Annotated in this window: 58 protein-coding genes (1 of these 58 cut by a window edge); 31 read left to right on the plus strand and 27 right to left on the minus strand. The window is 72.3% G+C overall.

Features of this window, described 5'->3' with window-relative positions:
• Positions 1 to 146: 146 nt before the first annotated feature.
• From BUE43_RS18395 to BUE43_RS18405, 3 genes are all read left to right on the plus strand, one after another.
• Positions 147 to 683, plus strand: a complete 537-nt coding sequence (locus BUE43_RS18395; RefSeq protein WP_083959823.1) for a TetR/AcrR family transcriptional regulator — start codon at positions 147 to 149, stop codon at positions 681 to 683.
• 569 nt (positions 684 to 1252) lie between these two features.
• Complete coding sequence (locus BUE43_RS18400) at positions 1253 to 1942, plus strand: glycine-rich domain-containing protein (RefSeq protein ID WP_073484754.1); 690 nt, start codon at positions 1253 to 1255, stop codon at positions 1940 to 1942.
• Between the two features lie 243 nt (positions 1943 to 2185).
• Complete coding sequence (locus tag BUE43_RS18405; protein ID WP_073484756.1) at positions 2186 to 2986, plus strand: barstar family protein; 801 nt, start codon at positions 2186 to 2188, stop codon at positions 2984 to 2986.
• Between the two features lie 57 nt (positions 2987 to 3043).
• Here the strand turns inward: BUE43_RS18405 and BUE43_RS18410 are convergent, their stop codons facing one another.
• Together BUE43_RS18410 and BUE43_RS18415 are read right to left on the minus strand one after the other, a co-directional pair.
• The gene (locus tag BUE43_RS18410; protein ID WP_073484758.1) at positions 3044 to 3478 is read right to left on the minus strand and encodes a DUF6196 family protein; all 435 of its coding nucleotides are present in this window, start codon (positions 3476 to 3478) and stop codon (positions 3044 to 3046) included.
• A 38-nt stretch (positions 3479 to 3516) separates the two neighbouring features.
• Positions 3517 to 3843, minus strand: a complete 327-nt coding sequence (locus tag BUE43_RS18415) for a putative quinol monooxygenase (protein ID WP_073484760.1) — start codon at positions 3841 to 3843, stop codon at positions 3517 to 3519.
• 305 nt (positions 3844 to 4148) lie between these two features.
• On the opposite strand from BUE43_RS18415, the gene BUE43_RS18420 reads away from it, so the two are divergent.
• From BUE43_RS18420 to BUE43_RS18440, 5 genes are all read left to right on the plus strand, one after another.
• Complete coding sequence (locus BUE43_RS18420; RefSeq protein ID WP_073484762.1) at positions 4149 to 4721, plus strand: DUF6461 domain-containing protein; 573 nt, start codon at positions 4149 to 4151, stop codon at positions 4719 to 4721.
• Positions 4722 to 4963: 242 nt separating this feature from the next.
• A complete protein-coding gene (locus BUE43_RS18425; protein WP_073484765.1) occupies positions 4964 to 6505 on the plus strand; it encodes a radical SAM/SPASM domain-containing protein in 1542 nt (513 codons plus the stop codon).
• Position 6506: 1 nt separating this feature from the next.
• A complete protein-coding gene (locus BUE43_RS18430; RefSeq protein WP_073484767.1) occupies positions 6507 to 6797 on the plus strand; it encodes a hypothetical protein in 291 nt (96 codons plus the stop codon).
• Positions 6798 to 6816: 19 nt separating this feature from the next.
• On the plus strand, positions 6817 to 8658 hold the full coding sequence (locus BUE43_RS18435; protein WP_073484769.1) for a hypothetical protein: 1842 nt from the start codon (positions 6817 to 6819) through the stop codon (positions 8656 to 8658).
• An 88-nt stretch (positions 8659 to 8746) separates the two neighbouring features.
• Positions 8747 to 9271, plus strand: a complete 525-nt coding sequence (locus tag BUE43_RS18440) for a hypothetical protein (RefSeq protein WP_143174233.1) — start codon at positions 8747 to 8749, stop codon at positions 9269 to 9271.
• A 39-nt stretch (positions 9272 to 9310) separates the two neighbouring features.
• Here the strand turns inward: BUE43_RS18440 and BUE43_RS18445 are convergent, their stop codons facing one another.
• The gene (locus BUE43_RS18445; protein WP_073484771.1) at positions 9311 to 9940 is read right to left on the minus strand and encodes a TetR/AcrR family transcriptional regulator; all 630 of its coding nucleotides are present in this window, start codon (positions 9938 to 9940) and stop codon (positions 9311 to 9313) included.
• A gap of 71 nt (positions 9941 to 10011) precedes the next feature.
• Here BUE43_RS18445 and BUE43_RS18450 point away from each other — a divergent pair, with 71 nt between their 5' ends.
• Positions 10012 to 10494, plus strand: a complete 483-nt coding sequence (locus BUE43_RS18450) for a CcdC protein domain-containing protein (protein WP_073484774.1) — start codon at positions 10012 to 10014, stop codon at positions 10492 to 10494.
• Between the two features lies 1 nt (position 10495).
• Here BUE43_RS18450 and BUE43_RS18455 read toward each other — a convergent pair whose 3' ends face one another.
• From BUE43_RS18455 to BUE43_RS35640, 3 genes are all read right to left on the minus strand, one after another.
• Positions 10496 to 11005 carry a DUF6640 family protein gene (locus tag BUE43_RS18455; protein ID WP_200797568.1) on the minus strand — a complete coding sequence of 170 codons (510 nt, stop codon included), beginning with the start codon at positions 11003 to 11005 and terminating at the stop codon, positions 10496 to 10498.
• A 66-nt stretch (positions 11006 to 11071) separates the two neighbouring features.
• Positions 11072 to 12175, minus strand: coding sequence for an FAD-dependent monooxygenase (locus BUE43_RS18460; protein WP_073484776.1), 1104 nt, complete (start codon positions 12173 to 12175; stop codon positions 11072 to 11074).
• Positions 12172 to 12303 carry a hypothetical protein gene (locus tag BUE43_RS35640; protein ID WP_268844435.1) on the minus strand — a complete coding sequence of 44 codons (132 nt, stop codon included), beginning with the start codon at positions 12301 to 12303 and terminating at the stop codon, positions 12172 to 12174. Before BUE43_RS35640 ends, BUE43_RS18460 begins: the two co-directional genes overlap by 4 nt.
• 103 nt (positions 12304 to 12406) lie before the next feature.
• Here BUE43_RS35640 and BUE43_RS18465 point away from each other — a divergent pair, with 103 nt between their 5' ends.
• Together BUE43_RS18465 and BUE43_RS18470 are read left to right on the plus strand one after the other, a co-directional pair.
• Positions 12407 to 13120: a TetR/AcrR family transcriptional regulator gene (locus tag BUE43_RS18465; protein ID WP_073485006.1), complete on the plus strand. Its 714-nt coding sequence runs from the start codon at positions 12407 to 12409 to the stop codon at positions 13118 to 13120.
• A gap of 141 nt (positions 13121 to 13261) precedes the next feature.
• Complete coding sequence (locus tag BUE43_RS18470) at positions 13262 to 13906, plus strand: class I SAM-dependent DNA methyltransferase (protein WP_073485008.1); 645 nt, start codon at positions 13262 to 13264, stop codon at positions 13904 to 13906.
• 191 nt (positions 13907 to 14097) lie between these two features.
• Here BUE43_RS18470 and BUE43_RS18475 read toward each other — a convergent pair whose 3' ends face one another.
• Positions 14098 to 14565 (minus strand): MarR family winged helix-turn-helix transcriptional regulator, encoded by a 468-nt coding sequence (locus tag BUE43_RS18475; RefSeq protein ID WP_073484778.1) that lies wholly within the window; start codon positions 14563 to 14565, stop codon positions 14098 to 14100.
• Positions 14566 to 14639: 74 nt separating this feature from the next.
• On the opposite strand from BUE43_RS18475, the gene BUE43_RS18480 reads away from it, so the two are divergent.
• Positions 14640 to 15200, plus strand: coding sequence for a carboxymuconolactone decarboxylase family protein (locus BUE43_RS18480; RefSeq protein WP_073484780.1), 561 nt, complete (start codon positions 14640 to 14642; stop codon positions 15198 to 15200).
• A gap of 118 nt (positions 15201 to 15318) precedes the next feature.
• Here BUE43_RS18480 and BUE43_RS18485 read toward each other — a convergent pair whose 3' ends face one another.
• Both BUE43_RS18485 and BUE43_RS18490 read right to left on the minus strand, forming a co-directional pair.
• Positions 15319 to 16185 (minus strand): NmrA/HSCARG family protein, encoded by an 867-nt coding sequence (locus BUE43_RS18485; RefSeq protein ID WP_073484782.1) that lies wholly within the window; start codon positions 16183 to 16185, stop codon positions 15319 to 15321.
• A 68-nt stretch (positions 16186 to 16253) separates the two neighbouring features.
• Positions 16254 to 17111, minus strand: a complete 858-nt coding sequence (locus tag BUE43_RS18490) for an EamA family transporter (protein ID WP_073485010.1) — start codon at positions 17109 to 17111, stop codon at positions 16254 to 16256.
• Positions 17112 to 17253: 142 nt separating this feature from the next.
• Here BUE43_RS18490 and BUE43_RS18495 point away from each other — a divergent pair, with 142 nt between their 5' ends.
• From BUE43_RS18495 to BUE43_RS18510, 4 genes are all read left to right on the plus strand, one after another.
• Positions 17254 to 18174: a LysR family transcriptional regulator gene (locus BUE43_RS18495; protein WP_073484784.1), complete on the plus strand. Its 921-nt coding sequence runs from the start codon at positions 17254 to 17256 to the stop codon at positions 18172 to 18174.
• Between the two features lie 187 nt (positions 18175 to 18361).
• Positions 18362 to 18727, plus strand: a complete 366-nt coding sequence (locus BUE43_RS18500; protein ID WP_143174234.1) for a hypothetical protein — start codon at positions 18362 to 18364, stop codon at positions 18725 to 18727.
• A gap of 488 nt (positions 18728 to 19215) precedes the next feature.
• Positions 19216 to 19971 carry an NYN domain-containing protein gene (locus tag BUE43_RS18505; protein ID WP_073484789.1) on the plus strand — a complete coding sequence of 252 codons (756 nt, stop codon included), beginning with the start codon at positions 19216 to 19218 and terminating at the stop codon, positions 19969 to 19971.
• Between the two features lie 139 nt (positions 19972 to 20110).
• Entirely contained in the window at positions 20111 to 20584 is a 474-nt protein-coding gene (locus BUE43_RS18510; RefSeq protein ID WP_083959793.1) for a helix-turn-helix domain-containing protein, read from the plus strand.
• Here the strand turns inward: BUE43_RS18510 and lepB are convergent.
• The 4 genes from lepB to BUE43_RS34730 form a co-directional block, all read right to left on the minus strand.
• The gene (gene lepB / locus BUE43_RS18515; RefSeq protein ID WP_073484793.1) at positions 20530 to 20868 is read right to left on the minus strand and encodes a signal peptidase I; all 339 of its coding nucleotides are present in this window, start codon (positions 20866 to 20868) and stop codon (positions 20530 to 20532) included. The two genes, BUE43_RS18510 and lepB, sit on opposite strands and share 55 nt — an antisense overlap.
• On the minus strand, positions 20868 to 22664 hold the full coding sequence (locus BUE43_RS18520) for an ABC transporter ATP-binding protein (protein ID WP_073484796.1): 1797 nt from the start codon (positions 22662 to 22664) through the stop codon (positions 20868 to 20870). Before BUE43_RS18520 ends, lepB begins: the two co-directional genes overlap by 1 nt.
• Positions 22661 to 23188, minus strand: coding sequence for a TlpA family protein disulfide reductase (locus BUE43_RS18525; RefSeq protein WP_073484798.1), 528 nt, complete (start codon positions 23186 to 23188; stop codon positions 22661 to 22663). The genes BUE43_RS18520 and BUE43_RS18525 overlap by 4 nt, the downstream gene beginning before the upstream one ends.
• A 152-nt stretch (positions 23189 to 23340) precedes the next feature.
• The gene (locus BUE43_RS34730) at positions 23341 to 23499 is read right to left on the minus strand and encodes a hypothetical protein (protein WP_200797570.1); all 159 of its coding nucleotides are present in this window, start codon (positions 23497 to 23499) and stop codon (positions 23341 to 23343) included.
• Positions 23500 to 24001: 502 nt separating this feature from the next.
• On the opposite strand from BUE43_RS34730, the gene BUE43_RS18530 reads away from it, so the two are divergent.
• On the plus strand, positions 24002 to 24934 hold the full coding sequence (locus tag BUE43_RS18530; protein WP_073484800.1) for a hypothetical protein: 933 nt from the start codon (positions 24002 to 24004) through the stop codon (positions 24932 to 24934).
• Between the two features lie 287 nt (positions 24935 to 25221).
• Here the strand turns inward: BUE43_RS18530 and BUE43_RS18535 are convergent, their stop codons facing one another.
• Positions 25222 to 26250: a helix-turn-helix transcriptional regulator gene (locus BUE43_RS18535; RefSeq protein ID WP_073484802.1), complete on the minus strand. Its 1029-nt coding sequence runs from the start codon at positions 26248 to 26250 to the stop codon at positions 25222 to 25224.
• 197 nt (positions 26251 to 26447) lie between these two features.
• On the opposite strand from BUE43_RS18535, the gene BUE43_RS18540 reads away from it, so the two are divergent.
• The 4 genes from BUE43_RS18540 (at position 26448) to BUE43_RS18555 (ending at position 29896) form a co-directional block, all read left to right on the plus strand.
• Positions 26448 to 26975 (plus strand): DinB family protein, encoded by a 528-nt coding sequence (locus BUE43_RS18540; RefSeq protein WP_073485013.1) that lies wholly within the window; start codon positions 26448 to 26450, stop codon positions 26973 to 26975.
• Positions 26976 to 27202: 227 nt separating this feature from the next.
• A complete protein-coding gene (locus BUE43_RS18545; protein ID WP_083959794.1) occupies positions 27203 to 28225 on the plus strand; it encodes a response regulator transcription factor in 1023 nt (340 codons plus the stop codon).
• Between the two features lie 42 nt (positions 28226 to 28267).
• A complete protein-coding gene (locus BUE43_RS18550; protein WP_073484807.1) occupies positions 28268 to 28774 on the plus strand; it encodes a flavin reductase family protein in 507 nt (168 codons plus the stop codon).
• A gap of 411 nt (positions 28775 to 29185) precedes the next feature.
• The gene (locus BUE43_RS18555) at positions 29186 to 29896 is read left to right on the plus strand and encodes a S1 family peptidase (RefSeq protein WP_073484809.1); all 711 of its coding nucleotides are present in this window, start codon (positions 29186 to 29188) and stop codon (positions 29894 to 29896) included.
• A gap of 143 nt (positions 29897 to 30039) precedes the next feature.
• Here BUE43_RS18555 and BUE43_RS18560 read toward each other — a convergent pair whose 3' ends face one another.
• The 5 genes from BUE43_RS18560 to BUE43_RS18580 form a co-directional block, all read right to left on the minus strand.
• Positions 30040 to 31107 (minus strand): methyltransferase domain-containing protein, encoded by a 1068-nt coding sequence (locus tag BUE43_RS18560; protein WP_073484811.1) that lies wholly within the window; start codon positions 31105 to 31107, stop codon positions 30040 to 30042.
• 226 nt (positions 31108 to 31333) lie between these two features.
• Positions 31334 to 32251, minus strand: a complete 918-nt coding sequence (locus tag BUE43_RS18565; protein ID WP_200797589.1) for a S66 peptidase family protein — start codon at positions 32249 to 32251, stop codon at positions 31334 to 31336.
• A 111-nt stretch (positions 32252 to 32362) separates the two neighbouring features.
• Complete coding sequence (locus BUE43_RS18570; protein ID WP_143174235.1) at positions 32363 to 33292, minus strand: hypothetical protein; 930 nt, start codon at positions 33290 to 33292, stop codon at positions 32363 to 32365.
• A 60-nt stretch (positions 33293 to 33352) separates the two neighbouring features.
• Positions 33353 to 34177, minus strand: coding sequence for a MerR family transcriptional regulator (locus BUE43_RS18575; RefSeq protein WP_073484813.1), 825 nt, complete (start codon positions 34175 to 34177; stop codon positions 33353 to 33355).
• 95 nt (positions 34178 to 34272) lie between these two features.
• The gene (locus BUE43_RS18580; protein WP_073484816.1) at positions 34273 to 35142 is read right to left on the minus strand and encodes a GNAT family N-acetyltransferase; all 870 of its coding nucleotides are present in this window, start codon (positions 35140 to 35142) and stop codon (positions 34273 to 34275) included.
• 196 nt (positions 35143 to 35338) lie between these two features.
• Here BUE43_RS18580 and BUE43_RS18585 point away from each other — a divergent pair, with 196 nt between their 5' ends.
• Positions 35339 to 39100: a S8 family peptidase gene (locus BUE43_RS18585; protein ID WP_143174236.1), complete on the plus strand. Its 3762-nt coding sequence runs from the start codon at positions 35339 to 35341 to the stop codon at positions 39098 to 39100.
• A gap of 77 nt (positions 39101 to 39177) precedes the next feature.
• Here the strand turns inward: BUE43_RS18585 and BUE43_RS18590 are convergent, their stop codons facing one another.
• Positions 39178 to 39816, minus strand: coding sequence for an NAD(P)-dependent oxidoreductase (locus tag BUE43_RS18590; protein WP_073484821.1), 639 nt, complete (start codon positions 39814 to 39816; stop codon positions 39178 to 39180).
• 106 nt (positions 39817 to 39922) lie between these two features.
• Between BUE43_RS18590 and BUE43_RS18595 the strand changes: the two genes are divergently transcribed.
• Positions 39923 to 40294 (plus strand): winged helix-turn-helix transcriptional regulator, encoded by a 372-nt coding sequence (locus tag BUE43_RS18595; RefSeq protein ID WP_234995788.1) that lies wholly within the window; start codon positions 39923 to 39925, stop codon positions 40292 to 40294.
• Positions 40295 to 40668: 374 nt separating this feature from the next.
• Entirely contained in the window at positions 40669 to 41241 is a 573-nt protein-coding gene (locus BUE43_RS18600; protein WP_073484825.1) for a hemerythrin domain-containing protein, read from the plus strand.
• 64 nt (positions 41242 to 41305) lie between these two features.
• Here BUE43_RS18600 and BUE43_RS18605 read toward each other — a convergent pair whose 3' ends face one another.
• Entirely contained in the window at positions 41306 to 42565 is a 1260-nt protein-coding gene (locus BUE43_RS18605; protein ID WP_200797572.1) for a multidrug effflux MFS transporter, read from the minus strand.
• A gap of 78 nt (positions 42566 to 42643) precedes the next feature.
• Between BUE43_RS18605 and BUE43_RS18610 the strand changes: the two genes are divergently transcribed.
• A complete protein-coding gene (locus tag BUE43_RS18610) occupies positions 42644 to 43156 on the plus strand; it encodes a MarR family winged helix-turn-helix transcriptional regulator (RefSeq protein WP_083959799.1) in 513 nt (170 codons plus the stop codon).
• 70 nt (positions 43157 to 43226) lie between these two features.
• Here BUE43_RS18610 and BUE43_RS18615 read toward each other — a convergent pair whose 3' ends face one another.
• Entirely contained in the window at positions 43227 to 44621 is a 1395-nt protein-coding gene (locus tag BUE43_RS18615; RefSeq protein ID WP_073484827.1) for a serine hydrolase domain-containing protein, read from the minus strand.
• Between the two features lie 183 nt (positions 44622 to 44804).
• On the opposite strand from BUE43_RS18615, the gene BUE43_RS18620 reads away from it, so the two are divergent.
• Both BUE43_RS18620 and BUE43_RS18625 read left to right on the plus strand, forming a co-directional pair.
• Positions 44805 to 45548 (plus strand): TetR/AcrR family transcriptional regulator, encoded by a 744-nt coding sequence (locus BUE43_RS18620; RefSeq protein ID WP_073484830.1) that lies wholly within the window; start codon positions 44805 to 44807, stop codon positions 45546 to 45548.
• A 174-nt stretch (positions 45549 to 45722) separates the two neighbouring features.
• On the plus strand, positions 45723 to 46949 hold the full coding sequence (locus BUE43_RS18625; RefSeq protein ID WP_143174237.1) for an MFS transporter: 1227 nt from the start codon (positions 45723 to 45725) through the stop codon (positions 46947 to 46949).
• 153 nt (positions 46950 to 47102) lie between these two features.
• Here BUE43_RS18625 and BUE43_RS18630 read toward each other — a convergent pair whose 3' ends face one another.
• Together BUE43_RS18630 and BUE43_RS18635 are read right to left on the minus strand one after the other, a co-directional pair.
• Positions 47103 to 47579, minus strand: coding sequence for a hypothetical protein (locus BUE43_RS18630; RefSeq protein WP_143174238.1), 477 nt, complete (start codon positions 47577 to 47579; stop codon positions 47103 to 47105).
• 271 nt (positions 47580 to 47850) lie between these two features.
• A complete protein-coding gene (locus BUE43_RS18635; protein WP_073484835.1) occupies positions 47851 to 48366 on the minus strand; it encodes a CGNR zinc finger domain-containing protein in 516 nt (171 codons plus the stop codon).
• A 26-nt stretch (positions 48367 to 48392) separates the two neighbouring features.
• Here BUE43_RS18635 and BUE43_RS18640 point away from each other — a divergent pair, with 26 nt between their 5' ends.
• Positions 48393 to 49802: an MFS transporter gene (locus tag BUE43_RS18640; protein WP_073485026.1), complete on the plus strand. Its 1410-nt coding sequence runs from the start codon at positions 48393 to 48395 to the stop codon at positions 49800 to 49802.
• A 719-nt stretch (positions 49803 to 50521) separates the two neighbouring features.
• Here the strand turns inward: BUE43_RS18640 and BUE43_RS18650 are convergent.
• Together BUE43_RS18650 and BUE43_RS18655 are read right to left on the minus strand one after the other, a co-directional pair.
• Positions 50522 to 52498: a prolyl oligopeptidase family serine peptidase gene (locus BUE43_RS18650; RefSeq protein WP_073485028.1), complete on the minus strand. Its 1977-nt coding sequence runs from the start codon at positions 52496 to 52498 to the stop codon at positions 50522 to 50524.
• A gap of 102 nt (positions 52499 to 52600) precedes the next feature.
• Complete coding sequence (locus BUE43_RS18655; protein ID WP_073484839.1) at positions 52601 to 53557, minus strand: bifunctional helix-turn-helix transcriptional regulator/GNAT family N-acetyltransferase; 957 nt, start codon at positions 53555 to 53557, stop codon at positions 52601 to 52603.
• Between the two features lie 166 nt (positions 53558 to 53723).
• Between BUE43_RS18655 and BUE43_RS18660 the strand changes: the two genes are divergently transcribed.
• Together BUE43_RS18660 and BUE43_RS18665 are read left to right on the plus strand one after the other, a co-directional pair.
• Positions 53724 to 54302: a DUF3090 domain-containing protein gene (locus BUE43_RS18660; protein ID WP_073484842.1), complete on the plus strand. Its 579-nt coding sequence runs from the start codon at positions 53724 to 53726 to the stop codon at positions 54300 to 54302.
• A 10-nt stretch (positions 54303 to 54312) separates the two neighbouring features.
• Positions 54313 to 55107, plus strand: coding sequence for an SCO1664 family protein (locus BUE43_RS18665; RefSeq protein WP_073484844.1), 795 nt, complete (start codon positions 54313 to 54315; stop codon positions 55105 to 55107).
• Between the two features lie 46 nt (positions 55108 to 55153).
• Here the strand turns inward: BUE43_RS18665 and BUE43_RS18670 are convergent, their stop codons facing one another.
• Complete coding sequence (locus tag BUE43_RS18670) at positions 55154 to 55837, minus strand: rhomboid-like protein (protein WP_073485030.1); 684 nt, start codon at positions 55835 to 55837, stop codon at positions 55154 to 55156.
• Positions 55838 to 55978: 141 nt separating this feature from the next.
• Here BUE43_RS18670 and BUE43_RS18675 point away from each other — a divergent pair, with 141 nt between their 5' ends.
• Positions 55979 to 55989: the beginning of an MBL fold metallo-hydrolase gene (locus BUE43_RS18675; protein WP_234995789.1), read on the plus strand. Its footprint extends 949 nt past the window's final position; 11 of the gene's 960 nt are visible here — the first part of the coding sequence; its start codon is at positions 55979 to 55981; the stop codon falls past the right edge of the window.

Consider the following 55989-nt stretch of genomic DNA (forward strand, 5'->3'; position numbering starts at 1 on the left):
AGCGTGGCGCCTGCGGGAGGCGGGCGACCGGCGCGCCCGGTCACGAGGCGACAGTACCTCGTGTGAGACGAATTTGTCTCAAGGTGTGTCTTTGGACGCTCGATGAGACGGATCTGTCTCACCTGGGTTAGTCTTGGGCGGTGACGATGAGTCGGGAGCAGATGCTGCGCGCGGCGGCCGACTTCCTCGGCCGCCGTCCGAACGCCACCCAGGACGAGATCGCCAGGGCGGTCGGGGTCAGCCGGGCCACGCTGCACCGCCACTTCGCCGGGCGCGGCGAACTGCTCGCGGCGCTGGAGCACCTGGCCCTGGCGCACCTGCGCGAGGCGTTGGACGACGCCCGGCTGGACGAGGGCCCGGCGGTGGACGCGTTGCGCCGGCTGGTGGCGGCGTGCGAGCCCGTGGCGCCGTACCTGGCGTTGCTGTACTCGCAGAGCCAGGAGCGCGACCCGGACGAGGAGCCCGCCGAGTGGGCCGACATCGACGCCCGGATCGTCGCGTTGTTCCACCGGGGCAGGCGGACCGGCGAGTTCGGCCCCGACCTGACACCCGCGTGGCTCACCGACGCCTTCTACAGCCTCGTGGCCGGCGCCGCGTGGTCGATCCAGGCGGGCCGCGCGGCGTCCCGCGACTTCACCCAGATGGTCACCGACCTCATGCTGCGCGGGGTCTCGCGCCCCTGACGCGCCCCTGACGCGGCCCGGCGCCAGCTCCGGCTTTCGGTGAGTTCGCTGAGGTCGTGCGTTTCGCACCACCGGATTGCCGGCATTTTCGCTGTTTTTCTTTGAGGTTGGGCAGTAGTAGGTGTCGGAGATGTGAAGGGTGGAGCGGCCGTAGTTGCAGCGGATGGGGGCCCGTTGCTCCGAACGGGAGCCGGGCACTGCCCCTCTCCGGACGATTCCGCTGGCTCACCAGCCCGAGGAGCAGCGGTTTCCCGGCGGGACAAGCCAGGCGGAGCCGCTGTGCCCGCCGCTCCGACCGGCGTTCGGGTGTCACCCGATGGCAGCTTGGCGGGATTCTCCGAACGGCCGATGATTCCTCGCACGGCTTCCTGGGGCGCGGCCGAAGGAACTCGACGAAACGTTTGACGCCAATCCTGGGCAGAACCGAGGGCCCTCGGCTGGTGGCTCGTCAGCGTCTCCGAAGTCGTGACACCCGACGGTGATGACGACTCCGTTGTTCCCAGCCCGGAGGAGGGCTCATGTTCCTGTTCCACCTGTCCCGTCGTTTCCGTTCGCGAAGGGGAGTTGTCGTGGGCGCGGCGCTGGCCGGCCTGCTGCCCCTCGCGCTGGTGGCGCCGGCCGACGCGGCCACGTACCAGCTGTTCTCGACTCCGGGCACCGCCCGGTTCACGGTGCCCTCGGGCGTCAGCGCGGTCACCGTGCACGTCGTCGGAGCCGGGGGCGGCGGAGGCGGCAGCGGCTGGGGGACCTTCCCGGTGCCCGGCCCGGCCGGGGGCGGTGGTGGGGGTGGCGCGAACGCGAGCTGCACGCTGGCCGTCACGCCCGGCACCGTCCTGGACGTCACCGTTGGAGCCGGCGGAGCCAAGGGCGTGGCGAGAGTGGACGACCGCCCGTCGACGGCCGGCAAGACCGCCGGGTGGTCCGGCATCTCCATCGGGACCACCCGCAGGGCCGAGGCCGGCGGGGGCAGCGGTGGCGGCGGTTCCCTGGGGAACGTGGCGGGCGGAGCGGGAGGCACCGGGGCGACGCCGAGGAGCTGCGCGGGTGGCGTGGTGACCACGAACCCCGGTGCCAACGGCGCCAAGGGAGGCGACGGGGTCTTCAACGGCAGCGGAGGCGCGGGTGGCGTGGCCGGGACCACGGTTCCGGCGGAGTGCCCGGCCAACTCCGGCCGGGGTGGGAACGGCGCCAACGGCGGCGTGTTCTCCGGATACGACGGCGACAACGGCTCCAACGGCTGCGTCGTCATCCGGTACTGACGACGGCTGTTCCGCTGGACCGCTGGATTGCTGGCACCTCCGCGCGGTCGCGGTGGCCGGCGCCGCCGGGCCGGTTCGGCCCGGCGGCGCTGACCGTGGTCACCGATCTTCCCTCGGATTCGCCCCTGGTCGAGAAACTCGAAACTGTCCACAATGGACATACAAGAGAAGCCAGGACGAGGCGGTGCCCGCTGACCTGGGAACTGGGGCGGAGCTGTGCCGCCGCGATGGTTGGATGACGTCATGAGCGGATCACTGGGGGCGAGGTACTGCCTGACCGGCGACGAGGAGGACGACGATTTCTGGGGATATGCCCGCGACGCCAGCGGCCTGTTCACGCCGCTGGACAGCGACGGCCAACGGCGGGTCGAACTGCGGGGGCTCGCGCCGCGGGGCACGCTGCTGACCTGTCTCGACCAGGTCGGCGGCAAGCGCGCGCTCGCTGGCAACGCCTATCTCACCCTGTTGGACCCGTCAGGCGCGAAGATGGGCAACTACTTCGTCAACTACGTGCGAGTCGAGTCTGTCCGGCCCTCGTCCGAGGGGCCCGATCTCGTTGACGCGACGGTGAACCTGTGGTGTGACGACCTGTTCCCGGAAGCCGAGTGGCCCTGGGAGCTCCGCCGCACACGACAACTGACCCGCAAGGGGATGTGGTGGTCGCTGGGGCCCGCGGGACGCCACGCCTGGCTGTCGGTCGCTCTCCACCATCACTCGTACCGGAATCTTCCCGACGATCCACGAGGGACGGTCTACGAACTCGACGGCAGCCACATCGTCGACGAGGACAGTTTCTACTGCGCGCTGGGCGAAGCCGTGAACGGGCCAGGAGGCTACTTCGGGTGGAACCTGGACGCCCTTGACGACTGCCTGCGCGGGCGGTGGGGCGCGACCAAACCGTTCACGCTGCACTGGAACCACTCCGACATCGCCAGGACGCACCTCGCCGAGGAGAGCGTCACCATCTCCGGAGCGACGACTGTCCTGTTTGAGTACATTGTGGAAATCCTGCGTGAGCACGACATCGACGTGGTCCTGCGCTGACCTCTGGGCAGGGCTCGGCTCGGAGCGGACGCCGACCCGGCGACCGGGTCGACCGGGTCAGCCCGCCCGCAGCTCCTGGACGACCTCGATGGCCGCGTCGAACAGCTTGATCGGGCAGCCCCAGTAGTCGTAGACGCCGCCACGGGACCGGTTGCTCCCGCAGATCACGAACACCCCGGTGCCGAGCCTCGTCTTGAGCTCGCCCGCCAGCCAACCCACGAAACCGCTGTTGTCGAGTTCGCCGGGGAAGTGGAAGGAGAAGATCCCGAAACGCTCGACGTCCCCGCTCTCGGACGTGAGCGGGACCAGCCGGCTCCAGCTCTCGTCGTCGCGCACCACGGCCAGGGTGTCGCCGGTGAGCACCGGCGGCTCGTCGGCCGGGAACTCCTCGAAGCACCAGACGCCTTCGTGCGCCACGAGATCGGCCTGGGCGATCACGTGACGGAGTCGCTCCTCGGTCTGCCGGGGAGTCTCCACGCTGACACTGACCATGTGCTCGTCTCCTCGTCCGTCCGTGCCCGAATCCGCGATCAGTCCGAAGTGGTCGGGTAGGGGCTCCGCATCACGCCGAAGTACGCCTCGGGAGCTCCGTCCACGTGCTGCGGAAGCTCGGCCATGAAGTCGCGCAACAGCGGCGTCGCGTTGTGCCGGTCGAGGTCCTCCCGCGACCGCCAGACCTCGTACAGGAAGAACCGGCCGTCCTCCTGCTCGTGGAGGTGGTACTGGAGGCTGCCCTCGTGCTCCCGGGACGGCTCGACCAGGTCCAGCAGGAGTTTCCTGAGGACGTCGGCGTGCCCAGGTCGAGGCGTGAGGAATCCGTAGAGCGAAACGGGAATCTGGGCTTCCGGTGTTGTCATACCCCGAGGCTAGGCTCTGACACCGATGTGAAGGTCAAGCCCGCTCCGTGAGCAGTGGATCACATCCGACATCGGCGTGGAGATCCATCTTCCCGGCTGACCCGACCTGGGCAGCCCCCGGCTGAACCGAAACGCGCGGAGGACGGCCCAGCCTGGCGGCCGTCGCCTGCGTCGACTCCTGGCGGGAACGGGTGGGCGTGAGGTCGACATGCCGTGGTGTTTCCCGTGTTCCGCGTGACCAGTCGACCAACGACGTTGCTCGGGCAACACGGCACACTCAGGTGGTGTCGTTACCAGTCCCCACAGTGAGGGCCGATGCCGTCGCGCACTACGCCACGTTGCTGGACAGCGAGGTGTTGCCCTCGGAGGCGTTGTGCCTCACGGCTGTGTGCGGCCTGTCGGTGAGGGAGGGCCTCGCTCGCTTCGGCGCGGGCGGGCTCGGCCGAGAGACCACGCTCGGCGACGCGGGGTTGTCCCTCGCGGATACCTGCCCGGAGGAACTGCGGCTCGTCGTGGTGGTACCACGGGATGGCTGGTTGTTCCTCGTCGAGGACAACGGCTTCCACGGCGCGCGGTCCGCGACGCTGTCCCGACTGTCGAGGCGCACGGTGGCGGCCAGCGTGTACTGGAATGCCAACCTCGACAGCGCGATCAGTCTCGCTCAGGACGGCGAGGTCCTCGCGACGTGTGACTTCGTTGTCGATGACGAGATGCCGGCGGGTGCGCTGCGACCGTTCCTGGACGGCCTGGATTTCGGGGATGCGGATCTCATGTGCGCGGCGGCAGTCGCGTTCCTGGAGCGCGGCACCAGTGTGCGACTCGATGCTGACTGGTCGGTGTCGCCGCACATCGCATCCGTGATCGCATCCCCTGAGTAGTGGACCAACGAATGCCGTATGCCCTGGTCTCGAGAACAGGGGACACGGCCATCCGGTCGTCTCTCTGCGGCGCGCCAGACCCCGATGGGGGAAGTCTGTGGTGGCCGAGGGCGGTTCGGAGCACCGCGACCTACTCTGTCCGTAGCGCGCTCGCCGAACTGCTGATTCCGACCTGAGGATGTTGTCGCGTGTGCCTGCGGGGGCACCGTGGCTGATCACTGATGCGCTGGGGAGCTACGGAGGTGGTGGCGCGTGTGCGGGTGAGCAGTTACGTGATCGGCGCACCGCTCACTGACGAGCGTTTCTACCTTCTTCTGCACGGTATTCGGGGCAGTTTGGACAAGGTCCCGGCGCGGATCGGGGACTACCTGGTCGCCCACCGGGGAGGAGAGGTCGTCTCCCCGCCGTGGGATCGTGACGGCCCGACGCACGCGCATCTGACGGAGCGCGGTTATCTGACCGACCTCCCCGAGGAGGGCGAACGCCAACTCCTGGTGGATGTCGCGACCGCCCTCCACAACGCGGCGCTGTCCCTGCGGCCACCCACTTTCTTCTTCATCCCCGCCTACACCTGCAACCTGCGCTGTCCCTACTGCTTCCAGCCCCACGAGATGCACGCCGGCAAGGGCGTCTACGCGAAGCTCATGAGCCGCGAGCAGGTCGACGACGCGTTCCGCGTCATCGACCGCTTCGATCGCCCCGGCGCCATGGCCGAGCACCTCGACCTGCCTCGGGAAGAACCGGGCACGGCGGACCGGCGAACGACGGCCCGCAGCGCACTCGGCCTGTTCGGCGGGGAACCCCTCCAGGACCAGACGCGGGACATCGTCGGCCACATCGCGCGGCGTGCCGGGGAGCGGGGCGCCACGCTGCGGGCCATCACCAACGGGGTGCGGCTCGACCTGTTCACCGACCTGCTCGGACCCGACGGGCTGGCCGAACTCCAGATCACCCTGGACGGGATGGCCGACCTCCACGACCGGCGTCGGATCGGCCCCCGGTTCCGGAAGACCTTCCAGCGGATCGTCGACAACATCGACCTGGCCCTCGGGCGCGGCGTGCGGGTGATGGTCCGCATCAACGTGGACCGGAGCAACGCCGACGAACTCGCCGAGATGAACGGCTTCTTCCTCGAACGCGGCTGGGGGGACCACCCCGCCTTCTCGGCGGAGGCGGCCGTCGTGACCGGGCAGGCGGGCGGCGAAACCCTCGTGACACGGCCGGAACTGGTCGAGATGCTGAGCGCGATCCGCGCCGACCAGGACAGTTGCGTCGCGGGGTACGAGGGGTACGCCCAGTCCGTCCTCTCCCGCGCGCTCGCCGGGAACTACCCCTTCACCCAGGTCGCGAACTGCGGCGCGGAGACCGGCATGTTGATGTTCGATCCCCGTGGCGACCTCTACGCCTGCTGGGACGAGGTGGGCATCGCCGAACACCGGGTCGGCACCTACCACGGCGGCGCGCTCCGGCTCGACCACGAGGTCGCGCGCGCCTGGCTGTCCCGCTTCCCCGGCGCCATCGACCAGTGCTCGCGGTGCCCCTACGCGCTCATCCACACCTCCGGGTGCGCCAAACACGCACGGGACACCAGCGGCTCCCTGTTCGCGGCGGCGTGCGAGGGCTTCCAGAGCTACTTCCCGCGCAGCCTGGCCGCGACGTACGAGGAGGTCGAGCGCCGGCTGCTCGGTGCGGCCGAGTGGCCCGACCCCCGGCCGGCCACCCGCCACCTGCCCATCGTCGACGTGACCAACGGACGAACCCGCCACTCCGAGATGAGGTGTTGAGATGATGGAGGAACAGTCCCTTTCCGTCTCCCTGAACGACGCGGCGGACATCGTGCGACTGCTCCGCGAGAACCCGGACCTCGCCAACCTGCTCGGGGAGACCCTGGCCGCGGGATGCGGGGACTGCCACGGGTGCAGGGGCACCAAGGGTTCGGTGGCCGAGGAGATGTTGGCGAGCCTTCCGCTGTCGACCCAGTTGGTGCTCAAGAGGGAGCGCATCAGGCAGTTGCAGCAGCAGATCGAGGAGGTCGAGCGGCACATCTCCTCGCAACGCTCGTCATCCCAGAGGTAGTGCGCCGCCGGGCTTCTCGATGGCGACTCACTCTTCCGACCGGCCGCTCGACTGGGCCGGCGCCCTCCCCGACGTGAGCTGGCTCGGCGACACCGCGCCCCGTCGACCTCCGCCCTACCCGGTGGTGCTCGACGTCGTGGAGTCGGCGCTCCGGCAGCGTCCCACTCCTCTGCTGGCGGCCGTGGCCGGCGCCCTGGCGCCCCGGTGGGAGGAACTGGGCGACGCCCGTGACACGGCCGACCTCCTCCCGGGCGACGTCCCCGCCGAGGGAAGCGCCCCGGACGACCGCATGGTGCTGTACTCGGCGGCCCGGGCCATCAGCGAGCTCGGGGCACCGCACGGGTGGGCGGTCGCGGTCGGCGCCGATGTCGGCCCCGACGTGCGCCACTTCCTGCGGCACCTGGCCCGTTTCTCCAGCACGACGGGCTTCATGCTGGCCTGTGTCGGCGGGCGACCGGAGCTGCGGACACTGCTCCCGCACGACGTTCGTTTCGTCGAGCGGCGGCCCGCCCGGCGGACCGGGCAACTCGGGGATTTGTCCACAGTGGACAGGCGGGCGCTCACCGTGCTGGCCGCCTCCCCGGTGGGAGCGCCGCTCGCGGTGGCGCTCCGCGTCGGCCTGACCGAGGCGGTGGCCGTGGCCCTGGCCGCCACCGGGCCGGAGGGCACCCCCTGGATCACGCTGGGCGGGCAGGCGCGTCGAGAGCTGCGCGCCCGGCTCGACGCACGGGTGAGACGACATCACGCGGCCGAGTTGTTCGACGCCTGGCCCCCCGACGGTTGGGGTTACCTGCGACGATCCCACCTGGCGGTCAGCAGCGGGGACCGGAGGCGACTGCGCGCCCAGAACCTTGCCGTGTTCGCCGGATTCGCCACGGTGGGTTGGGAGTTCCTCCAACGCCACGCGGCCGCGCTGGCCATCGCCGCCGACATCGCCGACGCCACCGACCCTGCCGTCGAGGGCGGCGTCGAGGGCGGCGTCCCCGAAATGCCGCAGCGCCACCGGTTGGCCGCGCACCTGGCCGCGGCCCGTCTGGCACCACGGCTCCGACCCGCCGAGCGGTCCAGGACGGCGGCCGTGCACCACCTGCGCCGTGCGCGGGCACTCGCCGAAGGGCCCGTCGAGAAGCTCGACCTGACGGCGGAGCTGGCCAACGTGTTCGCCCTCACCAGAACGAAAGACGGCCTCGCGACGGCGAGAACCCTCTACGACGAGGCGCTGGCGGCCGTCCCGTCCGTCCCGGACCCGGTGCAGCGCACCAGGATCGAGATCGTCCTACGGAACGGTCTCGCCCTGGTGGAGTACTTCGAGGGGAACAACCACGCCGCGCTGGAGTTGGAGGAACGCGCCGAGCGGCTGGCGTACGGGGTGGCCACCCAACGTCCGGAGCTGACGCGGTGGGCGGTCTCCCTGATCGGGGTCAACACGGCGAAGTTGCTCGCGATCCGGTTCGGGGACAGGCAGGCCGCCATCGCGAAGCTGACCGCGGCGCTCCGGACGACCCGCTCCTCGCCGGAGGACTCACGGGGCGTCCGATCGAAACTCGCCCAGCTCCACTTCGTCGACGGAGACTGTCGCGGCGTCATCCGCGCTCTCGACGTCCTCTACCCGCACGACCGCCTGACCGAGGTCGACCAGCGCGAGGAGTTCCGGGACCGACTGATGCTGGCACTGGCCCGACTCAATGTGGGCGACACCGAGTCCTGCCGAGCCCAGGTCGGCCCGCTGCGACTGCTGGCCACGCGCATCGGCAGCGACGTGGCCGGCACCATCGTGGATGTTCTCGCGCAGGCCACCGAAGAGTGCGCGGGCCAACCTGGGGCTCTGGCGACGCTCGGCAGCTCCGCTGGTCCCCGCTGATCCTTGTCGAGGTACGAACGGCCGTGGTGATGTTGACGAACGGGTGCGGTCCGCTTGGCGCGAAACGCGGACTGCGATGCTTGCCCGCATGTTCACCGTCACGATGAACGACGCGGCGGCCGAGGCCGTCCGCGTGTGGGCCGGGTTCGACGCTCTGGAACCGCCGGGCGGGCTGGCGCCCGGGCTCCGGGAACGCGTGGCGCGCGGCATCCACCGCAGGGGCGCGGTACTGATGTGGGCCGACTCCACAGTGGACGCCGGCTCCGCGTCCTCGTTCTTCCCCGACCTCACGGGGTGGGAGTGCGACGACAGCTCCCTGCACCTGGAGGACTTCGTCCCGGTGCGCGTCACCTCGGTCGACGGCCAGCCGGTCGTCGCCGAGCACGACCAGCGGCTCCTGCTTCTGCACGGCCTGGCGCTCGCCCGCGAGGTCGGCCGCCTCGCCCACGCGCTCCAGCCGCCCACTCCGATCCGGTGCGTCATCTCCGCGAACACCACCAACGCCACGTTCCGGTTCCACCAGATCCGCGCGGGCGAGCGCTGGAACGTCCCCGACCTGGACTCCTACCGGCACGACAAGATGATCGTGGTTGACAGCGAACCACCAGCCTGACGTTGGAGGGGAACTTCCTCATCCCCGTTGGTTTCCTCGTCAGGGGGTTGGGCTCGTCGGTCGTGCGAGTTCGGCCAGGTGCTGCCGCAGGACCTTTCGCATGGACTGCGGGGTGACCCGCTCCGGGTAGAGGACCGCGTGCAGGGTGAGGCCGTCGAGCAGGGCGGTCAGCCTCAGGGTCTGCAGCGGGATGTCGACAGCGCCGGGCAGGCCGCCCACGCGCCGCGCCTCGCGCAGGACCCGTCGGACGATCGCGCGGACGCCGTCGTCCATCTCGTCGGCGAGCGGGCGGAGTTCGGGGCGGGTGCGGGCGGCCGTCGTGAAGGTGAGCCACAGCACGGCTTCCTCGCGGCGGGCGTCGTCCAGGGGGAGGAACTCCGCGAGCAGTTGTTCCGCCATGGCGCGGCGGTCGCCCTCGGGGTCGGAGGCCAGCAGCCGGTCGGCGTGGGCCTGGATCCGCAGCCGCACGCGGCGTCCCAGCTCGCGCATGGCGAAGATCATGAGGTCGTTGTGGTCGCTGAAGTAGTGGCGGACCGAGCCGATCGCCAGTCCCGCCTCCTCGGCCACGTTGCGCAGTGACGCGTGTTCCAGGCCGTCCCGGGCGCTGACCCGGAAGACGGCCTCGGCCACCGCCCGGCGGCGCTCTTCGGGGTCCACGATCTTCGGCATGGTTGCCTTTATAGCACGATCGAGCTAAATTCGTTTTAGCTTGCCCATGCCAAAACAACTGGGGGTGCGACGTGAGTGGTGTGGTGATCGGAGCGCTGGTCGCCGTCGGTGTGGTCGCCGTGGTGGTCAAACGACTGCGCGGCGAACCCATGAACCTGCGTGACCTGGTGGCCCCGCCCGTGATCTTCGTCGGCATCGGCGTCTGGTCCCTCTGGCACGCCGAGCGGCTGACCGGCGTCGACCTCTTCTGGGTCATCGCGGGCGCCCTGCTGGGTGCGGCGCTGGGCGCCGTGCGCGGCACCACCGTCAGGATCTTCGTCAGGGACGAGGTGCTGTGGCAGCGGTACACCGGGTGGACCTTCCTCGTCATCCTCGGGACCCTGGTGGTCATGGCCGGTTTCGGGTTCCTGTCAGTCGCCATGGGGATGCACGAGGGCGCCCGGCCCGTCCAGCTCTCCATCGGTGTCGGCTTCCTCGGTGAGTCGTTGGTCCTCGCACTGCGAGGGCGTGCCACCGGTGTTCCCTTCGCCCCCGAGACGCGTCCACGTTTCTGACTCACCGCCGCGAGCCGGTCTGCTCCACAGTGGACGTTTCACCGCTGTTCGGGGCGAGGGAGGTTCCTGGTCGTGCCGTGGAATCCGCGGGTGCGCGCGGTGTCGCCGCTGCCGCGACGAGCAGGGCCATGAGCAGGACGAGCGCCATGAGGACCTGTCCGTGCAGGCCGAGGACGAACAGGGTGCGGTCGGCGAACTCGGGGTCGTAGGTGGCGGTGCCGGGGAACGGCAGCGCGCCGAGCATGCCGAGCCAGGGCGTGGCCAGGACCGCGGCGGCGCACAGCAGCCGGCCACGGGGGTCCCGACCCGGCCGCAGGGCGAGGACGACGCCGACGAGGCCGAGGAGCGCCGTCATCACCATGTACTGGGCGTCGTGGAACTTGGCGTGGGGCGGCCAGTTGGGGTTGAGGGCGTGCTGGGCGGCCAGCTCGGGGATGACCAGGTCGGCGAGCACGGCGCTGACGGCCGTGACCACCCCGACGACGATGATCACGAGTCGGGAAGGGGACATCGGGTTGGCCTTTCGACGGGGGACGGCGCGCCGCGGGGGACGCTGCGGCGGTGTCGGGCAGGGGAGTCAGGCTGACCAGGTGTAGGCGGCGGTGACCGACCGGCCGAAGAGCGCGCGGGGCAGGAGGGGGAGAGCCGCGTCGCGGAGGGCGGTCAGCGGTGGCGAGGACCAGTGGGCCGGAGCGCCGACCTGGCGGGAGCGGCGAGCGATCATCTGGGTGCGCGGCCGGCGGACGCGGTCGTACTCCGCCAGCCCCGCGCGCACGCCGAGGGTGTCCACCGCCGCGGCGAGCGTGACCGCGTCCTCAAGGGCCTGGCAGGCGCCCTGCCCCAGGTTGGGGGTCATGGCGTGCGCGGCGTCGCCGAGCACCGCGACGTTCCCGGAGACATAGGTGCGCAGCTTCGGCAGTTCGTAGGTGTCGTGCTGCGCCACCGCCTCCTCCCGCGCTGAGCGCAGCAGTGCGGGGATGGGGTCGTGCCAGTGCGCGAACCGTTGGCGCAGCTCGCCAAGGCTCACGCGGGAGCCGATCGGCGCGTTGGCCATCAGGTAGCAGTAGACGCGACCGTCGGGCATCGGCACGTGCCCGAAGCGCTCGCCCCTGCCCCAGGTCTCCGCGCTTCCCTCGACGTGCTGGGGCGGAGCGATGAGGCGCCAGGCGCTGTACCCGACGTAGCGCGGCCCGGGCGCCTGCGGCCAGAGGGACCGCCGGGTCACGCTGTGCACGCCGTCGGCGCCCACCACGAGATCCGCGGCGGTGGTGCCGCCGTCGTGGTGGACCGTCCCGTCGGGACGGACGTGGCTGACCCGGGTGCCGGGCCGCAGTGCCCGCGCGGGCACGGCCGTGCGCAGGAGGTCGACCAGGGCGGCCCGGTGCACGGTCACCCACTCGCCGAAGCGGCGTCGCAGGTCGGTGATGTCGTTGCGCACCAACCAGGTTCCGTCCGCGCGGCGGATGCCCGCCGGCGGATCGGCCAGCCCGCCGGATCGCAGGGCATCACCCAGGCCGAGCGCGTCCAGCGCGCGGAGTCCGTTGGGTTGGATCGACAACCCCGCGCCGATCTCGGTGAACTCGGGAGCGCGTTCCAGGACCTCCACCTGCCAGCCGCGCTGGTGGAAGGCCACCGCCGCGGCCAGCCCGCCGATGCCGCCACCCACGATGACCACCTTCATCGCCGGCCCCTCCGCTCCAGGTCCGGCGCGTCCACGCCGAGCCGGCCGTGAGCGGACCGGGACAGCTCCCACCACACGGCCGTCACCAGCAGCACAGCCGCGAGAAGGCCCCACCACCCGCGCTTCACACGTCCTCCTACTGCATCTAGGTTTGCTTAGAGGTATTAAGTAGACCTAGATGCCCTAATATGTCAACGGCGCGACGGCGGGACGGGAGCGGTGACGGTGTCGATGACCGAGCGGACCAGCAGGCGGGAGCGGCTGCGGCGGGCCACCGTGGCGGAGATCCACGCGGCGGTGCGCGGGCTCCTGGTCGAGAAGGGACCGGCCGCGGTGACCATCAACGCGGTCGCCAGGCAGGTGGGCATGAGCGGCCCGGCCCTGTACCACTACTACGCCAGCCACGAGGAACTGGTGGGCGCGGTGACCGCGGACTTCTTCCGCGAGCTGGCCACCGCCATGGAACAGGCGTGCGCGGCCCGCGCCGACGCGCCGGTCGGCGAGCGCATCCTGGCGGCGTGCCGGGCCATGCGTGCCTGGGCGATCTCCCACCCGGCCGAGTTCGGCTGGATCTTCGCCAGCCCGATCACCCCGTCGAACCGCCGGCCCGACTCCGTGCGCCACCAGGCCGCGCAGCGATTCGAGCGGGTCCTGCTGGACCTCACGGTCGAGCTGTGGCAGACGCGCCCGTTCCCGGTGCCCGGCCTGGCCGATCTGCCCGCGTCACTGCGCGAGCAGCTGACCGCCTACTCCGCCACCATCGACGGACGGCTGCCACCCGAGGCCGCGCACGTCTTCCTGTCGTGCTGGACCCGGCTGTACGGCCTGCTGTGCATGGAGGTCCTGCACCAGCTCGACTTCGCCTACTCGGACCTGGAACCCGTCTACGAGGAGTGCCTGCGCGACCTGGCCCTCACCCTCGGCCTGGACCATCCTGGCCGGTAGGCCGCGTGGCCGCCGGTTCCGTCGACGGCGGTCTCCGCCACGGGCGACGCACGTGACTGTCCAATAAGGACAGTGCCACGCGACGTCGCGCCGTTCGATGCCGGGTTCGGCGCGCGGGGGCAGCGGGTTATCGTCTCCGGCGTGACCGAGCTCTCCGCCCCGAACGACACCGCTGCCGCCTACGACGCTGTCGCGTCCCTCTACGCCGAGCTCTTCAGCGACGTGCTGGCGGACCTGCCGATGGAACGCGCGCTGCTGGCCGCGTTCGCCGAACTGGTGCAGGCGCACGGCGCCGGGCCGGTCGCCGACATCGGGTGCGGGCCGGGCCACGTGACGGCGCACATGCAGGCGCTCGGGCCGACCACCTTCGGCATCGACCTGTCCTCCGCGATGATCGCCCTGGCCCGCCAGGCGCACCCCGAACTGCGGTTCGACGAGGGAACGATGACCGCCCTGGAGATCGCCGACGGTGTTCTCGGCGGCGTTCTCGCCCTCTACTCCGTCATCCACCTGCACCCGCGGCAGCTTCCGGCCGTGTTCGCCGAGTTCTGGCGGGTGCTGGCTCCGGGTGGCCACCTGCTGCTCGGGTTCTTCGCCGGGGACGATCCCCAGCCGCGGGAGTTCGACCACAAGGTCGCGCTCGCCTACCGGTGGTCGCCCGACAGCCTCGCGGACCTGTTGCGCCAGGCCGGTTTCGTCGAGGTCGGCAGGTTGCTGCGCGAACCTCGTGAGGGAGAGCGGTTCCAGCAGGCGCACCTGTTGGTGCGCAAGCCGCAGGAGCTCTGAGCGTCCGCCAGACGGCCATCGGGGAAAGCTCCGCGAAGCCTTGCTCACGTGGCCGTTCCCGCGACCGAAGCGGCCACAGTGGACAGTGGACAGTGAACTGAGGACTGTCCCGCGACGACCAGGAGATCAGTCGCGGGGCAGCCCCCGGTGTTCGCTTCGGCGATGACCCGGCAGGACATCGGGTGCGGCGGTCACTGGCTGGAGAACCAGCCCGCCGCGTCGAGCCGGTAGGCCGCGGGGCCGACCACGGCGCGGAGGTCGGCCTCCAGCGCGCGCACGCGCTCGGGGCCCAGCGCGCGGACCCACTCCGCGCGCAGGTCGTCGAAGATCTCCGCCGACTTCCTGAGCACGTCGACGCCGTGCGCGGTGAGCCGCACGACCTTGCGGCGCGCGTCGGCCGGGTCGTCGACGCGCTCGGCGTACCCGAGCGCCTCCAGCCGCTCGACGGTCTTGCCCGCCGCCTGCTTCGACACGCCGAGGCGGCGTCCGATCTCCGACGCCGTCGCGCCCTCGACGCCGATGGCCTGCATCGCGAACCCGTGGGACGGGCGCGCGTCGGGATGCCCGCGACGCGCGAGTTCGGCGTGCAGGCGGTCGATGAGCGTGCGGAAGCCGCCGAGGAGCAGGAGCGGCAGCTCGTAGCCGGGCGCGTCGGTCATGACTTCTTGCCAAGTTCGACAACCAGGTTTACGGTTTCGACAACCACGTTGTCGATACTACGTCTGGAGTCGCCGTGTTCCCTGATCACACCCCGGAGTCTGCACCCCCGGCCGCGCGCCCGGCGATCGCGGCCGTCGCGCGGAAGTTCGGCGGGCACGTCCCCGCCGCCGTCGGCCGTCTGGCGTCGTCCCCGGAGCTGCTGAACGGCTTCCTGAAGCTGAACGCGATCTTCGAGTCCACGACGTTGCCGGCGGTGGACCGCGAAGTGCTGGTCATGACGGTGGCCGCGCGCAACGGCTGCCACATCTGCGTGGCGATGCACACGGCGGCGCTGCACGGGCTGTCGGCCCCGCCGGAGCTGGTGGCGGCGCTGCGGGCGCGGTCGGCGCTGCCGGACCCGCGCCTGGAGGCGCTGCGCACGTTCGTGCTGACGGTGATGGACACGACGGGCGAGGTCCCGGACTCGGCGCTCGCGGCGTTCACCAGCGCGGGCTACACGGCGCAGAACGCGCTGGAGGTGGTGCTGGGGATCGGCACGTACACGCTGTCCACGTACGCGAACCGCCTGGTCCGCGCTCCGCTGGACGACGCGTTCGCGGACCACGCCTGGCACGCCGCGCCGGTGCCCGCGTAACAGGCCGGCGGCCCGGGGTCCCGGTTGGGAACGGCCGGGCGCAGCGCCCGGAGGCCGCGCAGAACGTCATCGTTCCCGGACGGGATCGCCCGGGAACGATGACGGACGGGCCGGTCTGCTACCGGTTCCCGCGCAGCCACGCCGCGAAGGTCAGCAGCTCCGGGTACCGCGCGCGGAGCGCGGGGACGTCGGCCCGGTACCCCTTCTCGTTGAGCCAGTCGAACAGGGTCGCCACCTCATCGGCGGCGGCCCGCAGCTCCTCGGTCGGCTGTCGCTCGAAGCGGGTCGGAATGCCGTCGACCTCGGTGAACACCTCGGCGATCCGCCGCACGGTCAGCTCGTCGCCGGCAATCTCGATCTTCCTGCCGACGAACTCGCCCGGCCTGGCGAACGCGTCGGCGGCGATCCGGCCGATGTCGGCCAGCGCGATCATCTGCACCGTGGTGTCGGCGTCCAGCGGGATCGACGCGACCCGCTCACCGTTCTCCGCCTCCGGCGCCTTCTCCGGCACCATCGACGACCAGTTCTCCATGAAGAACACCGGCCGCAGCACTGTCGCGGGCACGCCGATGGCGTCGATGTGCGCCTCGATCTCCGCCTTGGTCTCGAAGTGCGCGACGCCGGAGCCGTGGCCCGCGCTGCCGACGGAGCTGTAGACCAGGTGCGCGACCCCTGCCGCCCTGGCCGCGTCGGCGACGTTCTTTCCTTGCCGCACCTCGACTTCCGGGCGCGGGTCGGCCAGGTAGTTGGGCAGCACGCCGAAGACGCCGTGCACGCCCCGCGCCGCAGCGCGCAGCGACTCCGCGTCGTCGAGGTCGCCGGCGACCAGCTCCGCGCCGAGCGCCTGGAGGTCCTTGGCCTCCTGCTTGTTCAGGTCGCGGACGAGGGCGCGCACCGCCCAGCCCCGGTCGAGCAGCCTCCGGGCGACGGCGCCGCCCTGGCCGCCGGTCGCGCCCGTGACCAGAACGCTCTTCTTGTTCGACACTGCGAGATCCCTTCAACGACGTGCTTGCGCGGCCGGTTTCGCTTCCGGCGCGGGCTGTGGACTGGGGCTCAGCCGCGTGGGCGGTTGGGCGCGGGGAGCTGTCCCGCGACGATCGCGGCGAGCGAGAGGGCGAAGCCCCCGAGTTGGACCGGGCCGAGCGTCTGGCCGAGCAGGACGGCGCCGAGCACGGCGGCGACCAGCGGCGAGAGCAGGCCGAGCACCGCGACGGAGGTGACGGGCAGGGTGGTGACGCCCTGGAACCACAGGACGTAGGTGATCAGGCCGCCGACCAGGCCCAGCCAGAGGTAGCCGAGGGCCGCGGTCGAGGTGATCACGGGTGGCGGCCCCTCGACGAGGAACGTGACGGGCAGCAGGAACAGGCCGCCCGCGGTGAGCTGCCAGCCGGCGAAGGCGGTGGGACCGACCCCGGCGGGTCGTCCCCAGCGTTTGGTGAGGGTCACGCCGAGCGCCATCGTGGCCGCGCTGGCCAGGCCGGCCGCGATGCCGACGACGTCGAGCGCGGCGTTCGGCCCGATCACCACCAGGCCGACGCCGGCCACGCCCACCCCGCCCCAGGCCAGGCGCCACGCGGACAGGCGCTCGTGGAGCACGGTGACGGCCAGGACGGCGACGATGATCGGCTGGGCCGCCGCCAGGGTCGCGGCGACGCCGCCCGGCAGGCGCTCCGCCGCGACGAACAGCAGCGGGTGGAGCAGTCCGATGTTCAGCACGCCGAGCGCCGCGGCCTTCCCCCACCACGTGCCACGCGGCAGCGTCCGGGTGATCGCCAGCGCGACCAGGCCGGCGGGCAACGCGCGCAGGAGTCCCGCGAACAGCGGGTGGCCACGCGGAAGGAGCTCGGTGGTGACGACATAGGTCGTGCCCCACACCGCGGGAGCGAGTGCGGTCAGGAGGGTGCGGGGCAGGTTTCCCCGGAGGAGGCCGGTGCTCGCTCCGCCGGAAACCCGCTGTGCTGCTGGGCTTGTCACGTCGGCAATCACAGCCCGCCGCGATCAATGAGTCCAACACATGTTTGTCACGCCATCGATCTCGATACAAGATGGATCGGTGGACCTCCAGCAGATGCGTTACGTGGTCGCCGTCGCCGAGACGAGCAGCTTCACCCGGGCCGCCGAGCGGTGCCTGGTCGTCCAGTCCGCCCTCAGCCACCAGATCGCGCGCCTGGAACGGGAACTGGGCGCGCGGCTCTTCGAGCGCACCAGCCGCCGCGTGCGGCTGACCCCGGCCGGCGCGGCCTTCCTGCCCGCCGCGCGTCAGTGCCTGGACGCCGCCGAGCGCGCGGTCGCCGAGGTCGCCGCGGCCGTCGGCGAGGTGCGCGGACGGCTCGCCGTGGGCGTGATCCCCTCCGTCGCCGCGGTCGACATCCCGCGCGCGCTGCGCGACTTCCGCCAGCGGTACCCGGCCGTGCGCGTCAGCCTGCGCGTGGGCGCGAGTGAGGAGCTCGTCGAGCAGGTCCGGCAGGGAGCCGTCGACGTCGCCTTCCTCGGACTGCCGGCCACGGCGCGACCGCAGGGCGTCGACGCCAGGGAGCTCGCCCGGGACCGCCTCGTCGCCGTGGTCGCGCCGGACCACCCCCTCGCCGGCGAACCCGCGGTCGACCTCCGTCGGCTCTCCTCCGAGGTGTTCGTGGACCTGCCGGCCGGGACGGCCGGGCGCGCCCAGTCCGACCAGGCCTTCGCGGCGGCCGGCCTCGGCCGCGACGTGGCGTTCGAGGTGACCAACGCGGACTTCCTGGCCCGGCTCGTCGGGCAGGGGCTCGGCGTCGCCATGCTCCCGGCCGCCTACGCGCGTCAGCTCGCCGGCGTCACCACCATCGAGGTCGCGGACGCGCCGATCCGCGTCGAGCACGTCATCTGGAGCCCCGTGAGCCGCCCGCCCGCCGCGACCGCCTTCCTCGACATCCTCGGCATTCCCACCGCGCTCGACCCGGCAGGGGATGCTCCGGGCGCGGCGGGGCCCGTTCGCTAATCTGTCCAGTGTGGACCCAGGTGTGGGGTGGTTGGGTTCGGCGCGTTGGCGTGGCCCACGATGTTCGGCTCCGGCCAGAACAGCGCGTCCTCACTCCGCTCGACGGCTGGCTGACGTCAGAATCTGAGGGTTTTTCCGTTGTCGGAGCCAGATTCGTCGACAGCCCGTGGACCTGTCTGGAGGGCTTGTGCCTTTGGTGCTGGTGCACTACCAACCAGGTGTGGCCGCCGAGAGTCTTCTCAGACTGACGCCGGTGCTCTGCGCCACCGTGTCCCGCCTGCTCCGCCGCGAGGACCAGGGGCGCGAGATCGTCGTCACGCCGGACATGGTCAAGGTTCGTTTCGTTGCGGCGTCCACAATGGACCACAACATGCCGGACGTCCTGGTCGAGGTCGAGGCGCGCGCGTACGCCTCGCGGCTGCCCGGGGCGGAGGCCATGGCGGCGGCCCTGGGTGACGCGCTCGCCCCCGTGCTGCCGCCCACGACATCGTGTGGCGTGTGGTTCAAGCTGTGTGTGGGCGGCTGGCACCTCACGCGGGGATCGTGGTGGTGAAGGAAGTTCGCGATCCTGGTTCGCGGGTGCGTGATCGAGATCAGTTCGGCCACGCACCCACGACCGCCGCTTCAGCGGCGTGGTGGCTTCCTCTCCAGGGGAACGCCGATCAGGTCGAGCGCGTTGATCAGGGACACCTGGGCGACGAGGTGGCCGAGTTCGGCGTCGGTGGGGAAGTGCGCACCGTGTTGGGGATGTTTCCGTCTGGGAGACGAGAGGAGGCGCGCGGATGTGACAACCTGGCCGTGCCTCTTCGCGATGGGCTTTCGCCGCCCGACACCGACAGCACCCGGGACGTGGTCGGGTCGATGCTCGCAGAGGACGACGGACCCCCACGCGTCCCCCAAAGTCGGGACAGGCGGGAGTTCGGGACGGACGGTGTGATGGTTCCCGCCGAGCTCGGTGGACGGCCACGGGCTCGCGGCAGGCCGAGCGCGTGACGCGCGAGCCGCGCGAACGGCGTCAGACCGGGTGAGGAGAGCGACGTCATGATCGAGGGAAGTACCGCCAAGCTGGCGCTGCTGATCGACGCGGACAACGCCCAGCCAGCGATCATCGAGGCCCTGTTGGCCGAGGTCGTCAAGTACGGCACGGCGCACGTCAAACGCGCCTACGGCGACTGGACCGGCACCCGGTTGCAGGGCTGGAAGGGGCAGCTGCTCGCCCAGTCGATCCAGCCCGTCCAGCAGTTCGCCTACACCAGCGGCAAGAACGCCACGGACGCGGCGATGATCATCGACGCGATGGACCTGCTGTACACCGGCCGGTTCGACGGGTTCTGCCTCGTCTCCAGCGACAGCGACTTCACGCGCCTGGCCGCGCGGCTGCGCGAGTCGGGGTTGCGGGTCTACGGGTTCGGGGAGAGCAAGACCCCCAAGCCGTTCGTGGCGGCCTGCGACAAGTTCATCTACACCGAGAACCTCACCCGACCTCTCGGTCGAAGTGCCGAAGGCGACGCCGTGGTCGCGGCCCCCCGCGCGTTGCCCGCGCCGCTCATGGCCGAGGACGCGCTCATCACCCAGCTCCAACGGGCCGTCGAGGCCGCGTCGGACGAGGACGGGTGGGCGCTGCTGTCCACGGTCGGCCACATCCTCACCAGCCAGCACCCGGACTTCGACTCCCGCAACTACGGTCACGCCAAGCTCAGCGACCTCATCGCCGCGACCTCGGTCTTCGCGTTGGACCGACGTCAGTCCGACGACGGCAAGTCCGCCGTCGTCCACGTCCGCGACCTGCGCCCCTGACGCGCGGTCCCGAGGGCACTTCCCTGTGTGGTGCGAAGATCTGTCCGGAGCAGGGCGTACCACCGGACGGCGCACGGACTTTGCCGAAAACGATCAGTTGGTTGTGCGCCGGAACAGCGAGGCGCGACCATGCCGCCCCATGACGGGACAGAGCGAGGACGGCTGGGAAAGTCAGGTGGCGGAGGCGGTCAGGACGCACCTGGCGGTCGACCTCGACGAACTGCGACTGCTGGCCGGACTGTCCTACCGCGAGCTGGCGCGCCGCACCGGATGCGCGCGCAGCACGCTGCACGACGCGCTGACCGGGCGCCGGTTTCCCCGGCTCGACACCGTGTTGGCGATCGTGCGGGCCTGCGGCGGGGACGTCGCCGGTTGGAGAGCGCGCTGGACCGCCGCCACCCGACGGGCGACGGCGACCCCACCCGCGGATCGGTGCGCGCACCTGGTGAACCTGTTGGACAGCACGCAGGAACAGGTCCTGCGCGCGGTCGCGGAGTGCCTGCTGGGCATCCCGCAGGAACACGTCGTGCGGACGGTGGCGAGGTGGCGGCACATGGCTCACGTGCCGGGCACGCGCCCGAGAACGTCGCGGCAGTCGACCAGGCCGAGCTGACGGGAGTCCTGCGACCGCGGGTTGTCACCCACGACCGCCACGTGGCCGGGCGGCACGTGCGACAGACCCGGCAACGCCGGGGCGAGCCAGTCCGGCAGCGGGTCGCCGGCGACGGCCGCGACCCGCTTGATCCGGTGCGGCAGCTCGTCGTCGGGCACGCGGAACACGATGACGTCACCGCGACGCGGGTGTCGGCGCAGTCGGCGGGCCACCAGCCGCTGTCCATCATGGAGGGTGGGCGACATGCTGTGGCCGCGCACCGTCACCCTGATCCACCACGCCATCACGTCGCCCTCGCGTCCTGGTATCCCCGCGCCTGCAGGCGGAACAGGCGGGCGTACTCACCGCCGGCGGCCATCAGCTCGTCGTGACCGCCCCGCTCGGCGATCCGGCCGTCGACGAGGGTGGCGATCAGGTCGGCGTCGCGGAGCGCGGCCATCCGGTGGGAGACCAGCAGCCGGGTTCGGCCCTCGGCGTGCCGGTGGAGGGTGGTGTGCACGTGGTGCTCGCTCTCGGCGTCCAGGCCCGACGTCGGTTCGTCGAGCACCACCAGGTCGGCGTCGGCGCGCATCAGGCACCGGGCCAGCGCCACCCGCTGCCACTGCCCGCCGGACAGGGTCACCCCCGCGCGCTCGTCGTCCGCGTGGGTTCTGGACAGCACGGTGTCGTAGCCGTTCGGCAGCGCCGCCACCGTCTCGGCGACGCGGGCCGCCTCAGCCGCCGCGACGATCCGCGACCGGTCGCGGAGCTCGTGCACCCGCCCGATGCCGATGTTCTCCGCCGCGGTCAGGTCGTAGGTCATGAACTCCTGGAACACCACGCCGATCCGGGAGCGCAGCGCCGTGACGTCGAGCTGGCGGATGTCCGTGCCGCCCCAGGTGATCGTGCCGCGCTGCGGGTCGTAGAACCGGCACAGCAGTTTCACCAGCGTGCTCTTGCCCGCGCCGTTGACGCCGACCAGCCCCACGGCCGCGCCGGCCGGGATGGTCAGATCCACCCCGCGCAGCACCCACGGGCCGTCGTCCCGGTACCGGAACCAGACGTCCCGCAGCTCGATCGTCGGCGGGTGGGGCGGTTCTCCCGTCCCCACAGGTAGATCGTCCTCCAGGTCGAGGACGTCGAGGTAGTGGCCGAACAGCCGCAGCGCGCGACCGGCCTCGCCGAGCTGGAGCACCACGCCGGACAGCCCGGTCTGCGCTCCGGCCACCGCGCCGAGGAACAACACGAGGTCGCCGACCGACGAGCGACCGGCGACGACGCCCGCGGCGACCACGACCGTGCCCGCCCCCGTGACGGCCGCGCCGAGCAGCGCGAGCCCGCTCTGCGTCACCGTGCCCCGGCGGGCGGCCGTCAACCGGGCGCGGGAGACCGTCGCCAGCGAGTCGACCATCCTTGCGTGCAGCAGCGGGCCGAGCCCGAACAACCGGATTTCCTTGGCAGCGCGAACATCCGTGAGCAGCGCGCGGTAGAACAGGCGACGCCGGTCGGTGGCCACCCACGCCTCCTCGGTGGCCGCCTCCCGCCGCGCGGTCGCCAGCCGGGCGAGGACGGCGGTGGCCACCGACGCGAGCAGCAGCAAGGTCATCGGCGGCCACACCGCCAGCATCGCTCCGGTGAAACTGGCGAGCAGCACGGCGGAGCGGACCAGCTCCTGCGCGAACTGCGTGATCGTGTCCGGAGCCTCCTGCGCCGCCTGCTCGGCGAGCCGGAGCCGGTCGTGGAACGCGGGGTCCTCGATGTGCCGCAGTCCCGGGAAAGCGGCGACGCGCCGGAAGAGCCGGCTCTCCACCATCAGCCCGACCCGGCGCCGGACGACCTCGGCGAGGTGGCCGCCGAGGTAGAGCAGCGCGGCGCCGAGCCCGCCGACCACCGCCGCGGCGAGGGCGAGGAACACCGCTCGGCCCGTGCTCGCCGCTCCCGAGGTGAGCTCGTCGACCAGCAGCATCGTCAGCCAGGCCCCGGTCGCGGGCGCGACGCCGGCGGCCACGGTGAGCAGCAGGGTGGCGGTGGCGGCCACCGGCGCGGCCCGGAAGGGCAGTGCGAGCGCCGACGCGGCCGCGCGGGGCGCGGAACGGGTCATGCCACGGGCGACGCAACGTCGGCGAAGTGGCTGGGCCGGGAACCGGACGCGGTCACCACGCCGCCGTGCGTGTGCAGCAACGTGGGAAACGAGTTGACCCCGAACGCGGCCAGCACGGGGTCGTCGACGTCGATGACCGCGACCTGCCCGAGGGCGCCGACCTTCGCGACCATCCGCCCGGTCGCGTCCTCCGCCGGGTCTCCCGCCACGACGGACACGAACCGGGCGGCCGGCGGGGCGGCCACGAGCGCGTCGCTGAGCGTGCGGCACGGCCCGCAGCCGACCGAGAAGAAGCCGACGTGCACCGGACCGGTCAGGTCGTCCTCGGTGATCGTGACGCCGTCGGTGTCGGTGAGCGAGAACGGGCGGACGACCGCGCCGGGCCGCGGCAGGTCCGGATCGCGGGCCGGGACGGCGATGATCTGTTGCAGCGCGCGGATTCGGCTGACCAGCCCGAAGGTGAGGAGGACGTGCGGCACGACCACGACGGCGAGCACGGCGACGACGACGGAGAGCAGGGTCATCGGATTCTCCCGGTGGGAACGAGGAGCAGGGCGACGTCCTCGCGCTGGTGTGTCTACTGTGGACGGTGGGATGGCATCGGCGGGGCGTGGCACGCGGGGGCACGACATGGTGCCCCCGCGGCCACTCCGGGCAGTGTCCCCAGCAGCTGTCCTCAGCAGCTGGTGGTGCGGGAGACGCAGCTGCCGTAGCAGTTGAAGCGGTAACCACGCCGGCAGCACTTGCCGTGCTCCGGCACGCAGGCGCCCGCCTCGACCTTCGGCAGCACCAGTCCGACAAGACGGTCGCCCGCTCGCTGAACGAGTCGCTTCACGTCCGCTCCTTCCCCGATCTACCAACGAGGGCAACACGCTGACCCGGGCCGCGCGGGAACGGAAGAGATGTCGGACAACCTCGGACACACGCGGTCGGGCACAGACGGGCTCGTGCTCGGTCACAGGGACGGGCGGCTCTCATCGCCCCGAAGCGGCTTCGACCGATTGCGGGTACTCGGTGACCACGGTGAGAAGTGGTTGGTGATGTGGTGACAACGGGTGTTCCTGGCCGCGATCCGCCACGGCCTCTGTTGGTTGGGTCTGGCGTGTGTTTGCGGAGAAAAACGGTGTGCGCGGTATCCGGAGCGCGTCCGCGGCCCCTTGAAGGACGAGGAACAGGAGCCGGACCAGGTACTCCGTTCCTCGCGCACCGACCTTCCGCCGCGCTCGGGTGTCGTGCTGCCCCCTTGTGTCCACGGGCAAGCGAAAAGACGGTGTGTCGCCGTTCCCTCGTGCCTGGCCGTACTTGTCCGGCCGGCACCCGAATCCCAGGAGTGAGCGATGCTACGGATTTCAGCGGATCTGTTCTCCGGCCGGCCGAACCCGGTCTGGGAGGTGCACGACGAGGCGCGGGTGCGGGAGACGCTGCGCGCGCTGAGGCGGGAGGAGGGCCTGCTGACGGAGGGGGCCCCGGTCGCCGGCGAGCTGGGCTTCCGCGGCTTCGAGATCGAGCTGTTCACCGACGAGACCGCCCAGGGCTTCGACCTCGGGTCGCACCTCTACCTGCCGGTCGGCCGGGGGTCGCGGGGCGGCCGGGCCGGCGAGATCGGCGAGCGGCTCATCGGCCTGCTGGACCAGGACGGAACCGCCGCGGCCCACGACGACGGACTCCCGCCGCTGGAGTCGCCGCTCAGCGGGTTCCTGACCACCGAGCTGGAGTGGACGGTCGCCCAGAGCTTCGAGGGCAGCCCGACCGTCGGCGACGTCTCCGGAGGGGAGCCGGAGGAGCTGTCGCCGCGGGCCACCTGTCAGATCGAGGTCGGCCGGTACAACCCCGGCTTCTGGAACAACAACGCGACGACCCTCCGGTGCAACAACTGTTACAACTACGCGAGCAACTGGCGGACCAACAACTTCGCGCAGCCGGGTTTCGGCTGCGGCAACATGTACCGGGCGCTCACGTGCCAGGAGCTCACCCGGGCCTCGTTGTGCGACGGGATGCACCGCCGCTTCGACTGCTTCCCCGACTCGGAGAAGCCCCGCTGGTTGGTGGCGCTCGTCGTCGCCCCGAACCAGGACTACCACTGGTACCGCTACCACTCGGAGGGTTTCTGGGGCCACAAGCCCGGCAGGACGCGTGCCACCGACGTCGACAACAGCAACAGGCGCATCACGAACCCGGAGACCGCGGACCGGGGTCGGTACACGCACTTCTGCGGGTACTTCTACAGCTGCAAGACCCAGCAACACCGCATCCGCGGCGCCCGTTGCTGACACCGCCACCGCCAGCCCGAGGTGAAACCGTTCCGGCGACGGGGAAAGCTGGACGTGGCCGGGTAGTGCTCACGGCTGGGCCGCGGTGAGACAACAGTTGGCCCGGTGACCCGCCTGCGGTTCGGTCACCGGGCCAACTGCCCGGTTCTGGGTGTGCGACCAGGTGTGGACGGGCGGGGCTGGCGTGTGTCCCGCGCGGGACTGTCCTTATTGGACACCTCTGGGACTCTTTGCGTGTTTCTGGCTCAACAGAGCCCTGTCCATGTGTCCGGGGGTCTGGCGGCTCGTCACTCACCGCTCGGCTCATCGGGTTGGGGTGGCGTGGCGGGGGTGCTGGCCGCCTTGGCGAAGCGGCGGGCCAGGTGGGCGAAGGCGTCCCTGAGCTCAGGGGGGCCGATGACCTCGATGTCGGCGTCGAACCTGCTGATGTGGGTGGCCAGGCCGCGCCACGACCACGAGCCCAGGGTGAGCCGGCAGCGGTGGGGGCCGAGCGCCTCGACGACCCCGTCGAGGACGAACGGCGACACCTCGGCGGCGGGCAGGTCGAGGACCACCTCGCCGCGGCAGGGCCAGTTCCCGGAGCCCCGGAACCTGGTGGCGACGAAGTCGGCCACATCGCCACCGGGCAGCTCCCGTGGCGTGAAGCGGGGACCGGTCGGGGTGCGCGGGGTGATCCGGTCGACGCGGAAGGTCCGCCAGTCGGCGCGGTCGAGGTCCCAGGCGACGAGGTACCAGCGCCCGCCCCAGGTGACGAGGTGGTGGGGCTCGGCCCGGCGCGGTGGGGTCGCTGCGGCGCCGCCGGCTGCCGGCGGGGCCGGGGCCAGGGCCGCGGCGGCGTAGTCGAAGCGCAACACCTCACGGGCGTGGACGGCGGCGCTGAGCGCCGCGAGCACGCCGCTGTCGACCTGGGGGTTCGGCCGGGCCGCTGGCCGGTCGACGGTGGTGATCCGCAGGGCGTCGATCTGGCGGCGCAGCCGGGCGGGCATGACCTGCCGGACGGTGTTCAACGCGCGTGCCGCGGCTTCGCCCATGTCGACGCCGGAGGTGGTGGCGATCTGGAGCGCGACGGCCAGGGCGACGGCCTGCTCGTCGTCGAACAGCAGTGGGGGCAGTTCGCTGCCGGCGCCGAGCCGGTAGCCCCCGTCGGGACCTTTGGTGGCCACGACGGGGTAGCCGAGCTCGCGCAGCCGGTCGACGTCGCGGCGCAGAGTGCGCGCGCTGACCTCCAACCGCTCGGCCAGCACCGGCCCCGGCCAGTCCCGGCGCGCCTGCAACAGCGAGAGCAGCGCCAGCAGGCGCGCTGAGGTCTTCGGCATGGCTCCCATCCTGCCCCGAGAAGCGGCCACAACCTGACCGCTACCCCTGCGATTGTTGTCCCGTGCCAGTCAACGACATCACCGCGAAGGGGCAGGTCACCGTGACCACTACGACGACGTCCACCACGACCGCGTCCACCACGACCGCGCCCACCACGACTCGCCCCGACGAGCGCCCCCACGACGAGCGGGCCGATCTGCTCGCCGAGCTCGCCGTCGCGCGAGCCGCCCTGATCAGGACGACGCACGGGCTCAGCGATGAGCAGGCCGGCGCGCGGCCGACGGTCAGCGAGCTGTGCCTGGGCGGGCTGATCAAGCACGTGGCGTCCGCCGAGGAGGGGTGGCTGCGCTTCGTGGTTGAGGGTCCGTCGGCGATGTCCTACGAGCTGCCCGACGGTGTCACCTGGGCTGACATCGAGGCCGGCACCGCGCGCGAGTACCCGCAGTGGTTGCTCGACCACCAGAACAGCTTCCGCATGCTGCCCGGCGAGACGCTGGCCGGGATCGTGGAGCGCTACGAGCAGGTCGCCGCGCGCAGCGAGGAGATCATCGCCGCCGTGCCCGACCTGTCGGCGACGCACCCGCTGCCGGAGGCGCCCTGGAACGAGCCGGGCGGGGTGTACAGCGTGCGCCGGGTGCTGCTGCACGTCATCGCCGAGACCACCCAGCACGCCGGGCACGCGGACATCCTGCGCGAGACGCTCGACGGTCAGAAGTCGACCTGACCGCTGTGCGGGGCGGACCGGGCGGCCGCGCGCAAGGCCGCCCGGTCCCGACCGCGGGGTGTCCGGACCTGTCTGGTCTGCCCGGCCCGGTGCGCGACGGTGGCCGGCCGGACGACTGCCACCCACGGCAAACCGTCCACATTGGACAATCTGTCGTGCGGTGAGGCCGAACCGCGTCAACTGCTTGGGGCTAGCCAAGTGTCGCCCGCCCGGGTACGCCTTGGGGCATGGAGCCGTGGGTCAGGTTGTTGTCGGCTGTGGCGGGGGAGTGCTCGGACGCGGGCGAGTTGGCCGGGGAAATGGCGCGCCTTGTCGGGCAACGAGTTCCGCACGACGGATACCTGCTGGGGGGACTGGACCCCGTGACGGGCGTGGGGTGTTTCCAGGGCGCGCGGATCGGTTACAGCGCCCCGATGCGGCAGCGGATGGCGCAGGAGTTCGTCTACGACGGCAGATGGGGGCTGTTCGACGGGGACTGCCGCGTTCGGCTCCTCGCGTCCACCGCCGCCCGGCGTTCCGGTCAGTCCGCGCGGGTTCGGCGGCACCTGAGCGACATGGCGGCGGAGGGGGCGGGCAGCGAGCTGATCGTCGGCTTCGCCGTCGACGGCGTCCCGACCGGGGTGCTGGTCCTGGCGCGGCAACGGGGAAACCGCCCGTTCTCGCGGGCCGACGCCGAGTACCTGTGCGGGTTGTCCGGGGCGTTCGCACTCGCGCTGCGCCAGTTCGTCGCGGCGAAACCGTTGCGGCCGGTGGCAACGAGCGGATCACCTGGTGTGGTCGTCGTCGGCGCGGACGGGGAGGTCCGGGCGATCTCGGCGAGCGCGCGCCGCACGGGGAGCCTGATGCTGCCGTCCGACGTTCGGCGCGATGATCCGCAGTTGTTCAGGGCGATGTGGAACATCACACACCACGCGCGCAGCACTGGCCGCGCGGCGCTCACCCACATCCCCACGCCGTTCGGCTGGATCGCCCTGGACGGCGAGCCGCTGGAGGGCGCCGATCCCGGCGATGTCGCCATCACGATCCGGCACGGGGCCGGTGCGCCCCTGCTGACGGCACTGGCGGCCTGGTACCGCATCACCCCCCGGGAGAAGGACGTGGTGAGCCTGTTGCTCCGGGGCGAGCCGACCAAACGCATCGCGCGGTACCTGAAGTTGTCCCCGCACACGGTGCACGACCACCTCCGGTCTGTTTACCGCAAGACCGGCGTGACGAACCGAGACGAACTCGTCGCCGGCATCACCGGCTGACGGTGGTGGCGGAGCCGCGCCCGGCCGACCTGAAGCGCCCGGGTGCAGCAGGAGACGACGAACGCCACCACGGCCGCCCTTCTGCGCCGGACCCTGCGACGTCACGCGGCCGGCGTCACGATCATCACGGTGCCCGGGCCGGCCGGGTTCACCGCGACCTCCTTCAGCTCGGTCTCCCTGGAACCCGCGCTGATCTCCTTCTGCGTCGCGGCGGCCTCCTCGGTCGCGCACGCCGTGCGGCGCGCCGACCGCTTCGCCGTTCACTTGCTGGGGGCGGACAACTCCGGGCTGGCTGACCGGTTCGCGCGCGGCGGCGTCGACCGGTTCGTCGGCACGGCGCGCCGGCACGAGCCCGACGGCCTGCCGATCCTCGCCGCCGCACCGGCCTGGCTCAGCGCCCGCGTCGTCGCCCGGCACCCCGCCGGGGACCACGTCCTGGTCATCGGTGAAGTCGACGCCGGCGGAGTGCGCGAGGAAGCACCGGCGTTGATGCGCCACGACGGCAGGTACGTGACCGCCAGCCAGCCACCGCCCCTCACCGCAGGGTGACCAACGAGAAGCGGACCACCTGACCCGGCGTCGCGCGCGGTCCGTGCGCCGCGGCGGGCTTGGCGTGAATGGTTCGGCGCGGGGTGTTTGTCGTGCCTCCCAACAATGTCCTCGTGCAACCGGGTCCGGAATCGTTCTCGTCATGTATTCGGCGCGCCCCGCCCGAGGTTGTCGTGGCCGCCGGAAGTGCCGCCCCGATCGGTCGGACCAACCGGGGGCGGCGGCCGAGCTGGGCGAGCGCCGCCGGGCCGCACCCCACGTGGGCAGGGCGTCCGCGCCGCCGTCCGGGGAACGCGCGCCGGTGTTATGACGTTTTGATATATCCCTTTTCACTCGAACGAGTGGTACGAATCTCGTGTCCCAAGACACCCCTGTGCGCGAGAAATCGCGTGTCTTCGGAATCGAGGAACCGTGCGAATCTCCAGGCTGATCCCTGCGATCGCAGGCGCGTTGTTCACCGTCCTCGCCATGGCCCCGACCGCGTCCGCGGCGCCCCCGGCGGAAAGCGACGTCACCCCGTACATCATCGGCGGCGGCCAGGCGAGCAACGCCCCGTGGGCGGCGCGGCTGTTCTCCAACGGCCGCCAGACGTGCAGCGCGACGATCATCGCGCCCACCTGGATCCTGACCGCGAAGCACTGCGTGAGCGGCGGTGGGCTGTCCTTCCGCATCGGCAGCCTCGACCAGTCCAGCGGCGGCACGATGGCCAACGGCGTCCAGGTCCAGACCCACTCCTCGGACCTCGCGCTGGTCAAGCTCGACCGCTCGGTGCAGGCGACCTACGCCCGGCTTGGCTCGCAGGGCGCGTACCGCCCAGGGCAGAGCGTGCAGGTCTACGGCTGGGGCGCCACGTCCCGGTGCGGCTCGGAGATCAACTGTCAGTCGCGGTACCTGAAGGTCGCCAACGTGACGGTGACCGGTAGCTGCACCGACGCCTACGGCGGCTCGGCGGTCTGCGCCCGTCGCGGCAACGGCATCACCGCGGGCGGTGACTCCGGCGGCCCGATGATGGCCAACGGCGTCCAGATCGGCGTGGCGTCCACCAGCGACCGGCAGACCACCACCGCCTACACCGACGTGACGCGGTACCGGTCCTGGATCAAGTCGATCGCCGGGGTCTGATCCCCCGGTGATCCCGGGGCGCCCGGCCCCCGAACCTGGCGCCCCACGTCCGTTTCCGCCCGCTCGCGCGACTCAGGCTCACCTGAGTCGCGCGAGCGGGCCGTCGCGTTTTGGTGTGCCAGCACCACGTCAGGCCGGGTGGCTCAGCGTTCGGCCACCTCCAGCGCGACGATCTCCGGATGGGAGCCGAACAGGCTGACCGGACGCCGGTCCACCAGCTTCATGCCAGCGTCCGCGGCCTGGGGAAGCCAGGTGTTGGCGTCCGGGAGCAGGAGCACCGCACGACCGCCGGGGCGCAGCACCCGCCGCAACTCCCGCCAGAACCGTTCTGGTCGTTGGGCGAGTACCCCGGAAGGCGGCACCTGTTGACCCCACGGCGGGTTGCTCACGACGACGTCGACCGACCCGGTCGCGACTGGCAGCCGGCCGGCGTCGGCCACCGCCCAGGAGACCGTGGTCCCCGCCCCGTTGGCGACCGCGCCGGTCACCGAAGCGGGATCGCGGTCACTGCCCACAATGGACAGTGTGGGGTCGGTCCGGGCGGCTTCGACGGGAATTGTGCCCACCCCGCAACAGGGATCGAGCAGTCGGGCTCCCTGGTGCGGCTGCGCCAGGCGCACCATCGCCGCGGCCAGGGGCGGGTGCAGGCTGCCCGCCCGTGTCTGTTGGCGGTACTGCCGGCGGTGCAGCGGGCGTTCGGCGATCCGCAGCGCCACCAGAGCTCGGTCGTCGGCCACCGTGACCCGCCACGACAGCCCGCCCGGCGGCGGAGCGACGCCCCCGCGCCTGCCGTGGTAGGGCAGGCCGACGGCGGCGGCCAGCGGCCCGCCGACCGCGTCCTCCACGTCGTACCGGGAGTAGTTGCGGCGTCCCAGGAACGACGCGGAAACGTCCACTGTGGACCATCTCGGTCGCCCGCCGCAGCGTTGCCGCAGCGCCAACAGCGGTTCCACCGGCACGTTCCCGGCCGCCTCGGCCAACAACCGCAGCGCCGACCGGTCCCGGCCGATCCCGGACACCGCGGCGGCCACGAGGAACACGTCGTCCGCGCAGTCCAGGCCCAACACCTCCGGGCCGGGATCGGCGCTGCGGAACCAGACCTCGCGGTGCCCCAGGCGCTCCACCCGGCCCAGCCCCCGGCGACGGATCTCCTCCGCCACCACCGACTCGATGCCCCGCACTGTCCGCGCCAGCAGGCGCGCCGCCGTCACGGCGTGGCGACAGTGCCAGGACGCGGTGCGATTCCGGCGCGCAGGGGCGCCGGCACACGAAAGATCACGTGATCTTCTCCCACGTCGCGACCCGGGACGGGTGTGGCACCGCCCCGCATCGCTGGCGAGGGGTTGTCCGCAACCCGCCAGCGGTCGCGTCAGAGTCGGAAGAAGAACTTCATGATCGGGATACTACCAACCCGACCGGGGGTCACCCGACAGACAGTCAGCGCAACGCGGGTTCACGCAGCGTCAGGGTGGCGGCGTCGGCGTCCAGCGTCGCCCGCACGCCCAGCGGTACGGTCAACTGCCCCACGCAGTGCCCGAAACCCAACTCCCACAGCACGGGCACGCCGTACGGGGTGAGCCGCTCGGCCAGCACCGAGCGCACCACCTCGATCGGCGCGCAGTCCACCCAGGACCCCAGCGCGATCCCGCGAACCCCGTCGAACCACCCGGCCCGGGTCAGCTGGGTGAGCATCCGGTCCAGGCGGTAGGGGTCCTCGCCGACGTCCTCCAGCAGCACGAGCGCGCCGGCGGCCGAGGGCGGCGCCAGGCAGTCGCCCACGCCGGCCGCCAGCAGGCTGAGGTTGCCGCCGAGCAGCACCCCGCTCGCCCGGCCCGCCACCAACGCCACCGCGCCGTCCCGCCGCAACACCGTGGTCTCGTCCGGGGTGAACACGGTGCGGCGCAGGTGCTCGGCCGCCACCTCGTCCGCCGCGAAGGCCCGGGTGGCCACCATCGGGCCGAACACCGTCGCCACCCCCAGGCGGGTGGCGAACGCCCCGTGCAGCGCGGTCACGTCGCTCGACCCGATCATCGGCTTCGGCTCGGCCGCCGCCATCGCGGCCCAGTCCAGGTGGTCGAGAAGTCGTTGGCTGCCGTAGCCGCCCCTGGCGCAGAACACGGCCGCGATCTCGGGATCGCACCAGGCGCGCTCCAGGTCCGCCGCCCGGTCCTGGTCCCGGCCCGCGAGGTAGTCCAACGCCGGGTGGCGGTCCAGGACGTGCTTGCCCAGCACGACGTCCAGCCCCCAGGACCGCAGCGCGGCCACCCCCCGCTCCAGCAGCTCCGGCTCGACCGGGCCAGCGGGCGCGACGACCGCGACCCGCTGACCCGGCCGCAGCCGGTGGGGGCGTCTCAACTCCCGCGCCGCCCCCGTCCACTCCGGACGTTCCGCCGTGCCCAACCCACCGAGGTCACCGCCCACGCGCCGAGCCTAGGGAGAAGTCACGGCAACGGACACCTCCTCCCGTCAGGTGATCGCGACAGTGAGCGCCTCGCGCAGGCGCTCGTAGGTCGGGGCCAGCCGCCGCAGTCCCGCCGCCAGCGCCTGGTCGTCCCCGACGACCAGGGGGTACTGGAGGCCGCCCACGATGCGGGCCTGCTCGGTGAGGATGGCGGCCGGGCCGGTCAACCCCAGCGCGGCCAGGCAGGAGGCGGCGTCGCCGAGGCGGCGGACGCCCACGCGCACGCCGAACACCTCAAGCTGTGTCCGGATCTCCGGGGCGAGCCCCTCGACGACCTGCGCGGCCAGCCGCTCCACCGCGGCCGCCCCGCCCAGCGAGCCCGGCGGCATCTCCCGGTCCCGCCGGCCCGCCAGCCACTCCACGGCCCGCGGAAGGCAGAGCCGCACCGCCTCGTCCGGACTGACCTCGCGCTCCCGGGTGAAGTCCGTGCGCATCACGAAGGACGTGCTGAGGTAGGAGATCGACTCCGCGCGCCACGCGGCCAGGAACGCCGGGAGCGGCAGCGTCGCGAAGGGATAGCCCTCCGGGTCGTGGAGGAGGACGGTGTCGTCCTCCACCGCGAGGACCACCACGTAGTGGTCGGCGTCGACGGCCTTGCCCGACCCCGGCTGGTAGAGCAGCAACCCCATCTCCACCGGCCCGACCAGGACCGGACCCCGGGCGCACGCCGCCCGCAGCCGGTCCACGGCCTGCTCCGGCGTTCCTCCGTCGTGTCGCGCGCACCGCCAGCCGAGCAGCTCGATCGCGGCGTCCAGACCGACTTCCGGGTTCCATCCGCAGGGGTCGAAGAACGGCGTGACACCGGCGACGAGCTGGGCCCCGAAGGGGGAGCCCGTGACCGTCTCGATCACGGGGAGAGGTGGCGCGTCGGGGCTGAGCGTCATCGACAGCGAACTGGTGTAGCAGTAGGGGCCGGAGCCCACGTAGGGAATCACAGGTCACCTCGGGGTGATGGGGGCGCTGGAGGCGGTCCGCCTGCCGCGCCTCGGTGCGGATCAGGCGCGCGCGACGGGTTCCTGGAGCTCGGTCACCCACTCCTCGGGGCCGCCCGCGCAGTCCAGGGTGAGCTCCCGGGCGTAGCCGGTGGAGCGGTAGCCGTGGGCGTCGATCCAGTGCGCGAGGGTCTGGGCCGTGCCCACCACGTCGTCCATCGAGCCGCGGTGCACCACGGTGGCGGCCTGCTCGATGCCCGGCAGCTCGACGACCGAGAAGTCCGCGCCGCCGCGCACGTCGGCGGCGACCGGCACGCTGGCGTGGACGAGGACCGCGCCCTCGCCCCGCGGCGCGTCCTCGTAGTAGGAGATCGCGGGACCGGTGGGGACGACCCCCGCGAGCTCCAGCCGCTGGTGCAGCTCGTCGTAGAGGGGCTGGATGACCGGCCCGATGTCCCCGGGGGCGTAGCTGGCGGCCGTGCCGGTCAGCTCGGCCACCCGGACCGGCGGAACGCGCTTGAGCACGACGTCGTCGTGGGGCATGCGACCCTCGCTCTCGATCGTCCGGAGCCTCGCCTCCACGCTGGTGAGCCGGGCCGCCGCCGCGGCCATCGACGCCGCCAGCTCCGCCTGCCGCAGCCGCAGCATCCCGCGCAGCTCCTCGACGCTGACACGCTCGTCGAGGATCGACCGCACCTGCTGGAGGGTGAAACCGAGATCCTTCAACGCGATCACGCGGTTGAGCCGGGCCAGTTGGGCCGCCTCGTAGAAGCGGTAACCGCTGGACGGGTCGACGTGGGCGGGACGCAGCAAGCCGAGGGCGTCGTAGTGCCGCAGCATGCGGACCGACACGCGTCCGTGTTTGGCGAAATCTCCGATCGTGAACATGACGCCTCCCAGTCCAGGGCCTCACACGGTGGCAGGGTCAAGCCCCGCGCCGTCCCTCGCGGCTTCGGCCCCGGATCCGGCCGCGCTGACCAGTGTCAGGGCCGGGCGTACAGCAGCGTGCGCGCCCCCGGCCGGTAGCCGATGGACCGGTACAGCCGACCCGGCGCGGGGTAGGCGTCGTCGCCCCGGGGCAGGATGACCGAGCTCGTGGCGCCGAGGTCCCGGAAGACGTGCAGCAGCGCGGTGTTGACCGCGCGGGCCAGGCCCCGGCCCCGGAAGGCCGGAGCGCAGGAGACGGGCTCGACCAGCCCGACCCGGTTGACGTCGTCGTGCCAGCCCAGCGCGGAGGCCACCCACTCGCCGTCCGGGGAGACGACGACGAGGTCGGTCCGCTCCTGGTAGGGGTGGGTGGCCATGACCCGCCGGTAGCTGTCGGCGGTGACGCGCGAGCCGAAGTCGGACCAGCCGGCCCGGTGGGCGGCGGCCCGCCGCTCGGCGTCCGCCCCGCCGACCTGGGTGATCGCGAATCCCTCCGGCAGCGACACCCGGGGGAGATCGGCGAGGTCGTGGACGTGGCGCCGGAAGAACGGCCCGTCCTCCCGGGGCCGGTAGCCGCGTCGCTCCAGCGCCGCGCGCTCGGCGCTGTCGCCCTCCATCACCAGGCACGTCCGCTCCGGTCCTGGCGCCACGGACTCGAACCAGTCCAGGATTTCCGGCAGCAGAGCGGTCACCGCCGGGTCCACCAGCAGTTCCAGGTGGCCGGGCAGCTCCACCCAGGCCCAGGCGAGCACCTCGTCGCCGTCCGCCCAGAACGACGTGCGGAACGCCGCCGCCGCACCGGGGATCGAGTGCCAGCCCCAGGCGATGTCGCCGACGTGGAACCGCCGGTCCGGCGTCCACACCCGACGCGCCAGCGCCTGGAGACAGCCCCCGTCGGAGCCCCCGCCGTCGCGTCTGGTGATCACGCTGTTCCCCTCCCCGTCCGCGCCCGTTCGACCCGATGATCAGGTGCGCGCCGGGGAGCGCCAATCCCCTTTCGCGTCACCTGTTCGTCGTCGTGGTGAACGCGGAAGTGATCTTCAGGCAATCAGCGGTGGGCACGGCGCCGTGCCCGGGGTCGCCACGGACGGACGACCCGAGTCGCTGACGCGAGGAGAGCACGTGACACGACAATCCCGTTTATGGGCGACAGTGCTGGCCCTGGCCGCCGCCACCAGCACTGTTGTCGCCGGCGCCGGCCCGGCCGGCGCGGCGGGACCCGCGCCGGCCGGACCAGCCGGAAGCGTCGCGGGCGCGACAACCCACAAGATCACCCTCGTCACCGGTGACGTGGTGCGGGCGCAGGACGACGGCCGGGGCGGCTGGACGTTCGGCGTCGAGCCGGCCGAGTTCGGGAGCCCGGTGGGGTACGCGCAGTTCACCCGGAAACAGGGCGACCGGACCGACTGGTACGTCATTCCGAACAGCGCCGAGCCCCTGGTGGCGTCCGGGGTGATCGACCAGGAGCTGTTCAACATCACCGGTCTGATCCGGCAGGAGTACGACGACGCCCGCAGCGACACGGTGCCGCTGCTCGTGGAGTACGCCGAGGACAGGGCGGCCGCCGACGCGGTCCTGCCGGAGCCGGCCAAGCGGGCCGCGAAGGTGGAGCGGACCCTGCCGTCCGCCCGGTTCGCCGCGGTGGCCGAGGCCAAGGAGAACGCGGGCGACTTCTTCCGCGGCCTGACCGGGAACCGGGCCGAGAAGAGGTCCGAGAAACGGTCCGAGGCGACGACCCTGACCGGCGGGCCGCGCAAGATCTGGCTCAACGCCCGGTTCCGCGCGTCGCTGGACGCCAGCGCCGCGCAGGTCGGCGCGCCGACCGCGTGGAAGTCGGGGCTGACCGGCAAGGACGTCACGGTCGCCGTGCTGGACAGCGGCTACGACACCGCACACCCCGACCTGGCCGGCAAGGTGGCGGTGGCCAGGGACTTCACCGGAACCACCGTGCGGGACGGCCGCGGGCACGGCACGCACGTGGCGTCCATCATCGCCGGGTCGGGCGCGGCCTCCGGCGGGAAGTACCGGGGCGTGGCCCCGGACGCCCGCCTGGCGATCGGCAAGGTGCTCGACGACCAGGGCAGGGGCCAGCTCGACGACATCCTGGCCGCCATGGAGTGGGCGGCGGGCGAGGCGAAGGCCAAGGTCGTCACCATGAGCCTGGGCGCCTACCCGACCGACGGCACCGACCCGGCCTCGCGCATGGTCAACACCCTGACCGAGAAGTACGGCGCCCTGTTCGTGGTCGCGGCCGGGAACGACGGCATGGCCCGGGGCGTGACGACGCCGGCGACCGCGGACGCGGCGCTGGCGGTGGGCAGCGTCGACAAGAGCGACCAGTTGTCGCCGTTCTCCAACCGGGGGCCGCGCCTCGGGGACAACGCGGTGAAACCGGAGATCGCCGCGCCCGGGTCGGACATCGTCGCGGCCAGGGCCGCCGGCACCCAGGTCGGCGAGCCGGTGGGGGAGAGCTACACGCGGCTCTCCGGCACCTCGATGGCGTCGCCGCACGTGGCCGGCGCGGCGGCGATCCTCGCCCAGCAGCACCCGGACTGGAGGGCGGACGGGCTCAAGGCGGCCCTGGTCGGGTCGGCCAACCCGGTGGCGCGGCGGGGTGTCTCGGAGGTGGGTGCTGGTCGGCTCGACGTGGCCCGCGCCACCAGCCAGCCGATCCGCTCCACCACCAGCAGCGTGAACGCCTTCCTGACGTGGCCGGAGCGCGACGCCCAGCGCCGGGAGATCACCTACCACAACTCGGGCTCCGCCCCGGTGACGGTGGATCTCGACCTGAAACTGGCCGATGACAAGGGCCAGGCGCCGTCGGAGAGGCTGGCGAAGCTGTCGGCGAAGACGGTGACCGTCCCGGCCGGCGGCACGGCGAAGGTGACGCTCACCCTCACCCCGCGCTCGGGCAAACCCGGGCTCTACGGCGGCGTGCTGACCGCGAGCACGGCCGACGGGACGACCCGCGTGCGGACCCCGATCAGCGTTCACGACGAGACCGAGAGCCATGACGTGACAGTCAAGCTGCTCGATCACGACGGCAAGGTCCCGGGCCGGGCGGATGTCCTGGCGTTCAACGTGGACACGGGCGAAACCACGAAGTGGTCCGGTGAGACGATGCGGTTGCCGGCAGGGCGCTACAACATCATCGCGGTTTTCCCCTCACCCAGCGCGGGTGGTCGACTCGTGCAGAACATGATGGCTCATCCGGGCTTCCGGCTGTCCCGTGACTCGACGGTGACCTTCGACGCCAGGAAGGCGAAGAAGGTCTCGGTGACCACGGACCAACCAGCGGCTCGGGGTGGAGGGCACGTTGTCCAGCTGATGAGCCAGAACGAGAAGGCCCGTTCGGGTTGGATCTTCAGCGACGACCCGCGCTTCGTCGAGGTGTACGTCTACTCCCCGCCAGGGGCGTCGGAGCCGAGCTTCAGCTATGCCAGCGCGGCGCGGCTGGAGGATCCCGAGGTGGAGTTGTACGCCGAGAAACCGCGGCGTTTCGAGGCGTACAGCTGGTGGGCTCGGAACTCCGCCCGTCTCGAAGGCACCCAGCGGTGGCCGATGGTGCACGCGGGCCACGGCCTGCCCGCTGATCTGTCCCGTGTGGACGTTCGGGACAAGCTCGTCGTGCTCGATCTCCCCGGCGACACCGGCTTCGAGGAACTCTCCCGCCGGGTCAACGACATCAAGACGCGTGGGGGAAGGGCGGTGGCGCTCACCAACCAGCAGGAATCGGCGGGCCCCCAGGGCCAGTCGCTCGCACTACCGACCCTGGAAGTCAGTCACACGTCCGGGCCGCTGTTCTCGGAGGCCGCGAAGGCTGGCGGCGCCGAAGCGAGTCTGACGGCACGCGGCTCCAGCAAGTACCGGTACGAGCTGGTGAACCCGGAGGCGGGTCGGGTTCCCAACAACCCCGCTCACCAAGCCAGGACCGCTGACCTGGCGGCGGTGACGATGGCGTACCACGGAGGTACGGCGGAGAAGCCTCCGGTCTCCGACGCGTACTTCGAGGGCCTGGGCACGTTGCTGGGCACGTTCCAGACGAGGCGCGCTGTGCCGCACGCCGAGCGGGTGGAGTACTTCAGCCCTGGAACGTGGCGCATCGGGGTCAGTGCGGACTACGGCCCCCCGGACATCGTGTCGACGCTGCGTCACCGGGAGCGGCTGGAGCGGGGCAAGCCGGCCAGGATCTCCTGGAACGCCTCGGTCGTCGGTCCGGCTCTGTCCGGGACGACGGGTGGTGAGCTGGGAGGTGAGGAGCACCCCTGGGTCTGGCTCCGCGATCGCGAGGCGCTCGACGTCACCGTGCCGTTGTTGTCCGATGCCGCCGGCCACGTGCGGTCGGCCGATCCGGACGCCGACAAGGGATCGACCAGCCTGTCCGTCGAGGGCCAGGTGGTGGGTGTGCAGAACCGTCCGGGCAGGGCGGTGTTCCCGCTCTCCGACCGTCAGGCGCGCGGTCAGGTGCGGCTGGCTACCGAGATGACCAGGGACCAGCCGTGGTGGCGCACCTCGACCAAGGTGAGTGCGGCCTGGGTCTTCACTCCGAATCGCGCTCCGGGAGCGCCGATGCCGCTGCTCACCGTGCGGTACGCGCCGTCGGTCGACCTGCACAACCGCACCCAGGGCGATCGGGAGTTCACCTTCCCGGTCACCGTGTCCCGGCAGGACGGCCCGACGGACATCCGCGCGTTCGAGCTGGAGGTCTCCTACGACGACGGGACCACGTGGCGGCCAGCCGCGGTGGCCCGTGACGGCGACGCGTGGAAGGCCACGGTGAAGCACCCGGCCAGCGGCTTCGCCTCCCTGCGGGCCAAGGCTGCCGACATGGCCGGCAACACCGTCGAGCAGACCATCATCCGCGCCTACCAGATCGGCGGCTGAGCCGTCGTCTTCTCCTGGCGTGAGCCGGAGTGCGGGGCGGTCCTTCCCGGGAAGGACCGCCCCGCACTCCGTTCCCGTCACGCGACGGCCACCAGGGCGCGGTGGTGCTTCGGGCTCTCGATCTCGTCGACCAGCGCGACGGCCAGGTCGGCGTAGGAGAAGGAATCCGTTGGTATCACGGCGGTTCCGCCAATCCGGTACTCGCCGGTGCGCTCGGCCTCGTCGTCCAGCACCACCGGCGGCGGAGCGAGCACCAGCCAGTCGACGTCGGTGTCGGCGGCCCGCAGGACCTCCAGCTCCGCCACGTGGGACAGGGAGAAGGCGCGGACCTCCTCGGAGACGTCGGGGGTGTCGAGCACCAGGACGCCGGGGGAGACCTCCAGCTGGGTGCCGATGCCGACCAGCACGAGCCGGCCGACGCCGGCCCGGGCGAGGCCGGTCAGCAGGGCGTGGGCCGCCGCCGGGAAGAACTCCGCCGCCGGCACGTCGGGTCGGTAGGCGGTCTGGACGGCCGCGTCGTGCCCCTCGGCCACGGCGGCGACGCTGGCCGGGTCGGTGACGTCACCGGCGACCACGGTGACGTTCTCGCGGTGGAGGTGGGCGTGTCGGGCGGGGTCGCGGACGACCGCCGTCACCTGGTGCCCGCGTGACGCCGCCTCGGCGACCGCCCTGCGGCCGGCCCTGCCCCCCGCGCCGAAAACAACGATCCTGCTCACCCTGGTTTCTCCGTTCGTCGTGGCCGGCGGTTGTTCCCGGCCGACGATGGCGAAGCTAGGGGGCGGCATCCTGGTTCCCGCAACGATAGTACGTACGATCTGTGGCGTGAGTAACGCGCTCGACCCGCACATGTTCCGGGACTGCAAGGACGTCGTCGGTCCGGTCCGGGTCGGTGACAAGTGGACCTGCAGGATCCTTCGGTGCCTGCGAGACGGAGACCGTCGTTTCTCCGAGTTGCGCGTTCCGCTCTCCGCCATCACGCCCAAGGTCCTCACCGAGTCCCTGCGCGCCATGGAACGCGACGGGCTCGTCCGGCGGACCGCGCACCCGGGAGTCCCGCCGAAGGTGGTGTACTCGTTGACCGATCTGGGGCGTCGGCTCCTGGAGTTCATGGACACCATCTGCGACTGGACGGTGACCAACCTGCCCGAGATCCTCGAAGCCCGGCGCGCCTACGACGAACGGGTCTCCGTCTGACAGTCGGCGTCACCGCGCCCTGAGCTGCCGGACTGGCGCCGCGTAGCGGAGAGGAACCTCCCGCCCCCACTTGGTCCACTGTGGACGGTCATCGCGCGGTGCTGCGGGATCTCGGTTTCGACGGTCTCCCCACGCCGAGGCCGAGTTGTCCTCCGCCCAGCGGAGCGCGTTGGGGGAAGGCCGCTCGCCGCCTGGTCCGCTCCCCGGCCGGGCTACCGCCGCCCCGGCGCGCCCGTGGTCAGCGGTGGCGCGGAGTCGGCCCCGGCGTGACCATCCACCTGGTGGGCTCCCGAGGCCCGACCGGGACGACGTCCGGTCGGGCCAGGCGTTCGGGGCAAGCCCGAACCCGGCACACGACGGAGGAGGTCACGCGCATGGCCGAGGAGCGGGAACAGGACGTGGTGGATCTGCTGATCAGTCAGCACAACCAGATCAGGAGCTTGTTCGACCAGGTGAGGACCGCCCAGGGCGACCGGAAGCGGGAGCTGTTCCAGGACTTGGTCCGCCTGCTGGCGGTGCACGAGACCGCGGAGGAGGAGACCGTCCACCCCGTCGCGCGTCGGAAGATCGACAACGGCGAGCAGGTGGTCGAGGCGCGGCTGGCGGAGGAGGACGAGGCCAAGCACGTGCTCGCCGAGCTGCACGACCTCGGCGTCGACCACCCCGAGTTCGACACCAGGCTGGAGCGCTTCGCGCAGTCGGTCATCGACCACGCCACCCACGAGGAGAACGAGGAGTTCGTCCACCTGCGGCAGCACCTCGACGCGGACCAGTCGCGCCGGCTGGCCACGGCGGTGCGGGCCGCGGAGGCGACCGCGCCGACCCGCCCGCATCCGGGCGCCGGGGAGTCGGCCATGGCCAATCTCCTGGCCGGACCTCCGATGGCGGTGTTCGACCGCGTGCGGGACGCGGTGCGTGACTGGCGCCAGTCGCACCGCGAGGACTGAGCTCGGCGACCGGGATGTCGGGGACGGACAACGAGATCCGTCCCCGACATCGCCGTGTTCCCGCCTACGCGGCGGCCGTCACCGCCGGACCGGACCGGTCGGCGTTCCTGGTCAGCAGCAGGGCGAGCACGGCGGCCAGCGCGCACAGCGTCATCCCGACGAACAGGGGCACGGCCGAGTGCTCGCCGGCGGCGCCCATCAGCGGGGCGACCAGCGCCCCGAGTCCGCTCTGGAGGGTCCCCAGCACCGCCGACCCCGTGCCGGTCGCGTGCGGCACGCGTTCGAGGGCGAGCGCGGTGGCGGTGGAGAAGACCTGGCCCAACCCCAGGAAGGCGAGGGCGACCAGCCCCAGCGCCCAGACGCGGTTGAGGTGCCCGCTGAGGGTGATCACCAGGGCGGCGGCGCTGGCGACGACCATCAGGGTGAGCCCGACGCGGAGCAGCAGCGCGGGGCGGTAGCGGCCGACCAGGCGCGCCGCGGCCACGCTCGACAGCGTCGCGGTGAGCGCGCAGGCGGAGAAGGCGATGGACGCCTGGCCGACGGAGAAGCCCAGGACGTTCTGCAGCAGGAAGGGCGAGGCCGAGACGTAGCAGAACAGGGCGCCGGTGGCGAGGCAGAAGGCCAGGGTGTAGCCGAGGTAGTGGCGGTTGGTCATGACCGAGCCCGCCGCCCGGAACGTGCCGCGGAGCCCGCCGGCCTGTCGGCGTTCGGCGGGCAGGCTCTCCGGGACGAAGAACCACGCCGCCAGGAGCATGAGCGCGGAGATGCCCGTCAGCACCCAGAAGACCGCCTGCCAGCCGCGGTCGCCGCTCAGGATCACCCCGCCGGCCAGCGGCGCGACGATGGGCGCGATGCCGCCGAGGGCCATCAGCACCCCGAAGATCCGCGCGGCGACCACGCCGGAGGCGAGGTCGGTGACCACGGCCCGGCCCACGACGACACCGGCGGCGCCGCTGAAGCCCATGACGAACCGCAGGGCGATCAACGTGCCCAGCGAGGGCGCGACGGCGCACAGCGCGGTGGCCATGGCGCAGACCGCGGTGCCGACCAGGATCGGCGTCCGGCGGCCGTACCGGTCGGAGAGCGGGCCGAGCACCAGTTGGCCGACCGCGAGTCCGATCAGGAAGGCCGTGAGCGTGAGCTGGACGCCGGCCGCGTCCGTGCCGAGCTCGCCGGCCATCGCGGGGAAGGCGGGCAGGTACATGTCGATCGACAGCGGGACCACGAACGACAGCAGCGCGAGGGTCGCCGTGAGCCGACCCGGGGGTGAGGGGGGTGTGTCGGGCTCCGAGACGGCGGCGCGTGCGGAGACGGGGGTGGTCAAGGACTGCTCCCGGGGGACAGGGCGGCGCGCCGCCACTGGCTATAGTTATGAACCTATAAATACCTCTACCATCGGGAGATGGCCAAGCCCGAATCCGAATCCGTCACCGCCGACGGCGCCGACGGCGCGCGGCTGCTGCGGGAGGCCCGCGACCTGACCCCGGCGCTCTACGCGCTCACCCGCGTCCTGCGCCTGCGCGGGGTCCGCGAGGCGGGCCTGCTCCCGCTGCCGCCCTCGGAGCTGGAGGTCCTGCGCTTCGTGCTCGACGCGCCGGGGACCGGGACCGGCGCGCTCGCCCGCGAGCTGGGCATGCACACGAGCAACGTCAGCACGGCCGTGCGCGGGCTGGTCGCCCTCGGGCTGATCCACCGGGAGCCCGACCCCCACGACCGCCGGGCCGTGCGGCTCTACCCGACCCGGGGCGCCGAGCACGGCATGGCGCTGGTCGAGAACTCGTGGGCGGAGATCTTCGCCGACGCGCTCGCCACCCTGTCCGCGGAGCAGCGCGCGGACCTCAACGCCGCCGTGCCCGCGCTGCGCGCCCTGGGCGAGGCGTTGCGCGAGCGGCGGAACGCGGCCCGCAGCCAGTGAGGACGGGATTCCCCTGCTGCCGCTGGGGAATCCCGTCCTCGCCGTTGCTCGGGCGTGATCGTCGTCGACCTCAGGCGACCTTGGGCGTGGCGCGCATGCCCACGTAGACGCACCGCGAGCCGTCGGTGAGGGTGGCGAAGACGATCGGCATGTACTCCTCGCTGAAGGACGGACCCGCCCCGGAGGCGGCGAACACCGTCTCCGACACCGGCTCCAGGGTCATGTCCAGCGGCGGGGAGAGGTCCTTCATGCCGTCGACGAACTCGTACCGCATGCGCCCGACGCCGTCCTCCGTCCGGCTGACGGTGATGACCACGCCCTCCCGCCGGTAGGTCCCCAGGAGCGGGGTCATGTCCACCGAGATCGGCGGGTTCGCCGGCTCGAAGCGGTCGGGCATGCGGACGCCGGCCAGTTCGCCGAGCAGCTCCCGGAACAGCTCGGCGTACAGCCTGCGGGCGCTGCCGCCGTTGGTCAGCAGCACCGCGATCACGCCCGCCGACGGCACGACCCGCAGGTAGCCGTACTGGCCGATCGCGGCGCCGTCGTGGCCGTAGCCGGTGATGCCGTCCCAGTCGTACAGGTTCCAGCCCAGCCCCCACGCGTCCGCGCTGACGGTCCACTTGTCGGGGACCTCGACCTCGCGGCGCTGCATGGCGGCGACGGATTCGGCCGACAGCACGCGCGTGCCGTCGGGCGCGGCACCGCCTTCGAGGTGCATGCGGGCGAAGCGGACCATGTCGCCGGCGGTGGTGATGATCCGGCCGTAGGGGCCGGCCGAGCGCGGCATCAGGTCCCACGCCGGCGCGGGGTCGGGGTCCTGGCCCGGCTCGCCGAGGTGGCTCATCGCCACCCGGAACCGCAGCGCCTCCTCCGGCAGGGTCACCGAGTGGCCGAGCCCGAGCGGGGCGAACAGCCGGGTGCGCAGCGCCTCGTCCCAGGTCTGGCCGGTCAGCACCTCGATCACGCGGCCCAGCACCACGTAGCCGAGGCTGCCGTAGGAGACGGCGGTGCCGGGCTGGCAGTCCAGCGGCACGTCCCTGGCCGCCTCGACGTAGCGGGCCAGGCAGTCGTCGCCGCGGCCGGAGTCGTAGGTGAAGTCGTTGGTCACGCCGCCGGTGTGGCTGAGCAGCTGCCTGATCGTGATCTTCTTCGTGGCCTCGGGGTCGGGGGTGGCGAACTCGGGCAGCACGTCCACCACCGGGGTGTCCAGTTCGAGCTCGCCGTCATCGACCAGCCGCATGACCAGCGTCGCGGTGTACATCTTCGCGATCGAGCCGGTCAGGAACAGCGAGTCGGGCGTGGCCGCCACCCCGGTTCCCCGGTGCAGCACACCGCTGGCCAGCTCGTGGACCTCCCCGTCGACCAGCACGGCCAGGGACGCGGCCGGGACGTGGTGGGCGGCGCGCAGCTCGTCCAACCGCGCCTGCCAACGGGCGACGTCCAGGCCACGGGCATTGCTCGACATGTCTTCTCCTCGGGTGTTCGCGTCTTCGGCCCCGGCGGGCGGGGGGGGGGCGGGGGGATCGGCGGCGGGCGTGGCGTCGGACCAGCTCGCTGCGTACGCCGTTCCGGTCTGCGCACACTGTACGCACAGCGGATCGGCGTACGCAAGGGCATACGATGTGCGCGAACCGAGAGGAGAACACTCATGACGTCGAAGCAGCCGATCCCGTCGGTGTGGACCAGGCAGAACCGCGAGCGGGAGCAGCCGGCGTTGAGCAGGGGGCAGATCGTGGCCGAGGCCGTGCGGCTGCTGGACGCCGAGGGCGTCGAGGCGCTGAGCATGCGTCGCCTCGGCGCCCGGCTCAACGCCGGCGCGACCTCGCTCTACCGGCACGTGGCCAACCGGGACGAGCTGATCGAGCTGGTCGTGGACGAGGTGTACGGCGAGATCGAGGTGCCGGAGGCCGCCGGCGGGGAGGGCTGGCGCGAGGCGGTGGCCACCTGCGCCCACAGCGTGCGGGCGATGATCCTGCGCCACCCCTGGACCGCCTCGGTGCTCGGCCAGGTCGGGCTGTCCTACCTCGGCCCCCACGTGATGCGCCTCAACGACCGCATGCTCGCCCTGTTCGAGGCGGCCGGTTTCCCGCTGGCGGAGGCGGACCAGGCGCTCAGCTCGGTCTTCGCGTACGTCATCGGGATGGGGATCAGCGAGGCGGCGTGGCTGGCGATGGTCGCCCGCAGCGGTCAGGACGAGCAGGAGTGGCAAGAGAACCTGCGGCCCACCGCGGAGCGGGCCGCGCAGCCGTACGAGCGCCTGCACGAGCAGTTCGTGAGCCAGCAGGCCCAGCACCCCCGGCAGGCCCGCGACGAGAAGTTCCACTATGGACTGGAACGGCTCCTCGACGGCCTGTCGGCGCGCCTCGCGCGGGTCGAATCCGCCGGTGGGTGAGGGTTTCCGTCCCGGAACGACCGGGTGCCCCGGGGAGACCGCCCGCTGGTTCTCCGCCGGGGCTCCGGGCCGTAACTGTCCACAGTGGACGAATGTGGCCGGCGAGATCGGCGGTGTGGTTCACGTCACGGAACGTTTGACTTTCACATTGGTGTGAGACTTTAGCGTCGCCGTGTGGTAGCGAACAGTGCGATCTCCCCCTCTCCCACCGTTCCTCCTCACCTGCCCTCGCCCGCGCGGAGACGAGTCGCCCTGGCACTCCTCACGGCCTGCGTGTTCGTCGTCGGCACGGCGGAGTGGGTGATGGTCGGACTCCTGCCCGGGCTGTCCGCGGACCTCCACCAGCCGATCCCCGTGGTCGGCTCGTTGGTGACCTGGTACGCGCTGGTCGTCACCGTCGCCGGGCCGCTGGTCACCGTCCTGATGCTGCGGGTTCCCCGCCGGACGGCGCTCCTCTCGCTGGTGGCGGTGTTCGTCGCGAGCAACGTGGTGGCGGCGGTGGCCGGCGGGTTCGCGACCCTGGTCGCGGCCCGCGTGGTCACGGCGCTGACCCACAGCACGTCCTTCGCGGTGGCCGTGGTGATCGCGGTGTCGATGTCGCCCGCGACCAGTCGGGGCCGGGCGATCGCCGTGGTCTCCACGGGCTGGAACCTGGCCACGGTGCTCGGCGCTCCGCTGGGCACCTGGGTCGGCGACCACTTCGGGTGGCGCACGACCTTCTGGGGCATCTCGGTGCTCAGCGCCCTGGCGCTGGCCGGCATCGCGACCCTCATCCCACCGTCCACATCGGACGCCCCGTCCGGGGTCCGCGCCGAGGTGCGCGCGCTGCTCGACCGCCGGGTCGCCGGCGTGCTCGCGGTCGCCGTCGTGTCGTTCGCCGGGTTCTACACCCTCTACACCTACATCGCCCCGCTGCTCGGCGACGTCAGCGGTTTCTCGGCGTCGGTGGTCGCCACGTTGCTGGTCGTGTTCGGAGTGGGCGCGCTGGTCGGCAACGCGGTGGGAGGCCGACTGGCCGACTCGGCCCCGTGGCCCTCGCTGTGCGCGGCGCTGGCCGGACTCGCGGCCGTGCTCGGCGTCTTCGCGTTCACCGTCCACGTCCAGTGGGCCTCCGCCGTCACGATGTTCGTGCTCGGCGCCGTCCTGTCGGCCGTGCCGCCCCTGCTCCAGGACAGGGCGCTCGCGGCGGCTCCCGCCGCGCCGACCCTGGTGACCGCGGTCGCCGCCTCCGCGATCAACCTGGGCATCGCGGGCGGCTCGAAGCTCGGCGGCGCGGCGCTCGACGCCGGTTCGTCCCTGGCCGACCTGACCTGGATCGGCGCTCTCGTCGCCCTTCTCTCCGTGCCCCTGGCCGCCTACACCGCGTCCCGCCGCGCGACCCCGACCACGTCCGAGGCGTAGAAAGCGTCGCGGACGTACCGGTGGGAATGCGGAACAGTCGGCGAACTCCGTTTTCGGGTTTTTCCAGTCAATTAGGACAGCCTGTCCCGCCGTAGATGTCGTTCCCCGGCGCCGACACATTTCGGCACCGGGGAACCGACGGTGGGGGCGCGTTCAGCGGGATGCGTTCTTCGCGAAGAGGGAACGGACGGCGGGACGCGTGACGGCGAACAGGAGCGCCAGCAGGACGGCGGCCTGCGCGAGCTGGCCGATCCGCATCCACAACGGGAACTGCGCGCTGACCACCAGGTAGACCTGGCCGGCGCAGCCGAGCACGGCGATGAGCAGCACCCGGACGTAGGTGCGACGTCGTCGCAGGTGGAGTCGCTTGGCCAGGCGGAGGTAGACGAACCCGATGACCAGCACCGAGATCGGGCGGAGCCAGAGCAGGCCCTCCAGCGCGTCGCGCGCGCCGGCGTCGCCGCCGGCCAGCGCCCCGACCTGGTAGTCGAGAATGGCCTTGTCGAACACGAAGGTCAGCGCCGCGAGCGCCACGCTGAACGCCAGGTTGACGTAGAGCAGCCGAATGACCGGCCGCAGCACGTTTTCCGGGGCGGAAGAGGGCGGGGTGGTGGACAGGCTGGCGGGCAAGAGGTGACTCCCTCGGGGTGGTTGAATGGCCGGACTGGTTCCGCGGCGACGGAGGAAGTCGGGGCGGAGTAGCGTGCCGCGCCCCCCGACGAGGAACGGGAAATCCTCTCGGGCGTCCGGCTGCCCGGAGCTTTCCGGTCTGCTTGAGTGAGCAAAATATAGCTCAGTTGAGCAATGAGGGGTAGTGATCCCCGCCGCTGGGAAGATCGCGGAAGGCGACGTGGACCCGTGGACGGGCTGGACCGCCCGAGCCGACCGGGGGCCGCCAGAGCTACCGGGACTGACGGTGGCGGCGCACCGCGTCCCGGTTGGCGCACACGCGGGAGCAGTAGCGCTGCCGGCCGCCGCGACTGAAGTCGACGAAGGCGAACCGGCACTCGGCGAGCGCGCAGCGGCCGAGCCGGTGCATGCCCAGCTCGGTGAGGTGCTGCGCGGCGGCGACGGCGACCACGGCGCGGAGCACGGCGGCCAGCGGCACGCCGTCGTCGCGGTAGTGCAGGTGCCATCCGCTGTCGTCGTGGTCGGTGATGCGGGGGTAGGCGGCGGCCTCGGCGAGCAGGCCGTTGAGCAGGTCGACGCGGTGCCGCTCGCTGTCGGCGTCCACGATCCGGGTCCAGTGCGCGACGAGCTGGCGGGTCTCGGCCAGGTCGGCAGGTTTCGCCGGCGTGGTGCGGCCCAGGCAGGTGCGGGCGACGCGGTCCCGCAGGTCGTCGAGGTCGACCAGCGGCGCGTTGGTGAAGTCGGTCACGAGGCGGAGGATCTCGCCGTAGTAATGGTTCTCCCGCACAAGGCCATTACATCATCGTGCTGGTCATGTCCGCCCCACTCGACCACCGGCCGGAGGCCGGGGCCGCGCCGCCGGCGCCCGTCTCGTGGCGCCCCCTGGTCGCCGCCTGCCTCGGCACCTTCCTGCTCGTCGTCTACACCACGATCGTCACCGTCGCGCTGCCCAGGATCGGCGCGGACCTCGGCGGCGGATTCGGCGCCCTCCAGTGGGTCGTGGACGTCTTCACCGTGGCGCTGGCCGGGCTGCTGCTCGGCATGGGCTCGCTGAGCGACAACCTGGGCCGCCGGCGGGTCTACCTCGTCGGGCTGGTCGCCTTCGGGCTGGCCACGCTCGGGTGTGGGCTGGCGGGCTCTGTCTCCGTGCTGATCGCCGCCCGTGCGGCGCAGGGGATCGCGGGCGCGGCGATGTTCGCCACGATCCTGCCCCTGGTCGGCCTGACCTACCGGGGGCCGGCGCGGGCCAGGGCCTTCGCGGTCTGGGGCACGGTCGCCGGTGCGGCGGGCGCCGTCGGCACGGTCGCCGGCGGGGTGCTCGCCGAACTGCTCGGCTGGCGCTGGATCTTCCTCGGCTCGCTGCCGCTCTGCGCGGTGGCCGTCGTTCTCGGCGTCACCTCGCTGACCGAGAGCGACCGCGCCGGGAACCGCGTCGACCTCCCCGGCATCGTCACCTTCACCCTGGCCGCCACGGCCCTGACCTACACCGTCATCAACGGCGGCGACCACGGTTGGAGCGCGCGGGGCACAGTGGTCGGCGCGGCGGTCACCGTCCTGGCCGCGGTGGCGTTCGTCGTCGCCGAACGCCGCAGCCCGGCCCCGATGGTTCCACCGGCGCTGTTCGGCACCCGCGCGTTCGTCGGCGTGCTGGTCGTCGCCTTCAGCTACTACTTCTCCGGTTTCGGCGCGCTGCCGGTGCTTTCCCTGTGGTTGCAGGAGAACACCGGGCTCGGCGCGCTCAACACCTCGTTGGTGCTCGCGGTGCAGGTCGTCGTGTTCTTCCTGGTGTCCGCGCTCATCAGCGACCGGCTGCACGGCCCGGCGCCGAGCCTGGTGCTGGGCGGCGCGACCGTCCTCATCGGACTGGGCTGCGCCGCGGCGGCCGCCGTGCTGATCAGTCCACAGTGGACGGCGCTGGTGCCCATGCTGGTGGTCACCGGTTTCGGGGCGGGCATGGTGTCGCCGGTGTTCCCCGCGGTGGCCATCGCGGCGGTGCCGGCCTCTTACGGCGGCACGGCGGGCGCGGCGGCCAACAGCTCCCGACAGCTCGGCCTGGCGCTGGGCATCGCCCTGTGCGGCACGATCTACCGCGCCCACGGGCCGGACACGACCGGCGGCGTGGTCGACGTGATGCTGTGCTGTGCCGTGCTGGCCGTGCTGGGCGGAGCACTGGCCGCGGGACTGCTCCGCGGCCACCAACGCCAAGTCGCCAGCTCAGAATGAGCTGGAGCGCCAGCTTTGCTTGTGCCGCAAGGCTTTCCCAAGGCCACGAGGTGCGTGGGGAGGCCCTGGCCAACGAGCCGTGGGCACGCCGCATCCGGTGATCGCGGGGCAAGCGCGTCGTTTCCGCCACCCGCGCCGCAGGCGCGCCGACGAACAGGCTGCGCTGGAGGACATTCCCCACGCCGGCGCGCACCGGCATCGGCGGGAACCGGCTGTCCACCACGCCGGTCGTCGCCTCGGCGAGCCAACCGCTGGCGGCTGACCGAGTGACACCAGGTCGGCTTCTGGCGACAACCACACGAGCGGCTGTTGGCCGACCCGTGCGCCGCGGGTCCGCTGGCCCCTTCCGCCGTGCTGGCGGTCTCCACCCGAGCCCGAAGAGAGGAGCACACGCGCCGAACCCGGTCGATCGACGCACACCCGACACCGAAGCGCCGCCCGATCACCGACGCCACCGGCCTCCCGGCTCGCCGGCTCCACGCCGACCGCGGCTCCGGCCCGGGTGAAGCCCGCTGGCCGGCCGAGCCGACCTCGCCGGATCACCAGGCTCGCGACGAATCCGCGTCCGCACCGAACGACGAGCCGACGTCGGCCGGCCCGTGCTGAGCATCGCCCGCTCGATCACCTGCCGGCGAGGCCCCATCCCGAACTGGTCACCAGACGCCGACGGCCCCGGCGCGCTCCAGCCAGCGCGCCGGGGCCGCCCTCGGGCACCGAGGTCAGTGCCGCAGTTCGAGGCGGGGAACCCCGGGCGGGTCGAAGCCCAGGACCTGGCCGTAGAAGGACAACTCCGCCCGCAACGCGGTCACGATCGTCTCGGCCCGCCGGAAACCGTGCTGCTCACCGGGGAAGGCCAGGTAGGCGTGCGGGATGCCGCGCCCCGCCAACGCGTCGACGAGCCGCAGGCTCTGCTCCGGCGGGCAGATCTCGTCCTCCAGCCCCTGCAACAGCAGGATCGGCCCCGCCAGGTGGTCCACCCGGTTCACCGGCGACCGGTTCCGGTAGCGGTCGGCGGTCTCCGGCAGCGGGCCGACCAGCCCGTCCAGGTAGCGGCTCTCGAAGTCGTGCGTCTCGCCCTCCGACCAGCCGGTCAGGTCGAGGATCGGGAACATCGCGGTGCCGCAGCGGTAGGTGCGCACCGACGTCAGGGAGGCCGCCGTCGTCCAGCCGCCCGCGCTGCCGCCCCGGACGGCCAGCCGCTCGGGGTCGGCGGCGCCCTCGGCCGCCAGCGCCTCGGCCACCGCGGCGCAGTCGGCGACGTCGACCACGCCCCAGTTCTCCCGCAGTCGCTCCCGGAACGCGCGCCCGTAGCCGGTCGACCCGCCGTAGTTCACCGCCACCACGCCGATTCCCCGGCTGGTGAAGTAGGCGATGTCGAGTTGCAGCACGCCGAACACGCGGCCGGTCGGTCCACCGTGGACGTGGACCAGGTAGGGCGGGCGCTCCCCGTCGGGGGCCTCGTAGTCCGGGTTGGTCGGCGGGTAGACGTAGGCCGGGATCTCCTCGCCGTTCGGGCCGGGGAACACCCGGGGCTGGGGCTCCGGCAGGTAGCGGGGGTCGGGGGAGGACGCCGGCTGGTCGCCCAGCGCCGCCAGCTCGCCCGTGCCCAGGTCCAGCCGCACCACCGTCGGGTGCTGGCGGGGGCCGGACACCACGCCCGCCAGGACCTCGCCGTCGGCGGCCAGGGTCGCGCCCCACACGCCAGCGGCGCCCGCCACGGTGCTGTCCACATCGGACAGTCGGCCGGCTCCGGCGTCCAGCACGGCGAGCCGCCCGGCCCGCAGCACCGCGTACCGGTCGCCGCCCAGCCGCGCGAACCACCGCGGGCCCATCTGCCACAGCGGCCCGCCCAACTCCTCCTCGCAGGGGTGCAGGTTGCGGACCTCGCCGTCGAGCCCGATCCGGTACAGGTTCCACCAGCCGTCGGGGTCGGTCAGCGCGCACAGCGTCTCGGCGTCGTCCCACTCGAACTGGCAGACCGCCTCGGTCGGACCGCCGGCCACCACGCGGTGCGGCCCGAACTCCCCGTCGGTCAGCTCGGCCACGCACAGCTCGGTGCCGTCCCACGGCATCGCCGGGTGGTCCCAGCCGAACCAGGCCACGTGCCGGCCGTCCGGGCTGGGCTTGGGGCCGGACAGGAAGTGGTGGCTGGCCGCCAGCACCCGCACCGCGGCGGGGTCGTCGGCCGCGCCGCCGTCCACCGGCAACGCCACGAGGTCGCGGCGCACGTCGGTGCGGAGGTCCCCGGTGACCGTCTCCCGCACGCACCACACCTCGGCGCCGTCCGGCGAGGCCGTCGGCTCGGCGTAGCGGTGGCCGTGGAGGCGTTCGGGCTCCGGGCTGATCGGCCGGGGGAGCGCGCCCGGGTCGGCCGGGTCGACCAGGTACACCCGCTGGTCGTCCCAGTGCGTGAAGACGAGCCGGTCGCCGGCCGGCGTGGGCACGACCGCCCACGGCCGCCCGCCGTACTCGTGCACCCGGTTCCGCGCGTTCCACGGGGCGGAGAGCACCTCGTGCGGCGCCTCGCCGGGGGCGGCCCGCAGCAGGGCGATCCGACCGCCCTCGGCTGGTCGGGCCTCGGCCCACCAGACCTGACCGCCGTGCGTCCCCACCCACTGCGGGGTCCGCGACGAGGCGGCGACGTCCTCGGCGGTGATCGGTGACTGCCACGCTCCGTACGGTGCGATCGACGACACGCCGGGCACCCTATCGCCGTGCGCCGGCCGGCACCCGAACTCGGCCGATTCCTGCCGTCTTCATGTCATCGGCCTCCATGTCGGCCTTCACACCACCGGCCTTCACACCACCGGCGCGGATCGCGGCTCGGTCAGCTCCCGCACCCACCGCTGGCGCACCAGGTCGTGGCCGAAGGCGTGGCGCGGCTCCTCGGCGGTCAACACGAACCCGGCCCCGCGGTAGAGGCGGTGCGCCGCGTCGAGCGAGCCCTCACCCCAGGCCACGATCCGGCGGTAGCCGGCGCCCCGGGCGAAGCGAACGCACTGCTCGACCAGGGCGGTGCCCACGCCCCGCCCCCGCGCGGTGGGTTCGACCAGCAACAGCCGCAGCCGCGCGGTGTCGCCGTCCTGCGCCATGCAGAACACGCACCCCACCGGCTGGCCGTACGACTCGGCGATCCACATCGCCTCCCGCCGCGCGTCGTGCCGCGTCGCGTACTCGGCCACCAGGCGCGCGACGGCCGCCTCGAACGACACGTCCCACCCGTGTTCCTGCGCGTAGACCGCGCCGTGGCGCTGCACCACCCAGCCGTGGTCGCCGGGGCGGGGCGGGCGCAGGACGAGTTTGGGGGCGACGGCGGGCGGGAAGTTCGGGTCCAGCAGGGAGTGGATGACCTCCATCGCGGCGGTGAGCTGGTGCTGCTGGGCGTCGTCGAGGTGGTCGAGCAGGCCGCGGATCTGCCGGACCGAGCGGCTGTCCAGCTCGGCGTAGGCGGCCCGGCCGCGTTCGGTCAGCCGGATGACCTGGCGGCGGCCGTCGAGGCGGGAGCGCTGGCGGACGACGAGTTCGCCGCCCTCGAACCGGGCCAGCACCCGGCTCAGGTAGCCGGCGTCGATGTCCAGGTCGCGGCGCAGCGTCGCGACCTCGGTGGCCTCGCGCTGGGCGAGCTCGTAGAGCACGCGGGCCTCGGTGAGCGAGTACGCGGTGCCGAGCAGGTGGTCGCGCAGCACCCCGATGACGTTGGTGTAGAAGCGGTTGAACGCCCGGACGGCGGCGACTCTGTCGTCGGGAACAGCCACCTGGGGGTCTCCTGGCCTGACGCGACGAAAGTTGACCTAGTCAACATTAGGCGGGGGAATGTGACTCCGGCAACGGTTTGTCCGCTCAGGGCGGACAAACGAACCGGCCGTCCCAGCCGGTCCGGAGGTGCTTCCCCGGGGGCGGTGGCCTAGGGTCGGAGGCGTCATGGGCCGTGTCATTCACGTATTCCGCCAGCCCGACCGGTTCGTCGCCGGCACCGTCGGGCAACCCGGTGATCGCGTCTTCTACCTGCAGGTCACCGAGACCACGCGGACAGTCAGCGTCATGTTGGAGAAGCAGCAGGTCGCGGTGCTCGCCGAGCGCCTCGCCGCCTTGCTGGAGGAGGTGCGGCAGCGCTTCGACGCCGACGTGCCGACCACCGCCCCCGAGGACCTGGTCGACACCGGTCCGCTGGAGGTCCCGGTCGAGGAGGAGTTCCGGGTCGGCACCATGGGCCTGGGCTGGGACTCCGAGAGCGAGGCCGTGGTCATCGAGCTGCTCGCGATCACCGAGGAGGAGGTCGACGAGTCGGTCGTGCTCGACGACACCGAGGAGGGGCCGGACGCGGTGCGGGTCTTCCTCACCCCGGGGCAGGCCCGCGCGTTCGCCGAACGGGCCGAGCGGGTCGTGGCCGCCGGCCGTCGGCCGTGTCCGCTGTGCGCCGAGCCGCTGGACCCCGCCGGGCACATCTGCCCCCGGCAGAACGGCTACCGGCGCGTCGAGTCCACCGCCGAAGGCGAGTGAAGGACCCGACGTGCACCCAGCGGATCCCGGGGCGACCGCGCTGCTGACGCACGGGCGGATCGAGGTGCGCGGCCGGCTGGTCGACGCGTCGAACGCCACGCTGTTCTGCGAGGTCAGCCACGACGGTGTCACCGCGGAGGCGGTGTACAAGCCGGTCAGGGGCGAGCGCCCGCTGTGGGACTTCCCGGACGGCACCCTGGCCGGCAGGGAGGTGGCGACCTACCTGGTCTCCGCCGCCACCGGCTGGGACCTGGTGCCGCCGACCGTGCTGCGGGACGGCCCGTTCGGCCCCGGCATGCTGCAGCTGTGGGTGGACACCATCACCGACCAGGAGCTGGTCGACCTCGTCGCGCCGCAGAAGGTGCCGGAGGGGTGGCGCGCGGTGCTGCGGGCCCACGACCGGACGGGGGAGCCGGTGGTGCTCACGCACTCCGACCACCCCGCGGTGCGGCGGCTGGCCGTGCTGGACGTGGTGGTCAACAACGCCGACCGCAAGGGCGGGCACGTGCTACACGGGGTGGACGGCGCCGTCTACGGCGTCGACCACGGCATCTGCCTGCACGCGGAGGACAAGCTGCGCACCGTCCTGTGGGGCTGGCTCGGCGAGCCGCTGCCGGAGGAGTCGGTGGCGGTGCTGCGCCGCCTGCGCGAGGACGTCGACGGCGCGCTGGGCGAGCGGCTGGCCGAGCACCTGACCCGCGCGGAGGTGCGGGCCGTGGCGGACCGGGTGGACCGGCTGCTCACGGCGGGGGTCTTCCCGGAGCCCTCGGACGAGTGGCCGGCCATCCCGTGGCCGGCGTTCTGACCGCGTTCCCGTCGTTCCCGCCGCCGCTGCGCCTGATCTGACACCACTACGACTGGTCTGAGGAGGTCGCCCGGCCCCGGCGTCGCCACGCCAGGGCCGGGTCCCAGACCGGCCGGTCGTGGGCGAGCGGCCGGCAGGCGACGCCGAGCAGGAACGCCGCCAGGTGGCCCACGTCGTCGTAGGTCCGGTTGACCAGCAGCGCCAGGACCAGCAGTCCCGTCACGGTCAGCGCGTAGCGCGCCGACCACGGCCGCGCCAGCCGCCACACCAGCACGCCGGCGGCGGCCGCGACGCCGTAGCTGGCGCCGACGTCGACGTCGAACACCAGGGCGTGGCTCTCCTGGCCCAGGCTGATCCGCAACGCCAGCAGGCCCTGGCTGGCCAGCGTGCCGCCGGCGTGCCCGGTGACCACCACCGCCAGCCAGCGCAGCGTGCCCAGCCACCGCTCGACCGGGCCGAGGAAGACCAGGAACAGCAGGAGGAACTGGGCCAGGCCCAGCCAGACGAGCACCACCGACGGCGAGATCCAGAACGCGCTGGTCACCAGGACCCGGATGGGGTGGTGCGCGAGCTGGTGCAGGTTGGTGCTGCGGCGCACCAGCAGCCGTTCCTGCACCCGCTCCGGCAGGTTGGCCAGGACCACGGTGGTCGCGGTCAGGGCGACGAACCACACGCTGGTCCCCGGTGCTCGGCGCACGGCGCGGCCGAGGCCGGCGGCTGCGCTGCTCACGACCGACACCGCGCCATGCTACGGAGCGCCTCCACCGCGGTCCCGGGCAGTGACCTCCACGGGCAGTGGGCTCCACGGGCGGCGACCTCACGGCGACCTCCGCGCGGGGCGCGCCGGCCGCCGGGTGGCAGGCTGATGGCCATGACGACCAC

The sequence above is a fragment of the Streptoalloteichus hindustanus genome, from assembly GCF_900129375.1.
Lineage (GTDB): Bacteria > Actinomycetota > Actinomycetes > Mycobacteriales > Pseudonocardiaceae > Streptoalloteichus > Streptoalloteichus hindustanus.

Excerpts from the sequence above, each read along its gene's own strand:
- BUE43_RS18505 (WP_073484789.1), top strand. The coding sequence starts at position 19,216 with ATGATCGAGGGAAGTACCGCCAAGCTGGCGCTGCTGATCGACGCGGAC.
- BUE43_RS18640 (WP_073485026.1), top strand. The coding sequence starts at position 48,393 with ATGTCCGCCCCACTCGACCACCGGCCGGAGGCCGGGGCCGCGCCGCCG.
- BUE43_RS18525 (WP_073484798.1), bottom strand. The coding sequence starts at position 23,188 with ATGACCCTGCTCTCCGTCGTCGTCGCCGTGCTCGCCGTCGTGGTCGTG.
- BUE43_RS18520 (WP_073484796.1), bottom strand. The coding sequence starts at position 22,664 with ATGACCCGTTCCGCGCCCCGCGCGGCCGCGTCGGCGCTCGCACTGCCC.
- BUE43_RS18600 (WP_073484825.1), top strand. The coding sequence starts at position 40,669 with ATGGCCGAGGAGCGGGAACAGGACGTGGTGGATCTGCTGATCAGTCAG.
- BUE43_RS18395 (WP_083959823.1), top strand. The coding sequence starts at position 147 with ATGAGTCGGGAGCAGATGCTGCGCGCGGCGGCCGACTTCCTCGGCCGC.
- lepB (WP_073484793.1), bottom strand. The coding sequence starts at position 20,868 with ATGGCGTGGTGGATCAGGGTGACGGTGCGCGGCCACAGCATGTCGCCC.
- BUE43_RS18445 (WP_073484771.1), bottom strand. The coding sequence starts at position 9,940 with ATGCCGAAGATCGTGGACCCCGAAGAGCGCCGCCGGGCGGTGGCCGAG.
- BUE43_RS18415 (WP_073484760.1), bottom strand. The coding sequence starts at position 3,843 with ATGACAACACCGGAAGCCCAGATTCCCGTTTCGCTCTACGGATTCCTC.
- BUE43_RS18440 (WP_143174233.1), top strand. The coding sequence starts at position 8,747 with ATGTTCACCGTCACGATGAACGACGCGGCGGCCGAGGCCGTCCGCGTG.
- BUE43_RS18455 (WP_200797568.1), bottom strand. The coding sequence starts at position 11,005 with ATGTCCCCTTCCCGACTCGTGATCATCGTCGTCGGGGTGGTCACGGCC.
- BUE43_RS18545 (WP_083959794.1), top strand. The coding sequence starts at position 27,203 with ATGGAGCCGTGGGTCAGGTTGTTGTCGGCTGTGGCGGGGGAGTGCTCG.
- BUE43_RS18405 (WP_073484756.1), top strand. The coding sequence starts at position 2,186 with ATGAGCGGATCACTGGGGGCGAGGTACTGCCTGACCGGCGACGAGGAG.
- BUE43_RS18530 (WP_073484800.1), top strand. The coding sequence starts at position 24,002 with ATGCTACGGATTTCAGCGGATCTGTTCTCCGGCCGGCCGAACCCGGTC.
- BUE43_RS18475 (WP_073484778.1), bottom strand. The coding sequence starts at position 14,565 with ATGACCGACGCGCCCGGCTACGAGCTGCCGCTCCTGCTCCTCGGCGGC.
- BUE43_RS18460 (WP_073484776.1), bottom strand. The coding sequence starts at position 12,175 with ATGAAGGTGGTCATCGTGGGTGGCGGCATCGGCGGGCTGGCCGCGGCG.
- BUE43_RS18660 (WP_073484842.1), top strand. The coding sequence starts at position 53,724 with ATGGGCCGTGTCATTCACGTATTCCGCCAGCCCGACCGGTTCGTCGCC.
- BUE43_RS18610 (WP_083959799.1), top strand. The coding sequence starts at position 42,644 with ATGGCCAAGCCCGAATCCGAATCCGTCACCGCCGACGGCGCCGACGGC.
- BUE43_RS18465 (WP_073485006.1), top strand. The coding sequence starts at position 12,407 with ATGACCGAGCGGACCAGCAGGCGGGAGCGGCTGCGGCGGGCCACCGTG.
- BUE43_RS18410 (WP_073484758.1), bottom strand. The coding sequence starts at position 3,478 with ATGGTCAGTGTCAGCGTGGAGACTCCCCGGCAGACCGAGGAGCGACTC.
- BUE43_RS18510 (WP_083959793.1), top strand. The coding sequence starts at position 20,111 with ATGACGGGACAGAGCGAGGACGGCTGGGAAAGTCAGGTGGCGGAGGCG.
- BUE43_RS18615 (WP_073484827.1), bottom strand. The coding sequence starts at position 44,621 with ATGTCGAGCAATGCCCGTGGCCTGGACGTCGCCCGTTGGCAGGCGCGG.
- BUE43_RS18535 (WP_073484802.1), bottom strand. The coding sequence starts at position 26,250 with ATGCCGAAGACCTCAGCGCGCCTGCTGGCGCTGCTCTCGCTGTTGCAG.
- BUE43_RS18575 (WP_073484813.1), bottom strand. The coding sequence starts at position 34,177 with ATGTTCACGATCGGAGATTTCGCCAAACACGGACGCGTGTCGGTCCGC.
- BUE43_RS18620 (WP_073484830.1), top strand. The coding sequence starts at position 44,805 with ATGACGTCGAAGCAGCCGATCCCGTCGGTGTGGACCAGGCAGAACCGC.
- BUE43_RS18430 (WP_073484767.1), top strand. The coding sequence starts at position 6,507 with ATGATGGAGGAACAGTCCCTTTCCGTCTCCCTGAACGACGCGGCGGAC.
- BUE43_RS18435 (WP_073484769.1), top strand. The coding sequence starts at position 6,817 with ATGGCGACTCACTCTTCCGACCGGCCGCTCGACTGGGCCGGCGCCCTC.